Source organism: Prevotella melaninogenica, assembly GCF_018128065.1.
GTDB lineage: Bacteria > Bacteroidota > Bacteroidia > Bacteroidales > Bacteroidaceae > Prevotella.
The window spans coordinates 829,216-886,886 of sequence record NZ_CP072360.1; the positions used below are offsets into that span (position 1 = coordinate 829,216).

Here is a 57,671-nt window from a genome sequence, read left to right on the forward strand (position 1 = left end):
CTGGAAGGTCGACGATTGTGACTTTAACCTCAGAATCATACGCTACACAACGTAATGCAAAACGACCCGTATTACCACCGACATCCATCAGATGCTTAGGATGCTTGGCAAAGACAATCTTTAAGGCCTTATCAAAAGAGTGGTCACTATAGAAGTGATCAAAGCCAAACCAGCTATCCTGTACCTGCTTATCGAGCTTTGACAGACCTTCATAAATGGTAGGCCAGTCGCCAAGTGTCTTCAGTCCGGCTGGCTTACCTTCCTTAAGAGCCTCATCAAGATAGAACATTCCACGATAGTTGACATCATGATTGAAGTCTATGTTCACACGTGTCGCTGGGTCATTAAGCAGGAACCAGCCTGTCTTAGATATCGTATAACGGTCGTTTTCCTTATTAATGAGCACTGTTCCTATACTCAGCGATGCTTCAAGCAGTATCTTCAGTGCATACGTTGAGAGCGCGGTCTGCTTCTTAAGTTCCTCTAAGGTCAATCCTTCCAAGCTATCTCGCAACGCATCCAGTATGCCCCATTTCACCATAAGACGGGATACCTGAAAGATTACTGGTCCCCATGCTATATACTCGGCAAGGCGCTGTGCCTCTCGTGCTGTCAGCTGTTCCTGCGTGTATCTGTCACTTTCTGATTGAAATAGATTCATTCTAACTCTCTTGTTGTTTTATCTTCTTTCTCCTGTTATGTAAAGTATATGTTCGCTCTCAAAGCAGTCTCTCTTGTCTTAAAACAAGAGAGACATATCATTCTACTTAGCCTTTTTAATCAATTTAACTACTTGTTCTGCCAATTCACGGTAGGTCTCTACACGACGTTTCTCATTACCATAACCAGCTCCGGCAACGCCATCGACATCAATGACAGCAAATGGCTGCTTTACATTCTTCTCATAGAAAGTCATCAGGGCGTTCATGTGGGCATCACCAGCACCAAAACCAATGAGAACGGATACGCCTGTGCTTCCATAATGGAAATCCTTCACCTCAATGACGATGGTGTAATCGGCTTCACTTTTCTTATCCGTAATCTTAACACTCTTCGTCTTTTCATTGAAACGTTCCATGAAGTTTTGCTCTGAACGCGCAATCTCTGACTTGTAGTCACGTGTCCAATCTGGTCCTTTCTCTTTCAAGAAAGCCTTCACGTCCTGTCCTTCTAATGTGGCATGGCTATAGTCCCATACAACATAAACCTTTGCATTTGAACTCTTGAGCTTGGAAAGTGATCCACTCTTTAATGTTACATCGGCCTTAGCAAACAACGTTGCCACGCAACACATCACAAACGATAGTAGCAATAATACTCTTTTCATAATAGTTTATTATTAGTTAATATTGAATTAAGAAATTGTTTAAATGTCTAAACCCACAGAAAGCTCCACTCCTCCAACGTTAGAGGATTTGTCTAACAGGCCATAATCTAAATGTCGACCTTGATAAGTATAGCCAAGGGCGGTACTGATACCGAACTTGCTATGACCGAAATAGAAATGGCAACCTATCTGAGGAGCAATATAAAGACCGTTAACATCACCAAAGCTATATCCTACCTTTGTCGCAACATAAGGTGAGAAATTCTTACGCAAAGACTTATGGAACTCTAATCTTGCATCTACAAAGACTGGTACATTCCATTCTTCCATTTCCCACCAATAGGCTGCACCAACACCACCTCCTAAATAGAAGCCTGGTGTAAGCTCCATACCATGCGAAGTATAGACATAACTTCTGTTCTTGCTGTCGTCGCCAGTACCAAAGACATAGCTCTCACCAATGAAGCCTCTGTAACGTGGTGCCTGTTCCCAACCATAACTTTCATCACGCTGTGCCTTGATAACAACACTATAGAAGAGTGCCAACATAAGGATTATAAATCCGTTGAAGTTTTTTTTCATATCCAACCATATTATAAGGTTTAACAATATCTTCGGTTATTCTTTGTATTTCTTGATGACTAAAGCGGAGTTTGTTCCACCGAAACCAAACGAGTTACTTAAGACGGTATCAAGTTCGGTCTCTATGGTCGTCGTTGCAAGATTAAGTTTTTCAGAGTATTCATCAGGATTCTCAAAGTTGATATTCGGTGCGACAAAATTATTTTGCAGCATGAGAATGCTATACACTGCTTCTGACGCTCCTGCCATCCAACACTCATGACCTGTCATGCTCTTGGTGGATGAGATTAGGGCATGCTTACCCTCAAACATACAATTTAGGGCTATTGCCTCATACATATCGCCCTGATGGGTACTGGTTGCATGGGCATTGATATAGTCTATATCGTCGGCTGTCATCCCAGCTGCTGCCAGCGCACGCCCCATGGCAATCTCACTGCCAGCGTCAGAAGGCTGACTGATTCCACCGCCATTGCTTGAGAAGCCATAACCCACAACCTCTGCAAGGATATTCGCACCACGTGCCTTGGCATGCTCATAGTCTTCTAATACCAATGAAGCTGCACCACCACTCGGTATCAGCCCATCCCGATCTCGGTCAAATGGGCGACTCGCCTTGGTAGGTTCATCCATACGGGCAGAGAATGCTCCGAGTGCATCAAACGATGCCATAGAATAGTAGTTTGTCTCCTGCGCACCACCGCAGAGCACCAAATCCTGCAACCCTTGCTTAATCATCATAAAACCTAAGCCAATAGAATGACTGCCACTGGCACAAGCTGAGCTGACCGTGAAATTCACTCCACGCAGGTGAAAGATGGTACTGAGGTTCATGTTCACTGTTGAGTTCATCGACTGGAAGATGAGACCATAGCCTAACATGGCTGAATCGTGCTTCTCGTCCATAATCTTTGATGACTCAATAACGGGTTGGGCAGAGGAGTCATTACCAAAGATACATCCTACCTCATTCGCAAGGAGATACTCATCAGAGATTCCTGCCTGCGCAAAGGCTTGCAAACTCGACATATAAGCATAACGAGCTTCCTCTGACATACAAGCACGTGTGTGCCTATCAAGCATCTTTTTTGTGATAACAGGTTGCTCAACAATTCCGGTTAGCGCTGAGCGATAGCCATAGGTAAGACGCTCGGGTTGAATACCAATACCCGACTTTCCCGTATATAATGAAGCCTTTACGGTCGCAAGGTCAGTACCAAGACATGACCAGATTCCCATTCCAGTGATAACTACTCTTCTTTCCATTTGTTAATTATTATCAAACCTTCCTTTATCACTATCAAATGGTGACCTATCATTAGGAAAGGATATATTTCTAATTTACGTGTTCTCAATATATAATGAAACCTTCAGGATTGTCCTGACAGGAAAAAGGTAAAAGTCTCTTCAAAAACGCTTCCTTGCTAAAGGAAACTGAGATTGCCACAGTGTTAGGTGTACAAGCCTCCGTTCACATTGATAACCTCACCTGTGATGTATGCTGCAGCATCAGAGGCAAGGAAAGCCACGACAGCTGCAACTTCTTCTGGTGTTCCAAAACGACCGACGGGGACAAGTTTCTTCAATTCGTCCTCAGGCAGTTCCTTAGTCATATCGGTCTGAACAAAACCAGGTGCAACAGCATTCACCGTAATCTTACGAGCAGCCACTTCCTGTGCCAAAGCTTTCGTGGCGCCTATCAGAGCAGCTTTTGCTGCACTATAATTTACTTGTCCTGGCAAACCTTTCAAACCTGACAATGAGGCCATATTGATGATTCGTCCACCACGCTTACGCGGCATCATGTGCTTGAGAAGCCTGCGGGTGATATAGAAAAATCCATTCATATTCGTGTCAAGAACACTATGCCAGTCTTCGTCTGACATCATAAACATAACATTATCACGACGAATACCGGCATTGTTTACCAATACAGAAATAAACTCGTCAGGATGAGATGCTTCCCATGTGTCAATGGCTGCCTCTATCGCCTTCGGATCAGAAACATCGAAAGGAAGAAGTTCCACATGTCCGCCTTTGGCCTCTATTTCCTGTTTTACTGCTTGAGCAGCTTCTGCATTAGACTGATAATTGATAATAATAGAGTACCGTTCTGCTAAAAGCAAGGCTACTGAGCGTCCTATTCCACGTGACGCACCTGTTATTAAAGCATACTTCATTTTTGGGATTATTAGTTATACTGTTGTAACTTAAACAGAGTCTATTTCTACAAAACACACTTGCAAAGATATAAAATATTTTTTACTACATGAAAGGTATAAAACATTTTTTATAAAAAACAACCAAAATGATATAAAAAAGAGAAAAGAGAAAATGAAACAAGAAAAGAGAAAAGACAGAATAACTTACTGACTTCTATCAATGAATGCACACAAGCAACTTGTTCACTCGTCAACTTGTTCACTCGTCAACTTGTTTAGCTCAAGCATCCTAACCTCGGCATTACCCATCGGCTTTAGTTCATTCATTGGTTTATCATAATAAACACTTTGGATAGCTTTATTGATGATACCATGTCCTACTGCCAACACCCTCTTATTAGGATATTCTTTCTTTAACCATGCGAGAAACTCCTTAGCACGAGCTTTTAGAGCTTCCAAACTTTCAATGTCATCAGGCCACAAAGAAGGGTCTTTAAGATTAGCCAAACTGGGAATATACTTCCCCGTAAACGAACCCCAATCTCGTTCACGAAGCAAAGAAGTAGTCCTAACAGCCTTCCCATGAGGTGCAGCTATCAGCTCACAGGTATGAATACTACGCTGCAAATCGCTTGAAACAAACGCATCAATCGGCTCATCTTTCAATCGCTCAGCAAGTTCTTCTGCCTGTCTGATACCATTGTCATTCAGTTCTCCGGGTGTCTGTCCTTGCATGATTTGATTGGCATTATCAACCGTCTCACCATGCCTTACAAGATATAATAAAGTCATAACTTCTTCTTTTCTTATTGCAAAAATAATAAAAAGTCAAGGAGAAAACGCTGGAATAGAGATTATTTTGTATTTTTGCATTTATGAAAGTACTTCAAATTTCAGCCATAAGGGCTATTATCGTATTAGTGACTGGTTTCCTCCTCGTGAAATACCGTGAGGAAACTATGACGTGGATGACCATCACTGTGGGTGTACTCTTCCTGCTCTCAGGACTCGTTTCTTGTATCGCTTACTACTTTGAAAAGGAGAAAGTGGCGAGGAAAACTGCGAAAGCAGAACAGCAAGATGAGCAACAAGAAGAAGAAAATCTCAAGTCGCCTTCTTTCCCTATCGCTGGTATCGGTAGCATAGTTTTGGGTATCATCCTTGCCGTTATACCAAACACGTTCATGACTGGGGTAGTTTATATCCTTGCAGCCTTGCTAATTCTCGGTGCTATTAATCAGTTTATGAACCTCGCTCGTTCACGCCAGTACGCTCGCGTTCCTTTCTATCTATGGCTCTTCCCAACCGTAATCTTGGTAGTAGCCATTCTGCTAATCAGCAAACCAATGGAGGCAGCAGCGCTTCCGCTGTTGGTGATTGGATGGGCATTCATGTACTATGGAGTCTTGGAATTCGCCTTGATTATCCGCATGTATCTTGTTCGCAGAGCTTTTGAAAAGGCTGAAGATGCGAAGATTGTAACTGGCAACAAGTTGGTTACAGACGATATTGAGGATGCTGAGATAGTAGAGGAATAATCCATGCACTACTGTCGCTACCCTTCTCCCCTCGGCATTCTATTGATTGGCGAGAGCGGAAATGCTATCGTTTATTGTCAATGGGAAGATTCCGTCGATGAACAATTCATTGCCACATGGGAGGAAGACAAAGAACAGCAAAACGCATTGCTGACTTTGGCTTGCCGCCAGTTGACAGAATATTTCGCTGGAAAGCGCAAGGCTTTCGACCTCCCCATACGATTAAACGGTACTCCCTTTCAGCAAATTGTATGGAAGAGTTTGCAGCAAATCCCATACGGAGAAACTCTTTCTTACACTGGATTAGCAAGGCAGATAGGTCGAGAAAAAGCCGCCCGTGCTGTGGGTAATGCTAATCATCATAACCCACTAATGATCATCATTCCCTGCCATAGAGTTGTGGCAAGCAATGGAGAAATTAGTGGATATGCTGGTGGAATAGCCCGAAAAGCTTGGTTATTAGAAAAAGAAAAGGAGAACGAATAGCTCCCCTTATTTGTTATACAAAATATTAAGACTTATTGCTATCCCATAAATCATATCCTCAAATAACTCATTAACCCTTACTTCTTTCCTCCATCAGCAATCTATTGATTGGTGTTAACGCTCAGCACCATTTGTGTTTACCATCCGCACCACATGTGTTAAGCATCAACACATTGGTAGAAAGAGGTAAAGCCGTTCGTTATTGTTCTTATAAATCATCGTAAGATACAAGTAAAAACTTATAAGGAAAGCGTTTTTCTGGTAGTAACAAAAAATGTGTATTAAAATATAGGACTACACTTGCATTCCTATATCCTAATACACATACTCTTTTTATCTCTTATTCAAAGTTCAATTCACCGAAGAAAGCAGGGCAATGGAAGTCGGGAGAAGGCAAGGCAATTGGATTCCATGAGAGGAAATGAGGTTGCGATGTCTTGTCACCACACTTATAGAAATTAGCTCTTATGGTCTTTCCAGAGAGATTCTCTATTGTATGACGGAAGTAAGAACTAACAGGAACAACGAGTGTGAGTTCCCATGTCTGTCGTCCCTCTCTCATCTCGAAAGGCTCACGGCCCAAAGATGCCCAGCGATCAATCTGCTCTAAGGCTGCTGCTGGGGCATGAGTACGATTCTCTCGTCCCTGTCCATTGCATAGCAATACCGTACCGATACAGTTGCTTTCAAGGTTGTAATAGCCTCCTTCTTCATCAGGGCTGCAGAAGAACTCACAGCAGGAGTCTTGCCAAACAGGACCTAAATCAGTGCCTGCCTCAGCACGCACACAGTCTTCCTCTACCCGATAATGCAACAGAATGGCATCACCTTTATGGGCAATGGCAAACTCTACACTTGGACAATAAGGATATTCTGCTGCCCAATCGACGGTATCTATCTTATTGTAAGATACACCATTATCCTTGAAAAGAGCAGGAATGTCAACAGCTTTCACCTGCTGACACTCCAAACGTTTTACTTCGAGTTGTTTCATTGTTTCAAAGTCTTCTTCACAAAGTCAGCCATCATCTGGTCATGACGACGTACGTCACGATAGAGTAAGAGCTGATTGCGTGAGCGAACGAGGTTGTGCTCAGCATACTTTGTCTTGAAATAAACGTCTCCATTGATGTAATCAGCAAGGAAACGAACACACTGCATATATGGGAAGAGTGCTACTGCGTATGGCAAGTGACTTGTCTCTACAGGGGTAAGGAAGTTGCCTGCCGTACTGAGATAGCCTTCTGTGAATGAGCAGAAGACATCTTCTTTCAGTCCGACAGCATCATAATTATCGCTATCCTCAGCCACATGGTTTGCACCAGTGCGCAAGAAGTCGCCATAATCAGAGAAGATAAAGCTTGGCATTACAGTGTCAAGGTCGATAACACAGAGCACTTTACCATCCTTATCAAACATCATATTGTTCACCTTTGTATCACAATGACAGATACGCTTAGGCAGTGTACCCTCACGATAGAGGCGTTCAGCAAGACACATCTCGTCTGCATCACGCTCTAACTCAGCAAGGATATCTTTCACAGAAGCCACTCGACCAGCCTTATCAGCACTAACAGCCTCACGCAACTGGCGCAGACGAAGTTCCATGTTATGGAAGTCAGGGATGGTTTCTCCCAATGGTTCCTTCAGATCAACCAACATATTCTGGAAGTTACCGAAGGTTTCACCACAGCAGAATGCGCTCTCTGGGTTTACTTCCTCTTTGGTAACAGCATTAGGAATGAACACACTCATACGCCAGTAGCGATCGTCAGCATCCTTGTAGTAGGTCTTACCGTCCTTAGCCTGTACGAAACGCAGACACTTACGCTCAATATCTATCTCACCCTTCTCTACCAACTTGTGGCGGATATGGTCTGTTACAAACTCGATATTATGCTGCAAAAGGTCTACATCAGTGAATATGGCGTTGTTAATACGCTGTAAGATATAATCAGGCGTATTAGCATCTACCGTTGATACACGCAGTGTTTCATTGATCAGTCCATTACCGATTGGACTTACATTCTCAACAGTTCCCTCAATACGGAACTGTGATACAACATCATTAAAATTAGGCATAGTAATTTATTAGTATTAAAGATTGATGCACTATTAGGAGTTAAGGAGTGAAGGAGTTAAAGGGAGTTAAGACAAATGTTATATGGGGCAAAATCTGATGACTTCAATATCAACGTAATGTTTTTTATTAATATAGCCCAACAATACATTTGTCTTAACTCCCTTTAACTCCTTAATTCCTTAACTCCAAAAACTTTTAGGGTCTGTCAGCAGGTTTTACACCAAACTGAGAAGGCTTGTTACCCATTACAAACTCAAGTGTTCCACCACGTTTGATGTCCTTGAAGTCAATGTAAGAACGGGTATAAGGCTTACCATTCAACTTAGCACTCTGAATATAAATATTCTTATCGCTGTTGTTATGTGCCACAACACGGAATGTCTTACCATCTCCAACGTTCACCGAAGCCTCATCGAAGAGCGGTGTACCGAAGATATACTTGCCTCCTGCTGGCTCAACCTGATACATACCAAGAGCTGAAAGAATGTACCATGCAGACATCTGACCCACATCCTCGTTACCACTCAAACCATCGAAGTCGTCGTGATACAAGTTCTTGAGTACATAGCGAATCTTATCCGCTGCCTTCCAAGGCTGACCCACATAGTTGTACATATAAAGGATATGATGGCTTGGCTCATTACCGTGTGCGTACTGACCAATCAGACCCGTAATGTCTGGTGAGGCCTCTGCTCCCATGTCACCATTGACGATGAAGAGGGAATCAAGCTTTGAAACAAATGGTTTCTCACCACCGAAGGCAGAAACAAGACCATGCACATCGTGTGGAACAAGCCACACATACTGCCATGCATTACCCTCAGCATAGTCGTCCTGACGGTGTACAGTGCTGAATGGATCAAATGGTTCACGGAACTTACGATCAGATGTTACACCACGCATAAACTTCGTTTTCCTGTCGAAGTAGAAGTCACGATATGACTGGCTGCGCTTAGAGAAGTACTTGTAATCAGCGGTCTTACCCAACTGCTTTGCAAGTTTTGCTATACAAGCATCAGCCAAAGCATACTCCAATCCCTTTGCAACTGTCTCATGCTCTGGATCGAGATCACAAGGAATATAACCATACTTCTTCAATAATCCCATACCACGCTCATCAAGCATTGCAGAAGCCTTAGCAGCCTCAAAGACTGCATTCTTATCTACATCATAGCCTTTCAGTGCAATATCAACAAGCACAGGAACGCCCGGATTACCAATCATACAGTCGGTTTCATTGCCCACAAGGTGCCATACAGGCAACTTACCCTGCTCCTTAAAGATATGAAGCATGGTCTGTGCGATGTCGCGCTGCTTCTCTGGATGAATGATTGTCATCAATGGATGTGCAGCACGATAGGTATCCCAAAGTGAGAAGGTAGTATAATTTGTAAAGTCACCTTTATGAGTCTTGCCGTCTGCACCACGATATTCACCGTTTACATCATTGAAGACAGAAGGTGCAATCATTGAGTGATACATTGCTGTATAGAATATCTTTCTTGCACGCTCATCCTCTGTCTTGATAGCAATCTTACTCAATTCACGGTTCCACTCATCCTTCGCCAAAGCAACAGTATTACGGAAGTCCCAGCCTGAAAGTTCCTTCTGGATATTCAATCGAGCGTTCTCAACACTCACTGCAGAGATACCTACCTTTACAAGAAGTGGCTGCTCAGCATTGTCAACAGAAAAGACACCGATTGTATCACGCTCATTTGACTCCAACTTAACAGGCTGTGAGAACTCAGCAACAAAGTAAACGCGCTGGTCCTTAGCCCATCCTTGTGACATACGGTAACCGCTAACGGTCTTAGTCGACTCCTGCTTGAAGTTGCAAGAAGTCATCTTGTCCCAACCGATACCCTGAGAAAGGTTCAATATAACGTAACCCTTCGCTGCATCAGCAGGGAAAGCGTAACGATGGAAAGCCACACGCTGAGTTGCAGTCAACTCTACACGAACACCAGAAGCCAACATCACTGAATAATAGCCCGGGCGAACATGCTCCGCACGATGCGAGAATTTCACCTCACGCTGTGTTGGATTGGTAACAGGAAGGAGTGAAACGTCACCCAAATCACCAATACCCGTACCGCTAAGGTGCATCTGTCCGAAACCGATAACCGTTGAGTCGCTGTAATGATAACCAGAACACCAGTCCCAACCCTGCTTCTTCTGTGTTGGACCAGCCTGAATATTACCGAATGGAACATTTGCACCAAGGAACACATGTCCGTGTCCGCCCGTTCCAATAAATGGGTCTACATACTGCGTATAGTCCTGCGCAAAGGCTAAAAGACTGGTAACAGCAAACGCCATTAAAGTTAAGAACCTTTTTTTCATATATTGAATTGTTTTAATCTTACTGTCTTATATTTCTTGATAGAGCCGTCTTCCAACGGCTCATCAAGTATTCGTTTACTTCTCGTTGACAATAATTTCGTCTGTAAAGATCCATGCATCCTTCTCACGAGAGAGTGCCTTCACACGCACATAACGACCTTTGACATCTCCCTTCCACTTGTAAGGATAAACGAGGTAGTCCTCTGATGCCTTAATACCCGGGCTTACAGTGTCAATGGTCTTGAAGTTCTTACCATCGTCTGACACCATCAACTCGATAGTTTCAGGCGTATAGATAACAGACTCATAGAGGTGCATAAAGTCAACACGAACGTCACGGATGTCCGTAATCTGCCCCATATCAACCACAACATCCACACCGGTACTATCGATGAAGCCCTGCCAACGACCCTCAAGGTAGCCCCAGTCGCCACGCAAACCATTGGTCAGTGTGCTGTCACCTTCGGCACGATACTTCTCTGCATAGCGGCCAAGATAAGTCACTGGCTTATTCAATGCCTCATGCTGAGTCATGCTACGGCTCTCCATACGCGAACCCTTCTCCTTTGAGAGGTCAAAGGCATTATAGCCCGCACGCTTCAGTCGGTCTACATTTACGACTGCTCTCTTACGGAAGTTGTCATAACCTGTGCGATTCTTTGTCCAACCTGTCTCTGCCAAAGCCAACAGACGAGGATAAAGCATATACTCTAAATGGCTTGGCTCTGCAATGAACTCGGTCCATACACACGCCTGAACACCATCCATATATTTCTCAAGATTGCTTCCTTTATACTCTGCTGGGATTGGCTCATAGTTATACGTCTTATCCAAACGAGTATAACCGCCCTGTGCCTTTGGCTGTTCCATCGGATTGTCCTGATACATATTCAGATAATAGAACTGCTGCGGAGCCATCACAACATGATGCTTACTTGTTGCAGCCTCAATACCAGCCTCTGTTCCACGCCATGACATCACAGCTGCGTTAGGAGCCAGTTTTCCTTCCATAATCTCATCCCAACCAAGGAGTTTACGTCCGTGGCTATTCAAGAACACTTCCATACGATGGGTGAAATGGCTCTGCAACTCGGCTACATCCTTCAAGTTGTTCTCCTTCATCATCTTCTGACAATCAGGACAAGTCTTCCATGTGCGGCGTTCTGCCTCGTCTCCTCCGATGTGGATATACTTAGAAGGGAAGAGCGCCATTGTCTCTTTCAACACGTTCTCCATGAAGGTATAGGTTGCCTCCTTACCTACACAGAAGTCTGACTGCGTGTAAGGCTTGCCTGTACATGATATCTCTGGGTAAGCATAAACCACCTCATCACTATGACCGGGCATCTCAATCTCTGGGATTACCTCAATGTGGCGAGATGCTGCATAGCGCACGATATCCTTGATATCTTCCTGTGTGTAATAACCACCGTAGGCTCCCGATGTATCTTTATGACAATACTTACGGTCATTATCCATCCACCACTTTGTCCAATCTGACTGCGTTCGATAAGAGCCTTCATCTGTCAAGCGAGGGTATTTCTTCACCTCCATGCGCCATCCACCACCATCAGTGAGATGCCAGTGGAAGCGGTCGAGTTTGAAATAAGCCATCGCATCAATCTGCTTCTTCAAGAAGTCCTTTGTCCAGAAGTGACGAGAGCAGTCTATCATCAAACCACGATAAGCGAAACGAGGGGCGTCCTTCACCTTTACACAGGCTATCTGACCATCCTTTTCGAGCTGGCGAATAGTCTGCAAACCATAGAACAAGCCCGTCGGAGTCAATGCCTGAATAGTAATACCCGTTGGTGCAACCTCCAACTCATAACCTTGCAGACGAACACTGTCCATTGCCTGCGCAGCCTGCTGGGCTGTTCCCTTGCAAATCAAGCGGAAGACGCCTTGTTGAGAAGGATTCTTTGCGTATGCTAATGGATGCTTCAACACCTCAGAAGTGTACTGATTCAACACCTTAAAGTCACTACCTGTTAGATTGGTCACAATCTTCGTACCCTTATTCAGCTTGAAGTGACCTTTCAGAAGGCTGATATTCTCAGGTTGTGGGATGATGTTTTGAGCTGCAACAGGCATAGAAACAGCTGTTGCAAACAACAGGAAAACTGCACTCAAAAGAACTTTTTTTCTCATAACGTGAGTATAAATGTCGGTTTTATATTTTTATTATTTGATTTACGTAATATCTCTTTCTTCGATGGCTGTCGGCTGTCTGTAATCTTATCTGTGGTCATTCAAGACCTTTCTGATAGTAGACTGCCTTTCAAATTGCCATCTTCTTGTTTCGTGTTAAGCCTCCGCACCAAATGTGCTAAGTATCCGCACAACTCGTGCTAAGCCTCCGAACAGTAACAGAAAACGGCAAACAATGTCTGTTATTGTCATTATATATAATGTAATAAGAAGCGAATTGCTTACAGATGTGTGAAATGCTTATCCGACAGCACTATATTATTTCAGATAGAACTTCAATGAACCACCCTTCAACAGCTCGTCATTCGTGATGCGATAGCGGTTCAATGGCTTACCACCTAACTCCATCTTCTTGATAATAACAGCCTCATCATTTGGACGAACAGTCTCAATCACGAGGTTATCTCTGCCCCACTGTGCCTTATCCAAACGGATTGTCACCTTGTCAAAGACTGGTGAGGTGAGCGTGTAAGATGGGTCGCCCGGACAGTCAGGATAGAATCCTATCATATTAAAGATTGCCCATGCCGACATGGTTCCAGTGTCGTCATTGCCCGGGATTCCCTCTGGTGCATTCTTGAAGTACTCCTTCAAGAGTCTGCGGGTCTGCACCTGTGTACGCCACTCGTCGCCCTTGAAATAAGAGAAGAGGTGAGGGTAAGCAATATCAGGCTCGTTTGCTGGGTCATAATAACCCTTATCAAACACACTCTGGAGCTTGTTTACAAAGTTTTTCTGTCCTCCCATGAGCTTTGCAAGCCCCATTACATCATGCGGAACGTAGAAAGTATAGTTCCAAGCATTACCTTCGTGGAAGCCCGGAGATGGTTCAAAGTTCTCGCCTTGTTTAGGATCGAAAGGCTTATAGAAGGTACCATCTGGCATTAATGGGCGCAACATACCATATTCCTTACTGAAGTAATGGCGATAACTCAAAGCACGATTGTGGAACAAACGAGCATCGTCTTTCTTACCCAAGGCCGTAGCCAAACGTGAAAGAGCATTGTCAGCAATGTAATATTCGAGTGCGTGAGAAACAGAGTTGTCGAACTGTTCGTGCAAGGCAACATATCCCTTCTCCATATATTCGTCGTTATCTGGGCGCAAAGGGTTCTCACTTCCCTTTGTCAGAGCCGACTTGCGGAAGGCTTCGTAAGCCTTGTTAATATCGTAACCACGCAGACCTTTCAACCAAGAGTCAACAATAACGGGAATAGCTGGGTCGCCTTCCATCGTGTAAGTCTCACGACTAAAGAGTTCCCACTTTGGCATCCAGCCATGCTCCTCGTACATTCCAATCATCGAACGAATCATATCACGCTGACGATTTGGATAAACCAACGTAAGCAACTGATGCACATTGCGATAGGTATCCCAGAGCGAGAAGACTGTATAACGATTGCCTTCCTTCACCGTGCGAATCTCATTGCTCTCCATAGCAGGGTACTGTCCGTTGACATCCTGCAAGATATTTGGATGGATAAGTGTATGATAAAGAGCGGTATAGAAGATGGTGCGCTCTGTCTTTGAGCCTCCCTCAACGAGGATGCGAGACAGGTCATCATTCCACTTCTTACGAGCCTCTGCGTGAATAGCATCGAAGTTCTTTCCACGCTGTTCAGCTTCAAGATTCTCACGAGCGTTTGCCATACTTACGAATGACACACCCATCTGTACCTCCACCTGCTCGTCAGCCTCAGTATCGAAGTTCATCCACACACCAATATCATCGCCTGAGAGTTCCTTGTGGTAAGTCTTATAGAGCTTATACTTGCCATTGTCAACATCCCACTCAGCCTCAACGCCTGTCATCGGGCGCTGCTTCTTCCAATAGCCAGCCTCTGTTGGTTTCTTGCTGACACGCATCACGAAGTAAATTGGGAATACTGCCTGTGGGTTATAACAGAATGTACCCTGCAGTTTCATACCCTCATACTCTGTGTCGCTCACCTTCTTCACCATTGCACCGGTCTCATTTGTCAAACCCTCACCGAGGTTTAACAAGATATGACTTTCTCCTTTCGGGAATGTGAAACGTGCAACAGAACTGCGAGGAGTGGCTGTTACCTCTGTCTTCACATTATACTTTACCAAGTGATTAGAATAATAACCGGGATGAGCAACCTCCTTGTCGTATGTACTACCGTACTCCTTATAATCAACGTTCAACTTTCCTGTCGTTGGCATAAGCAACAATGAGCCTACTTCTGGACAGCCCACACCACTCAGATTGACATGAGAATAGCCCGTGAAAAAGACGTTATGATACTCGTAAGGAGTTGACCACCAGTGTGCATCCTTATCAAATTTGTTCAAATCGGAACCCATTACGTTGAATGGCACAACTGACATCAATCCGTTAGGGCATACTGCTCCCGGATTAGTTGTACCAAAATTAGATGTTCCAATAAATGGATTGACAAGGTCGACAGGCTCTTCCCCACCCTTGTCAGCCGCCTTCAGCAAAAGAAAAGACAAGGAAAGGAGTAGTACTAATAGGAATTTATGATTCATTTGGGTGTTGGGTGATGGGTGATAGGTGGTGATGAATTGTTGGGTAGTGGGTGTTAGGTGTTAGGTGATAGGTGTTGATGAATTGTGATGAGGCTATCATTATTTACTTCTAAGCAATTCATTCCCACACAATATTCAACACCTATCACCTAACAATTCATCAACACCCAACACCCAACACTTAACACCTTATAAAATGCTATTGTTCTTTGTGAACTCTACGATGTCCTTAATATAGCCAAACGCCATACCAACGACTGTATCAGCTGCACCATAGTAAACTGCTACGCGCTCGCCATCCTGCAAAGCAGCACATGGGAAGACAACGTTTGGCACGTCACCCTGCAACTCGTAAGGTGCATTTGGTGCAAGAAGATATGGACGGGTACGATAGAGTACCTTCTCTGGATTGTCCTTATCAAGGATAGCTGCACCCATTGAATAACGGAAACCATTACAAGTAGTGATTACACCATGATAGAAGAGCAACCAACCCTCGTCTGTCAAGAAAGGAACTGAACCAGCACCAATCTTTGTACACTGCCATGCACTCTCTGGGAAAGGAGTAACCTTCATCACACAACGATGCTCGCCCCAATACTTCATATCTGGGCTGAAGCTGATGTAGATGTCACCGAAAGGAGTATGACCATTGTCGCTTGGACGGCTCAACATCGCATATTTTCCGTTAATCTTCTCTGGGAAGAGCACACCATTACGGTTGAATGGAAGGAAAGCATTCTCACACTGATAGAACTTCTTGAAGTCGAAGGTGTAAGCAATACCGATGGTTGGTCCGTGATAACCGTTGCACCAAGTAATCCAATAACGGTCCTCAATCCATGTAACACGTGGGTCATACTTGTACTCTGACTCTATCATTTCAGTGTTACCAGCCTCAAACTTGATAGGCTCGTGATTGATTTCCCAGTTGATACCATCCTTACTGAAACCAGCAAAGATGTTCATCTGTACCGCCTTGTTGTCACAACGGAATACTCCAGCGAAGCCGTCCTCAAAAGGAACAACAGCACTATTGAAGATACTGTTTGATGTTGGAATATGATAACGATCAATGATTGGGTTCTTTGAATAACGCCACATCACATCCTTGCATCCTTCTGGACGTTCTTCCCAAGGCAGAATATCTTTTAAACTTTTCATTGTAAATATAGTTTTATGCTTTTAGTTTTATAAGCTTGTTAATTGTACACATTATATATACAAGCAAAGTTAGTCTTTTACTTCAATAAAGGAAAGGTTTTTATTATTCGTTAAAAAGGAAAAACACTTCTTAACAAGTAACGTCCCGAATAGATGATTGATGTAGCTACGATAACCGTATCGTTTACAAAGGTAGTCCCAACGACTATTGTAGCTGTTGACAATTCTCCAGTTGCTTATTATACTTTGGGTGGTGTTAAGATTGAAAAGCCTATAGCAAGTGTTTTTGCGAAGCGTCAGGTCAGTAAGCCTTTAAAGGTCGTTGTGAAGTAAACTCCTTTGTTTGTAGTCTTTGGAAAAGAAGTCTCTTAGTATAGCAAAACTTCTTACATTCATTTATATAGAAAGCCATATCAACGAACCTTTGCGGCTGAAGATATGGCATTATTGATTTGTAGAAAAAGGTTCTTATATTTTATGGGTGCGATAGATGAGGTAATCACCATCCGCATGGATGGTAAATTCATTTGATAGAGCTTCGTTCAGTGTTCCCTGCCATAGCTCGTTGAAAGGGTAGATATCCCATTTCAGTCCGATGCTGTTCAACTCTTTGCAGGTTGTATTGAAGATGCTGACTTGCTGTCCAGGGAAGGAATCAAAGCGAGTTGTGCCCGATGCTACGACAAAGTAACCATAGTCGGTAATCATCACAGGGTCGATGCCTAACTGCCGATGGTAGTAGAGCATAAGCGAGATGTTCCCCAGTGTGTGGTCCTCACGTTTGCCCGTTGCTCCGAGGTAACAGAAGCGGGGTCGCATATGTGTCGATGCATCCATCTTCAGATGTGAGCGAGCAAAGAGAGTAGCCTTAGTGAGATCGTTAAACTCTTGTTCAGAGATAGGGTGATAGATGTGTGCATAGCGTTGTTTTAGCGTATCAGAGAGTGAGTCACCATCCCCCACGACTGCCGTTGGTTCTATTTCATATTCAAGTAGGTTCTCCAAAGCACCATCACATACAATCAAATTCTTCGCAGTTCGTAAAACACGAAGGGGTATGACATGGGTTGGAAAGTCACCTGCAGCAAGGATGACGACACTAAAGCCTCCCCCAACCCCTCCGAAAGGAGGGGAGTGCCTAATCGAAGAGACCTCCCCTAACCCCTCCGAAGGAGGGGAAAGCCTAACGGGGTGCTCGTTGGGAATGTGTTGATGTTGTCCGTTCTTATTATTCTCTTTATAATTGATAATCATTTATCTTGCTATTCTTATTCTATTTATCTTGCTATTCTTATTCTATTCTTTCTCTCTTTCGAGATACTTTATATGGTATTATTCCTTTCGATAACTTCTTCTTCAGCCTATGAATATATTTGAAGAACCCTGAAGGAACCTTTATCCCGTTAGGCATCCCCCTCTTTCGGAGGGGTTAGGGGAGGTCTTCATTTCGATATATACCCTTCCCTTCTAATGGGTTAGGGGAGATCTTCCCTATTTGTACTCCCCTCCTTTCGGAGGGGTTGGGGGAGGCTCCTTCTCCACTTAAAGTACCCTGCCACAGCAATAACAGCATAGAAAGCATATAATCCTGCGGTGAAAGGAATCTCCTTATATATATAAAGTCCTGCCAGTTCGATGTCAACGACAATCCATATCCACCATTGCTCAATGTATTTCTTTGCTAAAGCCCACAAGCCGATGAAGCTGAGTGCATTGCCAAAGCTGTCTAATACAGGTACGGTGGAGTTAGTGGCGTGGGTGAGGACTAAGTAGAGTACACTCCATAGACCGAGGAAGATAAGGACGGAAGGGAGTATCAACCGATGCGGATAGTGTGTGATTGGAATCTCTTTCTCGTCTTTCTTTCGTCCAAACTTCCAATACAAAAAACCATAGATAGCCGCTAATGTATAATATATCTGCATCCCGAAGTCAGCGTATAGTCCTGCTTCGTAATAGACAAACATATAGATGAGGGGCATGATAACACCTGTCAACCAAAGCCATATACTCGCTTTGTATTCTTGATAAATGTAAATTAGGCCAACGATGCAGCCCAGCATGTCTAATGTCATAATAAATATGAAAGAAAAGCGATCAATAACAAACCAATAACAAACTACCCACCAACTGGCCCCTCCCCCTTCCCCTCCCCCAAAGGGAGGGGCGTAAAATGTACCGTATGCTTGTAGATTGCTTGTAAAAAAGAGTCAACACTCAAGCAGGACAACTTGTTTACATGTAAACATGTCTACTTATAGACTCATGTTAATTACAAGGGGTATCTCGCTATCTACGCCCCTCCCTTCGGGGGAGGGGAAAGGGGAGGGGCCAGTTGGTAGTTTTTGTTGCTGTCTTGTTCTATTTAAAACTTCAACGTAACACTTCCCATCATATTAAACCCTGCCATCGGGATGAAACCAATCTGCGTATAACGGTTCTCGTTAGGGTGACCGTTATTATCGAGGATAGAGCTATACACCCATCCACTGGCTGCATAATGGCGGTTGAAAATGTTGTTGAGGTTCACACCGAAGACAGCTTCCTTCAGACCAGCGATGTGCTTCGTAGAACAGAGGGTGTAGCTAAGGTTGATATTCGTCTGTGAATAGCATGGTAACGAACGAGTCACGTTCTCTGTATTATCCAGATACTGACGACTGACGAAGTTAGTATGCCATACAGCCTCAAAGCCTTTGTAATGAAGATTGAGCATACCATTGAGGATGGCTGATGGTGAGAAAGCCAAAGTAGAGTGGTTGTAATGAATCTTACGGAATGAAGACTCCCAATCAACACTTGCCATCTCGTCAAAGTCCTTGATAATATTACGGCTTAAGGCAGCGTTACCCTCAACGGTCAACCATGACAGTGGGCTCCATCCAGCCTCAATCTCAGCACCCATACGATAGCTGCTCTTGATGTTTGTGGTAAGATTCTCACCGATATCACTCTGCGCACCCGTCTGTACAAACTGGTTGTTATAGTCCATATAATAGAGGTTCACCCCTGCTCTCCAGTTGCGACCATCGTATTGATAGCCCATTTCGATATCCATCATACGCTCTGGCGATGGTGCAGGATAACTACCGTTATTGGTGAAGTTATTACGTTCTGGCTCACGACTGGCATGCGCAATAGATGCGTAAGCCTTGTGACCACCACGATAATAGCTGATTCCCGCTTTCGGATTGACGAAGTCATAACGCTCGCTGATGTCTAAGAGCTGGTTCTGATAGCCACTTCCGACCTTATAGAAACGGTCGTTCTGACCATCGGTCATATATTCCACATGACGAATCTGCAGGTCCATAAACACGTTCCAATAGTCTGCAAAGTTGTATTTTGCCTTGAAGAATCCACTGTAATCATACTTATGTGCCTTAGAGTCATAATACTTATAATCATTGCCACCAGCGCGATACTTCGCATCTGCCTCCTCATTCTTTATATAAGTAAGGTAGCCGAAATGACTGCCACGGAACTGCTGCAGGTTCAGTCCGCCCGTTACGTCCCAGTTCTCGTCCTTGTAATTGCTGGTGTAAACGATGCCGTAGGTGTGTTGTGACAAACCTTTCAGGCGTACAAAGTCAGACTTCTTGATAAACTTACCATTGCTGTCAGTGAACGCCAAGCCGAATTTAGCAAACTTTGCATTATGCTTGAATTCGCTATAATAGCCGTAACCGTAGGTGTAATGCAGGGTTACGTTATGGCTCCAGTGTGTGGAAGGATGGAAAGAAAACGACAGAAGGTTATGATTCTGATAGAAGTTATCTGTCGTCTTATTCCAGAACGAACCGTCACGCATCGTGTAACGAGCTGTCTGATAGTTGCCATTAGCATCCTTAACGAAGGCGCCGTTAGCATCGGTCTGCAAGTATTCGTAGAGTTGATTGAACTTACCTAACCCTCTCTCATACATATCCTTATAAGTTGTGATACCCGTCTTCGCACCGTAGGTACCATCCATCAAACTCAGGTCATTGCTACCCGTGACGACACCATTCCATGCCTGTCCGGTCTTCTCGAAGTTACCGATATTCTTATAACTGATGCGGAAGTTATCCGCCAACCAAGTCAATCCACCATAGTATGATCCCGAACGTCCACTTGTGCCGTGGATATATCCGTCTGTTGCCGTCTCGTGATAGGCTCCGTCAAAGACAAGATGGTTAAAAAGCAGACCCGTAGAGAACTTCATGCCAGCGTTATAAGTATTGTATGAGCCATACGAACCACTTACTTCCACACTCGGCTCTCTGTCAGGTGTACTCGTTGCCAATGACACAGAACCACCGAAAGCACCGTCGCCATTGGTTGATGTCCCGATACCACGTTGTATCTGTACACTACCCATGAGTGATGCGTATGAGTTCATGTTCGCCCAGAAAACCGTCTGATCTTCAGGTGAATTGAGCGAAACTCCGTCTAAGGTGATATTGATTCTACTACCAGCAGCACCACGGATGCGCATTGCTGCCGTACCCGTTCCGAGTCCGTTCTCGCCCCAAGCCAATACCCCTGGAGTCTGTGCGAGGAGGAATGGCATCTCACGTCCACTCTTAGAAAAAACATCAAGTTCTTTCTTTTTAATATTAGACACGGCGTAAGGTGCACTCTTCGGCACACGAACACCCGCCACAACGACCTCGTCAAGCTGTTGTTGTTTCAGCGTGTCAGACGCTGTTTGTGCCTTTGCCACAGTAACACAAGTCAATGCAGCAGTAAACAGGATAACTCTTTTCATATCCCAGATTGATGATTTAAGATAAATAAAAAGGGGGTATCTTCCTACGACGGCATTATCCGTATCAGGTCAATGGGTATAATCTCAGCAAGCCCAAACAGGCAAGCACCCCTTAGCTTCCATTCTGAAAACCGATGCAAAGTAATACTTTCTTATCAAATAGCCAAAAGTAATCCGAATAAATAAACTTCCCCACTTTTGGTATTGTTCGCTTTCGAACATATTCTACTAACCAAACATGGCTTAAAAGCGTTAGTTTAATATGGTATCAAAGATTGTTAATCTGATTTGTGAGAATTCTGGCTCTATAACGAATCGTGTGGGTTGTTTGACCCGATTAGAATAATATCTGTTGTATTCATAGAAAGAAGTTATTTGTTCAGTTTAGTTTTAGCGTTTTACTCTTTAGCCAACGAAATAGGATGTTTTAAGGTCTTATTTCATACAATGTTCGTGAATGTTTATCATCATTTGCTGTGGTGCTGATACTCTGCACATGTTGTGCGAATGCTCAGCACATATGGTGCGGAGGGTTAACACCACATGTGCGGAGGGTTAAATTCACTATGATATCAAGGATGACAGGAGATGAATTGTGAGCAAAACGTTGTAATACTAAGAATAAACAGGAGGTGTGTAGAAGCTTGTTCAGCTCAAACTCCTTTATTCTTTGTAGATTAATTCGTCTTCTTCTGTTCAGCCATAAAGCCATTAAACATAGGAATGCTGGCAAGGGAAAACTATTTACCCACACGATTCGTTATAGAACCAGAATTCTCCTGTAAGCAATTTCATGACGGCTATCATCTTCCTGCGTCCATACTACTTCCTGCAAACTTAGCTATCGTTTCCAAGATATCAATCGTCAGATATTCTGCTAAGCCAGCCAATAGGCTTTCTGTCATTGAGGAAATACACACCCAGAAGACTTCTAAATTACAGATACTGACAACAAACCTTGAATGTTACCTTTCTTTTTATTCGACAAACGAAGGGACTCCCTTCTTTCTTATAAAGATGTCAAGTATATAGTGGAAGACAGTATAGATAATAATATCTATCGCAATAATCCACGTCACAACAAGATGATTGAAAAGTGAAAGATTGATAATAATAAAGATTATCGACAGTGTGATGATGCTTATCAATGCCTGATGTTGGGTCAGTCCTGCACGCATCAGCTTGTGGTGGATATGGTTCTTATCCGCTCGGAAAATTGGTTTGCGATGGAGGACTCGTACGATGATAACTCTAAAGACATCGAAAGTAGGCACGAGGAGTAAGGTCACGGAAAGGAGGGTTGCGCCCTTCTGGTAAGGCATGACTTGGGGGTTGTACATACAAAACTTTATCAGTAGCACGCCGAGGATGTAACCAAGTGTCAGACTACCAGAGTCGCCCATGAATATCTTTTGGTTCTTTTCCTGTTTTCCCCAGATGTTATGATAAAGGAAAGGAATCAATACACCCATCAATCCAGCAATAAGGATGCAGTAGACCCATATCTGTTCACGTTGGAAGATATAGAAAAGACCGCATAACGCAATGAGTGTAAGGCTTGCAGATAGTCCATCAATACCATCTATCAGATTGATAGCATTCATGATAAAGATCAATACGCCAATAGTTAACACTGTCCCTACGACCGATGAAATCTGATAAAAACCTAAGAAGCCATAGAGGTTATTGATATAGAGATAAGACATTGGTAGTAGACTCGCCACAATAATTTGCATGAGAAGTTTTATCCTTGCCCTCATACCGAAGATATCATCAATTACTCCCGTTATATAAATAACGGTGATACCCACACCAAAGAAGATGCTCCATGGGCTGACACCAATCTTGCTACCTTTGCTGGTATAGACCCATGCCAATAGCGCAACGACCGTAGCAATCAGCATACTGGGCATAAAAGAGACACCACCTAAACGCGGAATAGCATTCTTGTGTATTTTTCTGGCATCAGGTGTGTCGTATAATTTCCGCTTCTTGCAGAACGAGAGAATTTGTGGAATCATAATGAATCCACAAACAGCACTCATGGTAAATGCAAAAAGACTGATTAAAGTATATGTCGACATTTTGTTAAGTATTACCTCTTCTATAAACTCTTTTTTTGTAATTATATTGTATTATAGTGTTAGAATGTTTTAATTGTTGTTTTGTCTTTAGTCGAGACTTTTATCCTTCAGATTAGTCTTGTATGTCATTTTCTTTTTGTACTTTTGTTGGCAATTGAGCTTTATGTGTTTATATAGCACATCAGAAGTGTAAACAAATCGTTAAAGTAGGAAGTACTAATAATTAAATGGTCTCATTCAGTATTAATATTCATTTAAGAGAAGGCTTTTGATGAGGAACTGTGTAAACAAATCTAATATTTTATAGAATGAAAATATCTATTATTACAGCAACTTTTAATAGTGAGAAAACGCTTCAAGATACCTTAGATTCTGTCTTGCGACAGGATTATCGCAATATTGAACACATTATAATAGATGGTGGTTCGATGGACTCAACGGTAGATATTATACGAGCATACGCCTCAAAGACGACCTCTCATTCTGTGAAATGGGTATCTGAGAAAGATCATGGTATATATGATGCAATGAATAAAGGGATAGCAATGGCTACGGGAGACGTTATTGGAATCCTTAATTCTGATGATTATTTTACGTCTTACGATGTAGTTTCTAAGTTAGCAAAACCATTTGAAGATGAGACTTTAGAAGCTGTGTATGGCGACATACACTTTATTCATGACGGTGAGCCAGATAAGGTTACGCGCTATTATTCATCAAAAATCTTCTCCCCTTTTTGGGTTCGTTTTGGTTTTATGCCAGCCCATCCCTCATTGTATGTACGGCGTGAGGTCTATCAAAAAGTAGGTCCTTACAAGCTTGATTATAAGATAGGTGCCGACTTCGAGATAGTTGTTCGCATGTTTTGTGTCCATAAGATTAAGTCGAAATATCTTAATCTTGACTTTGTTACAATGCGCAATGGCGGTGCAAGTACGAATGGATTTCATAGCCACCGCTTACTTTTGCAGGAAGATACTCGTGCCTGTCGCGAGAATGGAATATATAGTAATCAATTCTTGATAGCGCTCAAATATCTCTATAAACTTTTTGAGTTTCGGATATAGCAGAAAGTACTATCTATCATGCTAAATATGATTATTTTGGTTCATTACGTATAGCATGTAAGTTTAAAAGTTGCTGTCATTTCTGTCATATACAATCATTCGCTAACACGATAAGAGTGAGAAGATTAGAACTATAGAAAGATGTGACAGCAAATTGTTTTAAACTTTTATCGGACGCTAATAATAGGAAATATAAAGAACAAGGTTATTTACAGAAGGTAAGGACTTTCTCCTCGAATATTTTATAGTCGGAAAGGAAAGTTTTTAATAGTTTCCTTCTATTTTTCTCATATTCCTCTTTGTCGAAAGTATTAAGATATTCCTTTATGTTCTCAGCTAAATTTGTTGTGTCATTTATTGCAAGCCCTAGTTTATAATTCTTAGTGTATTCTCCTTGAATGGTATTGGCGGTAGTAATCATTGGCTTTCTGAAGAAGATAGAATTATAAAAGCGGTTAGAAAGAGCTGTGTCGTGTGACAACTTACGTGGATAGAATATATTCATCAATGTACATTGCTGTATGATCGAAGGCTCGTCTTTTTTGGCGTAATAGCCAGAGAAAGTTACATTGTTATAGTTTTCTTGTATAGCGAATGCTTCTAATCTAGATGCATCATTACCTCTGCCAACAAACGAGATCAAGAAATCTTTTTATTTCCTAAAGAAGAGATAATAGCAGCGTTTTGCTCGTAGTCTCTAATACCACCTATTGTCAGAACATTAATGTGCTCATTGTGGATGGTGTCGGACAAGTTGTTTTCTTTTATGGCTTGCTCTAAAATGTTTATATCAAGATTATGACTTAACACGGAACTACACACATTAGGAAGACATTTTAGGAAACCTGGCGACGAAACTACATGTAGAGCTGATAAACTCATAAGTTTAGCATAAGTGCCTTTAAACTGCTGCTCAATAGATAAGTCACGATAATCTAGAATGAATCTATTTCTGTAATACTTTCTTAAAAATGACTTTAAAAAGATTCCAATCTGTGGACCAAAGACTATAAGTTTGTCGTAATGTTCCTTTTTTATTTTTTTGATTAGGAAGCGTGAGTAGTTCCAGTAATATAACAGTTTTACCACCTTGTTAGCCTTGTCGTCTATCTTGTGGGCATATCTGTAGGTGGCTTCTTCCTTAAGGTCTCGCTTATCAGCATATATAATGTCGTATTGAATGTTATTCTTTTCCAGTATGTCGGTATATATCTTGACATAAGGACAGAAATAGACGTTAGTTGGCAAGAGTAAACCAATTTTCATAAAGCTAGTTTTTATATACTTAATAGGATTTCAACAATTCTTTCACAGGCTTTTCCATCTCCATACGGATTAATGGCTTTTGCCATTTGTTGGTAATGAGTGCTGTCGGTAAGTAATTGTCTAACATTTTTAACAATTTTTTCTTTATCAGTCCCAACAAGAATAACGGTTCCTGCTTCAACAGCTTCAGGGCGTTCGGTAGTATCTCTCATTACTAAGACAGGTTTTTTAAGGCTGGGTGCCTCCTCTTGTATTCCTCCACTATCTGTTAAAACAATATCAGCTTTTTCCATCACATAGATGAAACTAAGATATTCTAATGGTTCTATAAAGAACATATTGGAGAAGTGAGACAAGTCATTACCCAAAACTTCATAAATAGATTTGCGCACATTAGGATTAAGGTGCATTGGGTATACAAAATCTACATTAGGGAATTGAGATGAAAGCTCTTGAATAGCTTGTGCAATATGTATAAATCCATTGCCAAGATTTTCGCGTCTATGGCCAGTTATTAGAACCATACGTCTGTTGCTTTGTAGTCTGTCAATATTGTAACCAAATGTTTTTATTTCTTCTTTCAGTTTTACATTTAACTGCCTATCAGACTTTATTTTATTAACGACCCAATACAAACTATCAATTACAGTATTTCCTGTAATATGGATTGACTTTTCATCAACTCCTTCGTTAATCAAATTAACCGAACTTGTAGAAGTAGGGGAGAAGTTATAGTTTGAAATTCTCCCTATTAACTGACGATTGATTTCTTCAGGCCAAGGACTATATATATTATATGTGCGCAATCCTGCTTCAATATGTCCAACTGGTATTTGTTGATAATATGCAGCTAAAGCTGCAGCCATAGAAGTGGTGGTATCTCCATGGACTAACACAATATCTGGTTGTGTTTCATTCAAAATATCTCGTAACCCCAATAATACCTTACTTGTAATATCATATAAGTCTTGACCTTTTCTCATGATATTTAAATCATAATCAGGTTTTATTTTAAAGATAGACAAAACCTGATCAAGCATTTCACGATGTTGGCCAGTAACACAAACTATTGTCTTAACTTTATCTCGATGTTTATTCAATTCAAGGATAAGTGGTGCCATTTTTATAGCTTCTGGGCGAGTTCCAAAAGTCAAAAGTATTTTCTTCATAATAAGTTCTCTTTTATAGCATCTAAATAAGCGTGTCCAAATTTCAGATTAGGTTCTACATAATTTCCTTCTCCCCATTCGTTCCACGATTTTAAAAACAGGATCTTGTGATCTTGTGGTTTGGAATCCACAATGCTTAATGCTTGTTTTATATGTTTCTTAAAGTTCTCTGGTGTTGAGTTAATATATATCCCTTCGCTATTTCCTGCACGTGGGGTTCTGTCCCAACCAGGGATAATCATGGGATATACATTATCCCATTTATCCTCAGGAGCGAAGAAGTTGCTTACAACTTTTGAATAATCTAATTTGAGTGATGGTAAGAATGAAAGTTTTTTGTGTAAAACCTGTTTAGCTATACGCATAGTTTTACCCTGATAGAACATTTCTCCTCTTGATTTACCATAAGAGTTGATACCATCAAATCCTAAAGAAAGGATATTATTATATACTTCCTTGCTATTCTTTAAATTAGGAATGACTCGAGTTAAAGTCCCATCAGCATTACGCTTAATCGTTGACGTATTAGCTATTTGTGCAATAAAATAGACTCCAGGGAGTCCACATTCTTTTGCCAACTTTCTCCATATTACCATAAAGATGCTTACATCTTTAAAGTGATAAGGATCATATATTACGAAAACTGGTTTCCCATCTATTGTAATATATCTATTGTCTTTAAAGGCAGGAAGTACATAATTAAAATGTTCAGTGTAATCTTGTTCTCCACCATATTCCATTGGAGCAATTACCTTATTCTTTCCATCCTTCTGCCAGGTTTTCGTTGTCCATTCATGGTTTGCCCAACAAAGACAGAACGGAAAGTCAGGTTTACCTGATTGTAACACCTCCTGAAATGGGCGCTGAAGTAATAATTTACTGTTTCCCAGCCAATAGTGATAATAACAAAAACCTTCGATGCCGCATTCTTTAGCCATCGTAGCTTGCTGCTCTCTCACTTCAGGTAAACGCAAATCGTAGAACCCAAGATCAGCTGGGATATGCGGTTGATAATGTCCTCTAAATTGTGGCTTTGCCTTTGCGACATTTGTCCATTCCGTAAATCCTTTTCCCCATGCCTCATCATTTTCAGGAATAGGATGAAACTGTGGTAAATAATATGCGATGACTCTTGCTTTCATTATAATTATATCTTTACTAAATTTTTTAATCCTATGTGAGGTAGACCAAATGCATAGAAACTTATGCAAATTATTGTGATAATAATTAGTCCTGCCCAGCGTGGCTTTATTGTATAGTAAAGTGAACCTATCATATATATGTTTACTATATAGTAAAGTTCACTTAAGCGTAGTGATAAAACAGGTAGAAATCCCAGTGCTGGGTAAATAACTAATCCTGTCGCATAAACCTTTAGTAGGAGTGGTGAATATTTGATCTTTTGTGTAATCGTTTCGTGAAATATGAGTAAGAAATAAAATATGATGACATTTAATAAATATACGGGATTGAATAATTCCATTTCAACAATAGCAATTCCTTTTTCTGTCGCTTCTTGATATATAGATAGTTTGTCTCCAATAAGTGGTATGTCAAGGTTGAATAAAACGGACATGCCTGTAAAATAGATGAGATAACCTATAGGAACAGACATATATAAAATAAATTGTACTTTCTTATTTAGAGGTCTATTACCAAGGAGGAGTGTTGGGAGAAGTGCTATGGCGGATATATGGAATACAGCTCCTAAAAGAATGCAAAGTGTTGCTTTTTTCTTTTTTCGTTCTGCTGTATATAAAACTGAAATAAGAAAAAATCCAGAAGCTACTCCAGCTCTAATTTGTGTAAGTTCATGAAGTTCATAGAAATAACACATATAAATAGCAAACATTAGTATATAATGATTGGAATATTTCTTAAAAGCAATCATCTTTAATGATACTCCCATCATCGCATATACTAAGAATATAGCATGTGGCGAATCTGTTATATTATTCAATAATGTTGCGATTAAAGTAAATGAATATTCTATATGGTCTGCAACATTAGAATTAGAAGGATTCTGATATAGTATTGCATAATTAAGTGAGTCTGGATCTATACCAATCTCACGAAAAGCAGCTATAAGAATCAACATTACTCCTAAAAAAATAAATATAGGGAGTTGTGCACGCTTCATATATTTTTCTATAAAACATGCAAATAATGTAGATGTAAAGATTACTGCAAGTATAGCTCCCATTATCGTTGCCTGATGATATATTTATTTATAAACTGTCGTTCTTCGTGTGAAGAGTTAATGAAATATGCTAATAGCATTGTTAGCGTTATTGATGTGATACAGACAATAGGAAGTCTTAATATTACATTATGTATATGTAAATGAAAACTTGAGATGCAAGCGTAAGTTACAGAAAAAGTTAAGACAGCTGGAAGAAAATCCTTTAGAACGTAATTAGATAAATTGAATTCTTTATAAATACTTTTTAAAACTATTAAACGTGCAATATGTGCTATAAAACATATCCCAATCATTATGTAAAATAAGTATGTAGCAGGAAATCCCATATTAAATAATACCCATGAGAGAGGAAGGCATAATATGGTCAAAGACTCTACAATTATAGAGTAAAGTCTTACTTTTCCTGTCGCCTGGATAATAATGGTAATAGGATTATGTATAGTGAAAATGATTTCATAAATGATATATAGTTGTGTGAATATTACCATATCCTCCGTTATATCACCTAACCATAAACTTAAGATTGACTTTGTTTCTAATAACAATGGAACCGTAATACAAATAAGTAAATTTAGTAAGATCCTATTGTTAATAGAAAAAAGCTTCTCTAAATAGTTGTAATTCTCTCCTGAGTAAGCTTTTATCATTGCAGGACGAAAGGCAAAAACAATACTATTACTGAGTGTACTTAGCGCATTGAACACTTGATTCCCAATGTTAAAGGCTGCATTAATGATAGGACCGAAGAATATATTTAGTAAGATAGTACTTCCTTGTGTCATACAAACTCCTGCAACAGACCCATAAAATGTCCAACCAGAGAAAGAAATTAATTCCTTCAATGTCTCTTTTGATGTAACTTTTATGTAGTTACATTCTTTATACTTATGTTTAGCAATGATAATATAAGCAATTAAATCAAACAGAGCTATAACAGCGAAACCTATTCCATAAAATATAAGATTGTTAATAGGGGTGTTCTTTATATTAACAGCGACTATAAGTTTGCATATACAATCCAGAATTGAAATCAAAGCATAAATCTCCATATCCTCATGCGCAAATACTGCTCCCATATAAGGAATCTGTAGAATGCTAAAGATAAATGATATAAGAGATAATATTAGTAACCATTGTGCAGCAGATTGTCTACTAGGAGGAATGTTTAATTGTGTGTTGACAAACCATGGACCTAAAGTGATAAATATAATGAGAAGTATAATTGATAAAATAATAACCAAGTTGAAACTTGTCGAGAAAATCTCTCTTAATCTTTCGTGTTGTCCTTTACCCATTGCGAATGAATAAAATCGTTGGGTTGAAAGCGCTAATACACTACTAACACATGTGCTTGCAGTTACAATACCTGCGACTGCGTTTAAGACACCATAGTCAACAACTCCTAATCCATTTAACACGCAGCGTACCGTATAGAGACTGACCACTGTCATAAACAACATTCGTAGAAATAATACGAATGTGTTAGAAGTTATGGTCGTTACTCCATTCTTTTCGTTCTTAACTGTATTTTTGTTACTAAAAAAAGAAAACATTATTCGGCAAACATTAAATCACGTATTGCGTAAATTGTAACAACAAGGAACGCAACGAAAAATGACCCTAATACAAACAGTACTCTCTTAGGTCCTGATGGTTTAACAGGCACCTCTGCACCCTGGATAGTCGTGAAAACTGGGGTATGCTCTTGTAGTTTAGCGTCAGCAGCTTTTAGTTGTGCTACGAGGGTAGTATAGGTGTTATATTTCAGTTGCATGTCGTTCTCTAAATCATTTTGTTTTAGTCTTACGCTTTCTAATACAACATCCATATCTGCATCACTAATCTTTCCATATTCCTTACGAACCTTTTCGTAGTCTTTTTTGCTTGGTTTACAAGGCTTTGATAATGTTCGACATCGTTTCTTAACTTCTTTGTTCTGTATTCGATAATGTACTTCTGTAGTTGAGCTCTAGTAGCATCAGCAAGTATCTTAGCTACCATTGGATCTTGGTCTATAGTAGCAATAGTTATAATACCAGTTTTTTTGTCAGTGTTGATTTTAATATTGTTTCTCATTCCCTCGACAAGAGCTTTATCAGTTTTAGATAGCTGATAAGGATCAAATTTCTCTGGAACAGAATTAACAGTGTCCTTATGTGCTAATTGCTTAGTTAACCATACTTGACATTTCTCCCACCAAGTTGTTTTCGTGTGATATTTAAGATAATTATAATAGTCAGTATGAATTTTCTTATCAATGGTCTCTACGTTCACTTTGAAAAGTGTTGTAGCAAAGCCATTATCTTTCATGAGGTCTGGGTAGAGTAAAGGGGATATAGCATCTGTATTTTTCCCTGTCGGTAAATCAAATCCAAAAGATGACGCAATATCTCCAAGGGCATCAGCGTCCATACCAGAAGTTACTTCTGGCGCCATAGCTGTTTCACTTGTGTAAGTTCTTGGTACACACAAAATAATGTATGATGACAGTATAATTACGATTGGTAATATTATATAGTATAGCTTTTTATGCTCTCCTATCCTCTTCAATACTAATCGTAAATCGATTTGCTTTATAGTTTCTTCTTTTTCCATACCCTCGTTATGCTATACTTTTTTGCTTTGTGTGATGGGTTTATCTATTTAAACCTAATAATTATTTTCCTACTTCAGCAAACTTGCAATCGTTGCAATGACGGCTGCGATGCTGGCAGCACTTGAACCGACGCTGAGGGTTTCAGCAAGGCTCATCTTGCTCTGTATCTTTGTTGGAACGATAATCTCACAACCTGGACGAACCTTAGCATTGTGGCCTACCTTTGCTAACATGCCGTTCATGTAGAGAATATAGGTGTTGCTCTTCTTCGCATCACTGGCGAAACCACCTGCTTGATCGATATAGTAAGCAACGTTCTTGCCTTCAACATAGCCAACAGAGTTAGGGAACATAACCGCACCATTAATCTTAACGGTCCCATTGTATTGTGGAATGACGATGCGATCGCCCTCACGAAGAACGATGTCGGCATCACTTCCTGGATTAGCTATTGCCTTATCTAACTCGATGCCAACAGGATAGGTGTCAGGTATCTGGAATTTTTCCTGTTGTTTCTTGTCACTCTCCTGTATCGCTTGCAGCACACCAGCATCCTTTGTTTTCACAGCTAAGTTAATCATATTCTTACGTTGCTGCTCCTGCTGCATCTTTAACGCATTCTCCATGCGTAGACGTTCGCTGGGCGTTGGGCGACGCTCTAATCGTGCGCCTTTGATATAGCCGAGTTCTGTTGCGCCACCTGCAGCTTTATAGATGTCGCTCAGACGCATCTTTCTTGAAGTCAACGTATAGTTTCCTGCAAACACCACCTCACCATCAATACTAACATTCTGTTGGTTAGTACTACCAGGACTCTTGCGTACATATACCTCATCGTAAGGTTCAAGTACGAAGCCTGGTGCACCATCGATAACAAAGCCGTCACGTAGTGAGAACGAATAGGTGCGGGCGATGATAGAGTCTGGCATAAGGGCTTGTGGGTTTGTGACACGACGTGACACATCCACTCTCACTGTAGAAGCACTCTGCTTCAGACCTCCAGCCTGCAGAATGAAGTCTTCCAACGACTCATTGTCAGCGTACTGATAGATGCCTGGATAGAGTACCTCACCATGAATGGTTATCGTTCGTTGTTCCTGTGCATCTGTACGTGTAGGGATGAAGAGTACATCTTCGTTTTGTATAGGGATGTCAGCCACACGACCCGTAAGGATTCCATCCACATCTACCGAGATAACCTCCAATGTGCGGTCAGCCTTCTTGCGGTGTAAAACGGCGTGTGGAGCAAATGCCACCTCTGTCAATCCGTCAGCTGCTTCAATCAATCCACGTACACTGTTGATGCGTCCACCCACTTCATACATACCCGGACGGAACACGGCTCCCTTGATTTCAACCATGTTTTCGTATCTTGGGATAACCGAGTCAACACTGATAGAGTCTTCATCAGCAACACGGAAGTTGCGCATGTCAAACTCATTAACATTGAAGATAGAATACTGGCGACCTGTCTTTCTGCGTACACGTACTGAACGTGTGTAGGCATCACCAGCAAATCCACCCGCATAACCGATGAGTGTGCCAAGGCTTTCGCCACGTTTCATCTCATAGAACATTGGGCGTTTCACCTTACCACTCACCTGAGCGAGCATCTCGTAAGGACCAACAACGATAACGTCGTTATCAGCCAATCGCACATTGCCACTTAGATGACCGCGACGAAGGAAGTCGTATACGTCAACCGTACTGATGAGCGTTCCGCCTCTATATACCTTGATATTGCGTAGCGTTCCTAAGTCACCAATACCGCCAGCCATGTACAATGCGTTGAAAACAGTGGCAAAAGCCGACAGTGTGTAGGTTCCTGGGGTCTTTACTTCACCCACAACATTCACCATGATGGTATGGGTCTGACCAACAGAGAGGCGTATGTTCGAACTGCTATATCGTTTGCCAATCTTCTCTCGGATGCGATTATTAGCCTGCCCCACCGTTAAACCGCTCACCTGAACAGGACCGAAGCCCTCTAAGGTTATGTAACCATCAGGTGCAACCGTTGTCTGATAAGATTTCTGTGAGGCACCATATATATCAATAAATACAGCATCACCAGGACCAATGCGATAGTTCCGTGGCAGTGCCATGTTCATGTTGGGTTCAAAAGAAAGACTCTTATTGTTGAAGATGTCACGACCCCAAACCTTTTTTCGGTTACGACTTAACTGCTTCAATAAGTTCTCATACAGTATTACGGTATCTTGCGGCATCCACTCATTCATTTCTGTCTGCATCTTCAGGTACTCACCATCGTTCTCATCGTATGTGTTTGTCCACGAACGATTAGGTGAGATACGTCCTTCTGAATATCTGCTTACCTCCTGCTCATTGGCATTATAATCATCGAGTGTTGCATCGGCAATCTGTCTTTTGCTCTTTCCTGGGACAGCATTAGGGTTTGTCTGCCCATTGTTTGTACGACTACGATCCATCGTTGCGCCGTCTTTGGCTGCGCCAAAAGCAGCATTTCCTTTCTGCATTTTCTCGTATATATTTCTCACACGGCGTATCTGCGAGATGTCTACACCGCTCTGCATGAGCTTGGTGACAATCTGTGCCTGTGGAGTTCCTTTCTTATGTTCCTTTTGCACGAAGTCCATTACCTGTGTATCGGTCATTGACGACTGTGCAAAACCACTCAATGAGCATAATGCGAGTAATACAAATAGAATATATTTCTTCATTTTCTTATTTAGAATTTCTTTCCAATAACAATTTTCAGAACCGTCTTAATGATGATTGTAAAGTCAAGCCACAATGTGCGATGTTCCAGATAGTGAATGTCCATTTCCATTCGTCGGAGCATCTTCTCCATAGTGTCGGTATAACCATTATAGAGTGTTGCCTCTGATGTAAGTCCTGGTCGCATCTCGTAAATGAGCTGGTAGCGGTCGGTCCGTTCCATAATTTTATCAATAAAGAACTTACGCTCAGGACGCGGACCCACGAAGGACATGTCACCTCGCAGCACATTCCATAGTTGTGGGAGTTCGTCTAAGTGATGCCCACGCAGGAACTGTTCCAATCGAGTAGAGTTAGAATTGTCACATTTTGCAACAAGTTGCGGTCCCTCTTCCTCCACAACACTACTCATCGTACGAAACTTAAAGATTGCAAACGGACGTCCTTTATATCCGATACGTATCTGTCGGAAGAAGATCGGACCATTGCTTTGATAAGTAATTAGAATACCAATGAGGAGAAAAAGCGGAAAGCAGATAATCAGTCCTACGAGTGCTGCAGCAAAGTCAAAAGCCCGCTTCACACAGCGTTGAAGCTTCCCCATGGCATCATGACTCTCGATTTCTCTCATTTTGTTATTCGTACTTTGATTCTCTATCGTTATTATAACTCTATTTTTATTATTTTGTTGCAAAGGTACGCTTTTTTATTTATTTATTTGTTAGAAATACTTATCTTTCCTCTCTTCGTCGTATCTTTGCATAGATAACGAGACACTATCATGCGTAAAATCATTCACATTGATATGGATGCTTTCTTTGCATCGGTTGAACAAAGGGATAATCCTGAACTCCGTGGAAAGCCTATTGCAGTAGGTTTCGACGGACCACGTGGCGTTGTGTCTACTGCCAGTTACGAAGCACGTGTCCATGGCGTGCGTTCGGCTATGTCAATGGCGCAGGCAAAACGTCGCTGTTCACAGCTGATTGTTGTCCCCTGCCATTTCGATAGATACAAAGATGTATCACAACAGATACATGCCGTTTTCCATGAATATACTGATTTGGTTGAACCCATCTCACTTGATGAAGCTTTTCTTGACGTGACTGATAACAAAAAAGGTATTGATCTTGCCGTTGAGATTGCTAAGCAAATTAAGCGGAAGATCTTCGAGCGTACCTCGCTAACTGCCTCTGCAGGAGTTAGCTACAACAAGCTCTTAGCGAAGATATCCTCTGACATGCGCAAGCCGAATGGAATCTTCACGGTACATCCTGATCGTGCACTTGATTTTATTGGACAGCTTCCTGTGGAAAAGCTGTGGGGCGTTGGTCCAAAGACGGCTGAACGAATGCATAAAATGGGACTGTTCACAGGAGAACAACTGCGACAGATATCGCGTGAACACCTAATACAAGTATTCGGTAAGATGGGGAATGTTTACTATGATTTCTCACGTGGTATTGACAATCGTCCCGTCATCGTTGCGTATGAACGTAAGTCAGTGGGTTGCGAACGTACGTTCCTTGAGGATTTACACATAGAGTCAAAGATTATCATCGAACTCTATCATATCACCCTGGAATTAGTTGAACGATTGGAGAAGAAGGATTTCAGAGGTCGAACGCTTACTCTCAAACTAAAGTGGGATGCCACAACGCAGATTACACGCAGTCTTACACAGGAGAAAATCCTCCGAACGAAAGAAGATATCCTACCCCTTGCTAAGCAGTTGTTGAGGGAAACGAATTTCCATGATCGTCCAATCCGCCTAATGGGGCTATCGGTTTCTTCGCCTGATAACCCAGAAGAAGATGAAGAAAGAAAAACCACGTGGATAGAGGGTTTGCTACCTTTTAAAGAAGATGATTATTTTAGGATTTAATGCTGAAGCATTTAATGTCAAGGTTAAGGCTTTCAGAATTCAGTGGGAAAAAGTGGGGAAATAGGTACACAAAAAGCTAATTATAAAAAAGTTCTTCCAAACTTTGAAATGATAAGTACTTCCAAAATAAGAGAAATACTATTACATATAATAAAAGAATTGTTTTATTCCAGTTTGCTGTCATTTTTAACATTTCGTATATCTCATTGTAATATAACAAGTTAAGCATTTACCACAAATGATAGAAGTGACAGGAAACTAAGTTTATGGATAACTCTAAAAAAAATACTACGTATGAATGTACAGAACTACGAATGGAACGAATGGAAGAGAGAAGATACACAATGAACATACCCATAGTTCATAATTCAAAATTATGATTACTTCAGTTTGCTGCGGTAATCAAAACAAACAACTCGTTTACTTGTCAACCAATCTAAAGGGTATCTCGGTAATCACGCCCCTCCCTACTGGGGAGGGGTCGGGGGGAGAAGTGGGGTGTTTATTTCCCTACTAAAAATCGATTGTCACTCTACCATTTATCTGGCGTCCAGTGAGGTAATTTGGTACGGCATACTGCTGTCCAGCAATGTCTGTCACCCAATAGTAAGAGTTGACATTGTTGATACCAAAGAGGTTCAGGCAGTCAAGACCAAGCCAAATATTCTTAAAGATAGTATTGCGATGACCATCGTTGTTGTCTAATAAACGATAGCTCATACCGATGTCGGCACGCTTATAAGCAGGTGCACGGAAAGTGTTATTCTCTAACTCTTGGTGTGGAGCAGAGAATGGCAGACCATCTGCATAAGCTAATTTCAGCGACATACGCCAACGCGTTGTTCCTGGGAAGAAGTCTGTGAAATAAAGGTTGAGTGCATAACGCTGATCGGTTGGGAGTGGAATACGCTTACCATTCAATGTCATACTGGTATTCATAACACTGAGCGTCAGCCACGAGTCAGCACTTGGAACGAACTCACCGAAGAGTTTAAGGTCAAGACCCGTTGCGTGTCCTGTAGCTGTATTCTCACCATAATAGGTCACCTTCACATTGTCAACAGAGTAAGGGACGAGGCGTGAGAGTGCCTTATAATAAGCCTCCGCAGTGAACTTAAACGGACGACCTAACATCTCGAAGCGATAGGTCATACCTGCCAATGCGTGGATAGACTGCTGTGCGCGAATCTTCTTATTGAGCGTTGCGTAGGTAACACCATTGACGATTGACGTGTCGCGAAGCTCCTTATAGAATGGTGCCTGATAGTAGATACCACCTGCGATGCGGAAGCTAATGTTGCGGTTTCTGCCCGGTGTGATTGTCAGCGATGCACGTGGAGAGAAAAGACTCTCACCATTAAAGTCCCAATGCGCAAAGCGAACGCCATAATTCAGTGTGAAAAGTGTTGGCACAGAGTCACGAGTCTGGAAGTTCCATGTCTCTTGCAAATAGCTTTCAAAGCGTTTCGCCTTGAGTTCATTGCGGGCACGAAGCGAGTAAATCATCTTCAAGTCACGACCTGTATGCGGAACGTTATAACCTGCTGAATCACGGTATTCATATTCGGCAGAGTTCTCCTTGATACTCTCAATCTTATAAGTCGCTGCACCCTCAATCTTATGCTTGCCTGCACGATGCTGCATCATCAGTTTCAAACTCTTCACGTTGGCATTGAGGTAGTCGCGAGAATGCTGCATAAACGTACCCACACCGAGGTTTTCAGACGTCTCAGTCTGTGTCAACCAGTACTGTCCCTGAATGTCATAACGCTCTTGCTCCTTGGTTGTGAAAGCTGATGCAAGGAGGGAAATATCGGTGCGAGAACTCAAATGGCGTGTGATAGCTAACGAACCAAAGAACGTACGGAAGAGATCTTTCTCCTGTCCATCGAAGTAGACACGGAATTTCTTCACGTTCTGCAGCGTTCCGAAGTTTGTCTCACGGTCTTCTGGCTCGAAGTTATAGCGGTTTTCTGAGATGTTACCGATGAAATCTACCTGCCAACGTTTGTTGGGTTGCCATGACAGATAAGTCTGATAATCAAGGAAAGACGGACGATATTCGCCCTTTGTTTGGAGTGAACCAAGGAGGTAACGATTGGTTTTATAACGCACACCATTGGTCCATGTCAGTTTCTTCGTAGCTAATCCGAGGTAGGCACTGGCACCTAAGAGAGAGGCAGAGATAGATGCTTCCGTCTTCTTTGGACGTTTATAGGTGATGTCCAAAGCCGAACTCATCTTGTCACCATATTTCGCTTCAAAGCCACCTGTTGAGAAACCAACGCCCTCAACTATGTCAGGGTTGATAATCGAAAGACCCTCTTGCTGTCCGCTTCGCACAAGGAAGGGGCGGAATACTTCTATGTTATTGATATAGACAGAGTTCTCATCAAACGTACCACCACGAACGTTATATTGTGAAGATAGTTCCGAGTGGGTTGAAACACCTGCCTGTGTCTGTACTAACTCCTCTACAGCATTGCCCGAAGCTGACGGTCCTTGTTTTGTTTTTTGAATATCCAATTCTTCTGTAGTTCCGTGCTGTTTGGCTTTACCTTGTACTACAACCTCCTCCAATGCGTTGTCGTCAGCCAACTGAACGAGCAGGGTCTGCTTACCCTTTGGGCGTACGAGAACCCTCGTCTTGGTCTTATAGCCAATCATTGAAAAGCGCACCTTCACAGAGTCTTCACTCTGCAGTTGCATGCTGAACTCACCTTTTAGGTTGGTCATCGACAGTTTCCCTTGCGTAACAACCATGACAGAAGCCAATTCAATCGGGTTGCCTTCCTTGTCGGAAACCTTACCTTGAAGGGTGAATGATTGTGCCAGTGCCAGCTGGGCTGTCACTATGAACAAAAGTAATAATATGTATTTCTGAATATCCTTACGTTTCATACAATGTATAACGATTCTTTTGCAAGTTTATTGTTAGTGTCTTGCAAAATTGGAATTATTGAAATATAATTAGTCCTTTACTTTTAAGATGTTTTTTGTTGACTGCTAAACACCTTTGAGTGGTTACTATATGTTTATCACTCCAAATTCCTAAAGACTCACATAAATTCTACTGAAATGGCAAACCTCATCAGTTTATGATTGGGAAGATGCTTGTTTGAGGTGGGTTCTAATACTTAGCTTCGTCATATTCCGAGATTATCTTCGAGAGCAAATTGATAGTGAACAAAGAAGTTATGCGGACATAACGGCTGAATGAACAGACATTTTGTTCCTAAGAGAGTTCGAAAGATGACAAAACGTACCCCATGATTTAATGATTTGATGTCGATGGCAATTAATAGAATCTACCTTAAAGAATTATGAAGTTGATGATTTGCTATTTGAGAAGAAGTTATATTCTGCTCCCTTTTATCGCAGGAAATCAAATAGGGAAATTTATATTTGTTCGCTGACATAGGCTGATATTATTGTTTAAAACATTTCCAAGTCTGGAAGAAAATTATTAATTTTGCAAAAGATAATCCGCATTTAAAATTAAGGATATTGTTCATCCTTTGTTTTTACTAATCATTGTTTTTAAGAAGTGATAGCGTATGCAATATAATGTGACTTGTAGTAAATGTAATCGCACATTCACGATTACTGCTGATGGCAATGAGAATTTACGTTGTACTTGTCCTTATTGTGGACAGTCATTGCTTGTCAATCTGCCATCTTTAGCTAATCCTGTTACGCCGTCTGTGCTACAACCAATAACACAAGATGAGAAAAAAGAGCAAGGCTCAACGACAAAAGTACTTCTCACGGTGTTGATCATTCTTCTTTTGGGTGGCGGAGCAGTCTTCGGTTACATTTATTGGCAGAACCTGCAGGAGGCTGCTCAATTGGAAATACAAGCACAACGCAAAGCACATGCCGACTCAGTGAAGCAAGTTCGTGCACAGCTGGAGGCACAAGAAGCGGAGGCGCAGCGACAAGATGAGAAGCGGAAGGGTATCTGTAAATTCTTAGAGTCGTTCTATAAGAAGGCAGTCCTATCAGATAATGCAGATGCCGTCTTCTACAGTCGTTACCTCACAGACTATTGTAGTCGAATGATTTTTGGAACGCAAGGCACTTACGAAACTGATGTTGATCCATGGACTGTATGGTGGGGAGCATTTGGGAACACGGTTTCAGAGCCTGACTTTGCGCAACTCCAACGTAACCTCAGTGTCGTTCCAATAGATGATAATTGGTATAAAGTGAGATTGTCACAAGATGGAGGAACAGAATATCGTCAGATAAAGGTGCAATCACAAGATGGGCATCTCCTTATTGATGACGTAAGATAATAGTAAACGAAAGGAGGAAAGAATGCAATTTCAAATAGCTTGCAAACATTGTCATCGTCCCTTTGTCATAGAATCGGAGGGTGGTAATACGCTAAAATGTAATTGCCCCTATTGTGGTGAAAGTATGATTGTTGCGACCCCGCAGGAGGATGTAACAAGGGGCAGTAGTGCTGAGACAACTGCCACCGTAAATCATACACAAATAAGAAGGGATAACGTGAACGAGCAAATTGCTCCAACGAGGTATGGAAAGTCCTCGAAGAGTGGATTGGGAAAGAAGATTACAATCATCTTTACCTCTATATTGTTGTTCGTGATACTGCTATCATCCCTCTTATATATGATTTTCTCAGCAATGTCGAATTAAACAATAACACACTCAATTTATGAAACAAACAAAGATAGTATGTTCTATTAGTGACCGTCGCTGTGACGTTGACTTCTTAAGAAAACTTTTCTTCTCCGGAATGAATGTCGTACGTATGAATACGGCACACGCCAGCCAGGAAGGTATTAAGGAGATTATCCGCAATACACGTGCAGTATCTCAACACTTGGCTTTGCTGATTGACACCAAGGGACCAGAGGTCAGAACCACTACTGTGGCTGAACCTATACAGTACAAGGTGGGCGATATGGTGAAGATTTTTGGTCGTCCAGAGGTAGAATCAACAAAGGATATCATTAATGTTTCTTACCCTGACTTCGCACGTGATGTAAAGGTAGGCGACCATGTCCTCTTTGATGACGGTGCTTTAGACATGCTGATTATCGAGAGTGTTGGGCCGATGTTAGTGGCACAGGTGCAGAATGAAGGTGAGCTTGGCTCACGTAAGAGTGTGAATGTACCAGGTGAGCACATCGAACTACCAGCCCTTACAGAGAAGGATAAAGCCAATATCTTGTTGGCGATAGAGGAAGATATCGATTTCATTGCTCACTCTTTCGTTCGTTCAGCAGCCGATGTTCATGCTGTTCAAAAGATTCTTGACGAGCACAACTCAGATATTAAGATTATCTCAAAGATTGAAAATCAGGAGGGAGTTGATAATATCGACGAGATTATTGACGCTTCCTACGGTATTATGATTGCACGTGGCGACTTGGGAATTGAAGTGCCTATCGAACAGATTCCTGGTATTCAGCGTAGCATCATCAACAAGTGTATTGTGAAGAAGAAGCCTGTTATTGTGGCTACTCAGATGTTGCACACAATGATAAACAATCCTCGTCCTACTCGTGCGGAGGTAACCGATATTGCAAATGCCATCTATAGCCACACCGATGCGTTGATGTTAAGTGGAGAGACGGCAAGCGGCAAGTATCCTGTTGAGGCCGTACAGACAATGGCACGCATTGCTGAAGCAGCTGAGCAGGATGCACATAAGCGCGGGCATGTGACAGTTCCGATGATGAACCAGAACGATCAGCGTGAGTTCTTATCACGTAGTGCAATTGAAGCAACTGAACAATTGGGTGTAAAAGGTATTATCACGGACAGCGAAACAGGTCAGACGGCTCGTAACCTTGCTGCCTTCCGCGGTTCACATCCAGTGTTAGCTATCTGTTATAAGGACAAGGTGCAGCGTTGGTTAAATCTTAGCTATGGTGTTATCGCTGTTTATCAGCATCGCCATAAGTCAAACGAAGAGATGTTTACAGCTGCTTTGCGTATGCTTCGTCAGAAGGGATATATTGATTTAGAGGATAAGATTGCTTACCTTTCTGGTACGTTTGGTACGGGTGGTGGCACAACTTTCCTTGAGATTAATAACGTGGGTGATGTCTTTGCACGTAAGTATCGCTTCCATCTCCCTGAAGAAGTAAATACGGGTGAAGAAGAGGATTAACCCCTCTTATTCTCAAAAAGGGAGGCATTCAACGTTTTGTTTATAAGAATTGTGGACTTTCCTTAGTTTTCTACATAATGTGGGCGCATAGGCTAACATATGGAAACAGGAGTCCCCACCCTGACCCTCCCCTTCGAGGAGGATGGGGTGGGGACTCTGTGTTGTCCAAGACCCATCAGGTCTCTGTGCGTTACGTTAGCAAAAAGGAATTCTGTTTTATCTGTGAACTCTGTGAGAAAACATATACAATTCAGAAGTTATAATAATGATTAGCGATGTGAGAAAGGTAAAGTCATCTCTTTGATGAAAGGTAGCGGTTGGAATGAAACACCTCTTTAATATGATGTCATACCATAATATCAAAAAAAGTTGTTTCATTTGTTTAGCACTCCTTTTGGGGGAGGAATTGGGAGAGGTGTTTGAGGAAAAGCGGCTCTTTAATTAGATTTTAGGCAACGTTAGCACCCCATTAGGCACTCCCCTCCTTGGGAGGGGTTGGGTAGGTATTCACCTCTGGATGTATCTCAATCCCAAACATCTCCTTTACATCATGTTGGATAGTCTTATAGAGTCGGACGATGTCAGCACCTGTTGCACCACCAAGGTTCACCAAAACCAATGCTTGTTTCTCATAAACACCTGCACGCCCCAAAGATTTACCTTTCCAACCGCATTGTTCAATCATCCATCCAGCAGGAATCTTCTCGTGATTGTCATCGATGGTATAGTGTGGCATACTTTCATATTTTGCTGCCAATTCCTCATATTTAGCTTTAGAAACGATAGGGTTCATAAAGAAACTACCTGCATTACCAATGATTTTTGGGTCGGGAAGTTTCGCATTACGAATGTCAGTAATTGTCTGACGAAGTTCTTTAGCAGTAGGATTCTCTATTCCTTTTTCTGCCAATGCAGCACGAATATTACCATAGTTGAGCTTTGGTTGATAAGTCCTGGAAAGACGGTAGGTAACCGATGTGATAAGATATTTGTTACGCCATTCACGTTTAAATTTACTCTGTCGGTAGCTGTATTCGCAATCAGCATTCTTGAAATGGTGCACTTCACCAGTGGCAATCTCCACTGCTTCCACCTCTTCTATCAAGTCTTTAGACTCTGCACCGTAAGCACCAATGTTCTGAACAGCACTCGCACCGCATTCGCCAGGGATGATAGAAAGGTTCTCTGCACCATAGAGCTCGTGAGAAACACAATAGTCTACAAAGTCGTCCCAAACGTAAGCCGATCCGCAACGTACACGTTCTTTATCGAGTTGCTCAATAAAAGAGATACCAGAGTGTAGGACAGTACCCTTGTAATCAGCTGTGAGTAAAAGGTTGCTACCCCCACCGAGAATCAGCAGAGGGAAGTCGTCATACTTCAAGGAACGCACAGCTTCCTGTGCTTCTTCCACTGACTCGTATTCAACAAAACGCTGACATCTCGCATCAATACCGAAGGTGTTATGCTTTAGCAGACTATAGTTAGACTCTATTTTCATTTTAACTTCTATCTTTTTTGCGTTGCCCTTGACCTCTGTTTATTAAGAAGTTCTTCTTTATGAGCAAGAACTCACAAAATAACATTAAGCAGTTAGGTAATAAGATGAAAGAAAGCCCCACAGCTAATCTCGTAGGCAGAGGTCTGTTCATTAATAAGCTACAACCTTCTCTAAGCGCCAGTCTTTGTCGTTCAGCTTAAAGATAAGCTGTGTTTCAACGCCATTAGCCAATCCACGGAAGGTAATAATCCTGCGGTTAGATTCTGAATATTTCTGACCATAGAGGATGTTATAAATCATATCGTGTGGAACCTCTGGCAAGAATGATGACCATTCGTTAGCAGGGATAGTAGTGTTAATCATATTTGTCTCTTCACCATTAGGATCTGAACCATAATAAGCTAATGGGCTCTTCACTGCCCCCTTACCATCATTGGCAAAGAAACGTGAAAGGAAGCTATAGAAAGAAGCGTTATAACTCTCTTTGAAAGGGATGTTACGAATCTGATTCAGCTTCCAGCTACCATCCTGATGATCGAACCAATATTGCTCAATCATACCTTTTTTTAGGTGTATCTTCTCAACAATGACACTATCCAAGTCGGTAGACTTAGAGTACTTCATCTGCTTCTCATTGTCGAAGATAAGCGTATAATAACCCTGCTTACGGAAGAAGAAATCCATCTTCCACATCTTACGGGATAGCTCGGTAGTCTTGTTACCATTCACTATTGGCAATGGGAACTTAATACGATCCATCTGTAACTTCTTGTTGGCAATGAAGTTGAAGAAGAAGTCGTCAAACAACTGGTCGGCTGCCTTTGGCATTGGAGTAGCAGCAATCACCTCCGTGGCAGAGTCAACGCTGTCTACAGTGTCCGTGTCTTCTGCTGCCGTAGAATCAGTAGTTGTACTGTCATCGCTATCAACTTTCTTGCTTGTGCAACCTGTAGTAACAGCTATCATAGCTACACAAACACACAAAATAAGTAAAAAAGCTTTTTTCATACTCTCTTTTTATTCTTCTCAAATTTGCTGCAAATGTACAATATTTATTTCTAATAAGATAGCTTTTTTATAAATTTATATTAGGGTAATTTCTCCGTTACGATTATAAATTGTACCTTTGCAGGAAAATAATCAAGAACTATGTTATTAGACAAGATAGAAGAACTTCTCAAGGAAGTGAGCGCACTCACGGCTAAGAGTGCTGATGATGTGGAGCAACTCCGTCTGAAATACCTTAGTAAAAAGGGTGAAATCAATGCGTTGATGGGTGAGTTCCGTAATGTGGCAGCCGACCAGAAGAAGGTTGTCGGCATGAAGATTAACGAACTTAAGCAGAGTGCACAGGACAAAATCAACCAACTTAAAGACCAGCTTGAAACAAGTGAGGCACAGAGTGATGATATTGATTTGACTCGTACTGCTTATCCAATCAATCTCGGTACACGTCATCCATTGACGCTTGTGAAGAATGAGATCATTGATATTTTTGCTCGTATGGGTTTCACACTCTATCAGGGTCCAGAGATTGATGACGATCAGCACGTCTTTACGATGTTGAACTTTGCTGCTGACCATCCAGCACGTGATATGCAAGATACCTTCTTCATTGAGCGTAGCAATACGATGGACGTTACAAAGAACGTCATCCTTCGTAGTCATACTTCTAATGACGAAGCACATTATATGTCTACACACGAACCTCCAATTCGTGTTCTTTGCCCCGGTCGTGTATATCGTAATGAGGCTATCTCAGCACGTGCACACTGTTTCTTCCATCAGGTTGAGGGTCTTTACGTTGATAAGAATGTTAGCTTTACCGACCTAAAGCAGGTGCTTCTCACCTTTGCGCGTGAGATGTTCGGTGCTGATACTAAGATTCGTCTTCGTCCAAGTTACTTCCCATTTACTGAGCCAAGTGCAGAGATGGATATCAGCTGTAACATCTGTGGCGGTGAGGGCTGTGGCTTCTGTAAGCATACAGGTTGGGTAGAGATTCTCGGTTGTGGTATGGTTGACCCACACGACCTTGAGGCTTGTGGTATTGATCCTAATGTATATACGGGTTATGCCTTCGGTATGGGTGTTGAGCGTATTGCTAACCTTAAGTACCGTGTTAGCGACCTTCGCCTCTTCTCAGAGAACGATACCCGTTTCCTCCGCGAGTTCGAGGGTGCGTAGTGTTAGGTGATGGGTGTTAAGTGTTAGGTGTTGAGGGTCACTTAGGTGACGAGTGTTAGATGTTGGGTGTTGCTGAATAGCTCTTTCTCTAATCGAGCTACCTCTGCTATACACTACCTTTACTAAAGATTTTTGTTGAGTTTGAGTGATAAATAATGGGTGTTGATGAAGCTTTATGCTATTCATCAACACCCATTCTCTTTTCTATATATTCTGCTTAACGAGTGGTTTCAAATATTGTATAAGTCCTAATTAGGTAGAAGTTCTCCACAAACTTTGAGTCGTCAAACTTCTTTCTAACGGCATATATCACTCGTGTTGCTAACGTTCTTTCATGTGGTTGGCGTCTAATAAAATACGTGTGAAGGCTTAGCACCATGTGTGCGGAGCCTTAGCACAACACGTGCGGGGCCTCCGCACGTTCGTTAAAGAGGACTGCGAGCCTTATTCTTTTCATTCTTTTTATTTAAAAACAAGGCTGACTAACCTTTGTGAACCCTACTTTCATGGTTACCACCAGTATTTCTCACGTAACATATCCTCACCACCCAATATCCATCATTTATCACCTATCACATCATTAACACCTAACATCCATCACTTATCACCCAATATCCTACAATATCTCACGTGCTATCCACGCACAAGCTTCTGCATCCGCAAGGGCATGATGGTGGTCGGTTAGCTCATAGCCACAGGCAGAAGAAACCGTTTGCAATTGATGGTTTGGAAGGTGAGGGAGCATCTGACGTGCTGCTTTCAGCGTATCAAAGAATTCATAATCTGGATAATCCATTTGGTAGGTATAGAAAGAAGCCTTCAAACAACCTTTGTCAAATGGTGCGTTGTGGGCTACTAATGGCAGACCTTTTATCATTGGTTCTATCTGTTTCCACACCTCACTGAATACGGGTGCACCGTCAGTATCTGCACACGTCAACCCATGCACCTGTGTACATCGCCAATGATAATAATTCGGTTCGGGCTGTATAAGAGAATAGAAGCTATCAACAATCTCTCCTCCCCTTACTACTACCACGCCCACCGAGCATACACTACATCGCTCAAAGTTTGCTGTTTCAAAGTCAATCGCTGCAAAGTCCTGCATAATATCTTTATAAATTTGTTAGTCGTCTACTATATCTTCATTTTATAGATGAGGCTTTATGTTTGTTTAGACAAAGTCTCTTTGTTCACTCTTGACGACCATAATAGTCATAGTACATATCCCATAAGGTATCAGAAAATCCCCAACCACATTGTGTTGAATTAAGCATACTTTCAATTCTCTGTCTGAAATGTTCCTCAAGGTTATGGTCGGAAATATGCTTCAGAGCTTTCTCAAAATTCGTTTCTAATGTAGTATAATACTGTTCCCACATATCACCGAAGGTCATTGTGTATTCACATCCCAACTCTATATAGTAAAGCATCAAATCGCCAAGACTGATAGCGTCAGCCTTCAACTTCTTGAAATCAGAGATTGCCTTCCGACAAGTTGCAAATGACGGCTTATCAGAAAAGCCTCGAGCGGGGAAAAATTCGTCGCGAATAATCTTTTTGTACTTTTCCAATGCACCGCTATAATCAGGTGTAAGATACATTTCCAGATACATCTTCGCTTCTGCGCTCGCATCATACAGACTCAACACAAGGTTCATTACGTCTTCCTTAGGCAGTACTGACAGATGCTTCTTTAGTTTTAATTTGGTCATATCAGAGTCCTCTCCACATTAGTGTTTGTTAGTAATATAAAGTAGTTAAGCACAAAGTTACAACTTTATTTCTATTCTTTTAACTTGATAACGAGTTATTTCCAATCTTTTTCTTACTTTTGCAGAAGAAGCATCTACTGCTATAAAAATACTTTCTATGGGGGCAAATAATTACACACCAAGTTTAGATAAATATCAGATTCCTGTCGTTGAGGCAAGTCAGGGACATCATCTTGTGCTGGCATCACCGGGTTGTGGTAAGACACATATCCTCGCGGAGAGGATAAAATATGCACGAGAAAGGGGTGTGAAGTATGAGGATATGCTCTGTCTGACGTTCACAAATCGTGCTGCAAGGGAGATGACCAACCGTATTCAAAAGGTGGTGGGAGGTGATTTCTCCGAGCTAATGGTGGGTAATGTGCATCGTTTTTGCTCTAAGTTCCTCTTTGAGCAGGGTAGGATACCAGCGGATTCAGCTATTATTGATGACGAAGAGGCGGTGAGTATCATTGCTGATTATCGCAATGAAGACGAAGAAGGAGTGACAAAAGACTTCAACCGATACAAAGGTTATCAAACGATTATCTTTTTTCAGCATTTCATCTATCAGATGGAACACGGTCATCCGTGGAAGTATTATCTTCATCCAGAGAGCTTTACGGATGATGATAGGGAAGCTGTAAAGCATATATGTGCCTCGCAAAAGATTGAATACGACGAGCAGGCGGTACTGAATATCTATCATCATGCACAGGAATATATGGACGAGGCGAATGCGCCCGGACTTGATGGGAAGACGGCTGATAGGATTCGTGTACTGCTTTGGAAGATGTATTACGCTAATTGTTACGCCCGATATAAGGAGGAAAATCATCTTTTCGATTTCGAAGATCTGTTGCTTTATACTTACGATATCTATCATTCTGACCCCACTTGCAAGCGTTATTCGTGGATACAAGTGGATGAGGTGCAGGATCTTAATGGTATGCAACTCGCTATTATTGACTTGCTGACAGCAGAGGACAACCCGATGGTGATGTACTTAGGCGATGAACAGCAGGCAATCTTCTCTTTTATGGGGGCAAAAGTAGAAACGCTGACACTGTTGAAGATGCGCTGTAAGGGTAATATACATCATCTGCAGCGCAATCATCGTTCGCCCAAATATCTGCTCGATATCTTCAATGATTATGCAGAAAAGCAATTGAAGATAGATCGCGAACTACTCCCTCTTTCTGACAACGGCACAAAGGCAAAGCCCGGGGACTTGAGAATCATACATAGTAGTACGATTGAAGCAGAACACAAAGATGTTGCCATCGAAGCTCTCCGCCTTTATGAGCAAAATAAGGAAGAGCGTACAGCCGTCATCGTTAGTGCTAATTCGGATGCCGATCGAATTAGTGATGCGATGACAGAAGCAGGACTAACTCACTTTAAAGTCTCTGGTCGCGACCTTTTCGATACACCCGATGTCAAGTTATTGTTGGCACATTTGAGTGTTCTTTCCAACGAACATAACTCTATTGCATGGACACGTATCATGAAAGGGGTGCGTGCCTTCCCTTCTCATGCCCTTGCTCGCCGATTTAATTGGAAGCTAAAGCAGTTGGCACTATCGCCTTCGGACTTCCTTCTCTATCCTGAAAGCTGCTATACGGCAGAGTTTCTTCGTGCGTATGATGAGGAAGAAATCGTTGTTTTCGATACCGAAACAACTGGCTTAGACGTGTTCAATGACGACATTATTGAGATTGCTGCCATACGAATTAAGGATGGGGAAGTGATTGGTGAACCGCTTGATCTCTACATAGAAACCGATAAGCCGATTTCGTCAATGCTCGGTGATAAGGAGAATCCGATGTATGCTATCTATCATAAGAAGATGGCTACTGGCGAGCTACTCACCCCAGCAGATGCCTTACAACGTTTCCTAACATTCGTGGGTACAAGTCCTATGCTTGGACATAATGCCAACTACGATTACAACATACTTGACAACAATCTGCAACGTTACTGCAATGACACGATGCAGGCACATTCTATTCGTTGCTTTGACTCGCTAAAACTGATACGACTATTGGCTCCAAGCCTTCATTCCTACAAGTTGGAGAGTCTTCTCGAAACCTTTCAACTGACAGGTGTTAATAGTCATCAGGCGATTGATGATGTGAAAGCAACTATCAGTCTTGTACGTCTCTGTGCCGATAAAGCACGTGAGAAACAGGCACAACAAGCAGCATTTATTCGTCATCCGAAGGTGCAACCCTTTGCTAACGTGCTTCGTAGCAATTATGGTGAACTCTATCAAACAGCTGTCAAGAGGCTTTATACGGTATCAACCGAGCCTGAACCAGCCCTTGTAAGCGAACTCTCTACTGCTTATAATGCCTTTCGTTCTGATGGTTTAATAAACGACATTTCCCGATTAGATTATATTCTCCGTTACCTTCGTATAGATATGCTGACTGATGAGGCGATAGCTAATGCTCTTGCTCCACAGCTCTCACAGTACATAATGGATATTAATACACTGAAGGAAGCCGACTTCTGCAATAGTAAGAGTATTCTTGAGCGTATCTATGTGACGACTGTTCATAAGGCAAAGGGGCTGGAGTTTGATAATGTTATCATTTTTGATGCAGCCGATGGTCGCTACCCGAACGCTTATAACAAGACGAAACAGCAAGACGAGGAAGATGCTCGTAAGTTCTATGTAGCTATGTCACGCGCTAAGCGTCGCCTTTTCATTGCCTATGCCTTGCAAAAGGTTGAACGCTATGGAAGGGTTATCAATCGTGAGCTCACCCCTCTAATGGATAGTATTCAAAAGTATTTTAATTAGACAAAAGCCTATTTTGATAATACAAATAAACACTTTTTATGCATCAAATGATAGTATTTTAATTTGAAAAGGTTACCTTTGTATCCAATAGATAACTAAGGTTTAAAAGAATGATATCAAAAAGATTACTTGCGTCATGCTTGTCTATGCTAATGGCTTTGTCAGCCTTTGCAGTTAATAATGAAGGTGCACAAGACATGGCATCGAGGGTTTTAGGTGGAGCATTTGCTCTCGGCACCATGATTATAATTGGACTTTTCTGTATAATTGGGTATATTATTGTTGCTATGATGGCGCGAAAGAGAAACAGAAGCGTTGCTTTATGGATTCTCTTTAGCTTATTGGGAACACCATGGTTGATGATTTTAATACTTTTCTGTATTGGAAAGAATGAGTCTGGTTTACAAGATAGATAACGATTAATAAGACAAAAGAATAGTTGTTTAGTTCAAAAATATACAATTAACAAATATAATTATGACAAAGGAAAAGTTCTTCACTTCTATGGGATGGGTCGGTATGGTAACATCGGTATTAATGTATGTTTTCTACTTCCCACAGATAGAAAACAACTTAGCAGGACATAAGGGAACCTTTATTCAACCCTTTATGGCAGGCGTTAACTGCACCTTATGGGTTGCTTACGGATTGTTTAAGGAGAAGCGTGATTGGCCATTGGCTATTGCTAACACACCGGGTATCATCTTTGGTTTTGTAGCTGCTTTCACTGCATTGTAAGTCAAAACAATATAAAATGAGCGTCCTCTTCATTCTTTCGAGTGAAGAGGATTTTTGTTTTATGGCTGAAAATCAAATCAATTACATTGCCATCTGCAAAACTTTTATTATCTTTGGCGTAGCTAACAGCACCTGTTTTCGAACACTACGAACGAATAATAATGAAGCGTATGAGAATATATCAAACAGTCTTAACACTGCTCTTTCTCTCCTTTCTACTGACCTCCTGCAAGATAAAGACGACTGATGAGCAGAAGGGGTCGGGCGTAGCAGAAGGTCGTTTTCCTGACCAAAGAGAGCATCTAAAGGATTTCAAGGACGACATAGTCATCATGGAATGTGTGGATTATGACTTCAATACAGCCCCAATAGGTATCGGAAATAAGTTCTTTACACTATTGCGTGGATGGGTATACACCGATAGTGTCCTTTCTCATACCATAACAAGTGAGGGACTGACAGAGGGTATCTTGGTGCAAGACTTCCCCAACAATGAGGATTTGAAAGAATATGGTGGCTATTATGTTTCGGACAAACCTTACATCAAGATGAATCTTTATCGCACAAAAGATGCCGTTTGGTTTATGAATAAAAAGTACCCCATAGCACGAGAGAATGGTGATAGCATCTTTTCACCATTAATAAAAAGGGAGTACGGAAAGGCTCGGTCAGTATGGATATTTGTGGGGGATATTCCTTTTAAAAACAATTAATCGAAGCTTATGAAGGCTATACTACTTATCTTTTCTTGTCCCTTTCTACTCTGTTGTACAACGGAGACGCGAAAGGTAACAACCGTTCATTCTCCATATGATACTGTGTATATTTACGCAAAGGATGAAATGGGGCAAAAAATATACAATGTTATCTCTGAGAAGGCAGTAACGGTTAATGGAGACTCGTTATTTGGTAAGATAAGAAAAGAGGTCCCGAAACAGTTGAATGACAAGGAGTTTGAACTTGCTAAAACCATTGTAAGGAAGTATATTCATAGGCATCAAGCTGATTACCTGCCCTTTGATTCCTATTTTCAGCAATACTTAGGTTATGAGAAAGATGGTGTTTTAATGGCGGATGTTGTTTTATTTTCATATTATAGAGTCATCTATCAAAAGGGTGTTGCAGGAATTACTCATGAAAACTATAGGGTGAAATTCAGGTTTCTGAAAGAACTTGGGAAGGAGCGTAAGAGGTTTACAATAAACTTGGATAAAGGAGTTATCGTAAATGAATAGGACGATTTAAGATATGTCACTTATCTTTTTTGCCGTACAAAGCTAACTTCTTTTTCCTCGTTCCACAGCAAGCCTTTGATAATCAGTATGCTATCGTGTAACTCCATGACTTTGCAGCGGTTAGTATCATTCTCACCATAGGCCAGAAAAAGTGAGTCGTTCACAAAGTGGTAACTATTAAACCACCTGCAAGTGTCTCCTATGCCTGGATCGTATGCAACGGTAGAATCCGTCACTTCAAGGGTTGGACGCATACCAATGTCTGTCTTTTCCACACCTGCCCAGTTTCCTATAAATTCTTTGGGGTAAACGTGTCTATCGTTTCTACTGCAGGCAGCGAGCAAAACTAACAAGAAAATAGGAAGTAAGTAGTATCTCATACCTCACGAATTTATCAATATCAACAATCACGATAAGTGAATATACTAAAAAGGCTGACCCAAACGGAATTATAGTCTATAGCCCCTTTATGAGATAAACGCCGTCAGTATCATAAAATTGTTTAGTATAAAGGTTTTCTTTTGATGATTGTAAAAGTCGCAAAACACTCTTATGAGATTTGAAATTTGTTTACATAGTGAGCGTGTTTTGAGGCTTTAAAAGGCGATAAAACGAGCTAAAAAACCCCCTTTGTAAGTTGCAAAGAATCAGCGAGTTGCATAGTCGTGTTTTAAAGGGTGCTTAGTAAGGGTTTTGAAGGGCGTTACTTGGACTTCAAAAGGGCATCTTTTGCAAGTCAATTGGGCGTTAATTGCAAGCTAATCTACGCTCTTTTTATTTTTAAGATTAGATTTTTCTTTACAAAAGTCATTCTTCTTGCAAAAGCTATAGAAAAGAGAATAAAGTGAAAGTGTAAAAACAGAAAAGTTCTTCTGTTACCCTGTCTTCAGGCAATTCAGTCTTCGTTCTTCTGTTACTTTGTCTATTTCTTCCCCCTTCTTTTGTTTCTCTGTTACTTTGTCTTTATTTTATCCTGTCTTTGTTCTGTTATTCTGTCTTAAAGATGGTTAGTTCTTGTATCTAACAGCATCTACGGTAATTATAATTCTGAATTACTTACATCCCCATAAACGAGAAAACCGTAGGACGAAAGTCCTACGGTCAATTTCTCTCTTTTTCTGTTCGTTCTCTGATTACTTAACAGAGTCAGCAGCAACTGAATCAGCAGCAACTGAATCAGCGTTAGCGCTATCAACCATTGCAGAATCTGCAGTTGAGTCAGCGTTAGCAGCTGGCTTAGAGTTATTACCACAAGATGCGAAAGAGATAGCTGCGATAGCTACGAACATTAAAACTAATTTCTTCATTTTCTTTGCTTTTTAAATCTGTAAAACAATCATTTGTTTGTTAAAACGATGCAAAGGTAAGTATTTTTTTTATACGGCAATAATATTTTTAGAACTTTTTTTGTTCTATTTTTGTAACTAATTTATAAAATACTGATAATCAGGAGTATATAAATGATAAATAAATGTTAAATGGTTTGGTGTGTGCCTACACAGTTTTAAAACCTTATGTTTTTATGGGCTTTAACATGCTGTTTTAGAGTGTAAAATCTTCTTTTCTTAGTCTTTCTTACCTTTTTCTAATGTGTAAACGAGGACTATTTCTTTGGTTTTGTGTTCATTTTGCTGTAACTTTGCAAGTTATATGATAGATACAGCAGCATTTCAAGGCAAGACAGCCAAGTTCTATACGTTGGGTTGTAAGCTCAACTTCTCAGAGACAAGTACCTTCGCGCGTACCTTATATAATATGGGCGTGCGTGAAGCGAAGAAGACTGAGCAGGCAGACATATGTCTGATTAATACCTGTTCGGTTACTGAGGTTGCTGACCACAAGTGCCGTCAGATCATCCATCGTATGGTGCGCCAGAACCCAGGTGCTTTCGTAATCGTGACAGGTTGCTATGCTCAGCTTGAGAGTGCAACGGTTGCGAAGATAGAAGGTGTCGACCTTGTGTTGGGTAGTAATGAGAAAGCTGACCTCGTACAGTATCTTAGTGATGCTTGGAATAAGGTCGATACAGCTAAAGAAGAGACGTCAGAGGGAGAGTATCACTCTGTTAAGACGAAGGATATTAAAAGTTTCCAAGCAAGTTGCTCACGTGGTAATCGTACACGTTACTTCCTAAAGGTGCAAGACGGATGTAATTACTTCTGCACTTATTGTACGATTCCTTTTGCTCGTGGATTCTCACGTAACCCGACTGTTCAGTCGCTTGTTGCGCAGGCAGAAGAGGCAGCAAGAGAGGGTGGAAAGGAGATTGTGTTGACGGGAGTTAATATAGGTGACTTCGGTAAGACCACAGGTGAGAGTTTCTTAGACCTCGTAAAAGCATTAGATAAGGTAGAGGGCATACAGCGTTTCCGTATTAGTTCGCTGGAACCCGACTTGATAGATGATGAGTTGATAGCGTATTGTGCAGAGTCACGAGCGTTTATGCCACATTTCCACATCCCACTTCAGAGTGGTTCTGATGAGGTGTTGGAGTTGATGCACCGTCGTTATGACACGGCACTCTTCGCTCGTAAGATAAAACTTATTAAGGAAAAGATGCCCGATGCATTTATCGGTGTTGATGTGATGGTAGGTTCTCGTGGCGAGCGACCAGAGTATTTTGAGGATTGTTATAAGTTCCTCGACTCCCTTCCAGTCACCCAACTCCATGTCTTCCCTTATTCAGAACGTCCAGGAACTGCGGCATTGTCAATCCCTTATGTGGTAGATGACCGTGAGAAGAAGCACCGTGCGCATAAGCTATTGAAGCTCTCTGACGAGAAGACACGTGCTTTTTATGCAGCGCATATAGGGCAGGAGGCAGACGTCCTCTTTGAGAAAGCGGCACGCGGAAAGGCTATGCACGGCTTTACAGATAACTATATTCGTGTGGAACTATCGCCCGATCAGGCAAAGGAAGAATATGACAACCAGATACTCCGAGTACGTTTAGGAGGGTTTAATTTCGATCAAAGTTCATTAAAGGCAGAACTCTTATGAAAGTTGCGATAGTTATATTGAACTGGAATGGGCGAAGTATGATGGAGCAATATCTCCCTTCCGTGCTGAATTTTTCACGAGGAGAAGCAGAGGTTATCATAGCCGATAATGCTTCAACAGATGACTCTGTTGCATGGTTGAAAACAACTTATCCATATGTTCGTGTGATAGAATTAGCTGAGAACTATGGCTTTGCAGAGGGGTATAATCGTACGCTAAAGCAAGTAGACAGCGAATATTACGTGTTGTTAAACAGTGATGTTGAGGTGACGCATCACTGGCTTACGCCCCTCATCGAGGAGATGGATGCCCATGAGGATATAGCAGCTTGTCAGCCAAAATTGCTCTCTGCTACCAATCGTGATGCTTTTGAGTATGCTGGTGCATCGGGAGGTTTCATTGATCGTTATGGCTATCCGTTCTGTCGTGGGCGCATCTTTGATACGGTGGAGGATGATAATGGACAGTATGATAATGCGGAGGAGGTTCTTTGGGCAACAGGTGCTTGCTTGATGATACGCGCCAAGGACTATTGGGAAGCTGGTGGATTGGACGGCAGATTCTTTGCTCATAATGAGGAAATAGATCTCTGTTGGCGGTTGCATCAGATGGGTAAGCGCATCTTCTGCTTCCCTGAAAGCTATGTATATCATGTAGGGGGCGGTACATTGCCAAAGTCTAACCCACGTAAAACCTTCCTGAACTTCCGTAATAACTTGACCATGTTGTGGAAGAACTTACCAGAAGATGAGTTGAAGCATGTCATGCGAGTACGATGGTTCTTAGACTATTTGGCTGCTTTTCAAACGCTGATTTTAGGTCGTAATTGGGGAGAATTTAAGGCAATCCTCTCAGCTCGTCATACCTTTAAACAGTGGAGACATGAGTTTGAGCGACTACCAATTAGTCTTGATGGAGTAGTAAAACATCGAGAAAACCTCCCTTCTTGTACGAATGATGGACGTAAGAAATATAGCCTTCTTTGGCAATACTACGTGAAAGGGCGTAAGTTGTTTAGCTCCTTACCTGAATGGGAATAGGATTTGTTTATAAATTATTTTAATATTTTTAGAAGAACGCTTGCATTTTAAAATACATTTTATTAATTTTGCATTTAATACCCAAATATTGTAAGAAATAGCCAGTGAGATATCTCTATAGTATATTGTTTGTTGTACTGTTTACCTGCGTAGGCTGTCAGTTCAAACTTTCATCTGCTGACTCGAATGATAATTCGATGTTATTAGAGATAGATCGCTATGACCGTTTGGAATATCGTTACTTGACAACGGGTGATTTCTCTGCCCTTCAGCAGATGAATACAGAGTATCCGATTGAAACGCGTACACTGATAGAGGATGTCGTGAAGATTGGTGAGATAACCGACCCTGATATCAATACAAAGTTCTTGAAGTTCTATCAAGACACGACTTTGCAGTCTGTTATTGCAGCGGTAGAGTCTGAGTATGCCAATACAGAGGATCTTGATCATCAGTTTAGCAATGCTTTCAGACGACTAAAGCAGGTGCTTCCTGAGATAGCTATTCCAAGAGTCTATGCGCAAATTTCAGCTTTAGACCAGAGTGTCGTGGTGGGCAATGGTACGATAGGTATCTCACTTGACAAGTACCTTGGTCCTAATTATCCTTTGTATGCGAAGTTCTATTCGCCAACACAACGTAAGCAAATGTCACGTGATTACATCCTTCCAGATTGTATGACATTCTATCTGATGAGTATCTTCCCTTTACAACATTTTGAATCGCGCCCGCAGTTGGAGCGTGACCTTCAGATAGGCAAGATACAATGGATTGTCAATCAGGTAATGACAAAGCGAACCTATCACAGTCGGTATGAGGAGGCTGTAGACAACTATATGAAGAAGAACCCTAAGACTACTTACGAGGAACTGCTTCGTATGACAGACTTTTCTAAGTTTAAAGTTATGGAAAGTTAGAGAATACTACTTGACAGTAGAGAAAAGACAACACTATCCCCTCTCAGGACCAACGGCAATGACCGTATGAAAGGTTTTGTAGAGGGGATAATTGTATCTAATAGGTTATAGCATTTTATCTCCAATGGTCTTTTTAAGGCTAAATCATTTTTACCTAAGCAATATATTATAAGGTAATAAGCCCTCAGCACGAATGGTGCTAACCCTCC

49 protein-coding genes (1 of these 49 running past the window's edge) are annotated in these 57,671 nt (G+C 41.5%); 16 read left to right on the forward strand and 33 right to left on the reverse strand.

What is annotated here, in order from left to right; all coding sequences use genetic code 11:
- The 6 genes from J5A56_RS09160 to J5A56_RS09185 all read right to left on the reverse strand — a co-directional run.
- On the reverse strand, positions 1-661 hold the 5' portion of the coding sequence (locus tag J5A56_RS09160; protein WP_021671898.1) for a methyltransferase. It extends 434 nt beyond the left edge of the window; 661 of the gene's 1,095 nt are visible here — the first part of the coding sequence; its start codon is at positions 659-661; its stop codon lies off the left edge, out of view.
- Between the two features lie 102 nt (positions 662-763).
- Positions 764-1,327 carry a hypothetical protein gene (locus J5A56_RS09165; protein ID WP_021671899.1) on the reverse strand — a complete coding sequence of 188 codons (564 nt, stop codon included), beginning with the start codon at positions 1,325-1,327 and terminating at the stop codon, positions 764-766.
- Between the two features lie 39 nt (positions 1,328-1,366).
- Positions 1,367-1,909, reverse strand: coding sequence for a hypothetical protein (locus J5A56_RS09170; RefSeq protein WP_021671900.1), 543 nt, complete (start codon positions 1,907-1,909; stop codon positions 1,367-1,369).
- 36 nt (positions 1,910-1,945) lie between these two features.
- The gene (locus tag J5A56_RS09175) at positions 1,946-3,175 is read right to left on the reverse strand and encodes a beta-ketoacyl-[acyl-carrier-protein] synthase family protein (protein WP_021671901.1); all 1,230 of its coding nucleotides are present in this window, start codon (positions 3,173-3,175) and stop codon (positions 1,946-1,948) included.
- A 185-nt stretch (positions 3,176-3,360) separates the two neighbouring features.
- Entirely contained in the window at positions 3,361-4,089 is a 729-nt protein-coding gene (gene fabG / locus J5A56_RS09180; protein ID WP_021671902.1) for a 3-oxoacyl-ACP reductase FabG, read from the reverse strand.
- A 225-nt stretch (positions 4,090-4,314) separates the two neighbouring features.
- Entirely contained in the window at positions 4,315-4,863 is a 549-nt protein-coding gene (locus J5A56_RS09185) for a histidine phosphatase family protein (RefSeq protein WP_021671903.1), read from the reverse strand.
- Positions 4,864-4,946: 83 nt separating this feature from the next.
- Here J5A56_RS09185 and J5A56_RS09190 point away from each other — a divergent pair, with 83 nt between their 5' ends.
- Together J5A56_RS09190 and J5A56_RS09195 are read left to right on the forward strand one after the other, a co-directional pair.
- Positions 4,947-5,609 (forward strand): DUF308 domain-containing protein, encoded by a 663-nt coding sequence (locus J5A56_RS09190; RefSeq protein ID WP_021671904.1) that lies wholly within the window; start codon positions 4,947-4,949, stop codon positions 5,607-5,609.
- A gap of 3 nt (positions 5,610-5,612) precedes the next feature.
- A complete protein-coding gene (locus tag J5A56_RS09195) occupies positions 5,613-6,095 on the forward strand; it encodes a methylated-DNA--[protein]-cysteine S-methyltransferase (protein ID WP_021671905.1) in 483 nt (160 codons plus the stop codon).
- A 340-nt stretch (positions 6,096-6,435) separates the two neighbouring features.
- Here J5A56_RS09195 and J5A56_RS09200 read toward each other — a convergent pair whose 3' ends face one another.
- From J5A56_RS09200 to J5A56_RS09225, 6 genes are all read right to left on the reverse strand, one after another.
- The gene (locus tag J5A56_RS09200; protein ID WP_021671906.1) at positions 6,436-7,089 is read right to left on the reverse strand and encodes a carbohydrate-binding family 9-like protein; all 654 of its coding nucleotides are present in this window, start codon (positions 7,087-7,089) and stop codon (positions 6,436-6,438) included.
- On the reverse strand, positions 7,086-8,177 hold the full coding sequence (locus J5A56_RS09205; RefSeq protein ID WP_021671907.1) for a phosphotransferase enzyme family protein: 1,092 nt from the start codon (positions 8,175-8,177) through the stop codon (positions 7,086-7,088). The genes J5A56_RS09200 and J5A56_RS09205 overlap by 4 nt, the downstream gene beginning before the upstream one ends.
- 196 nt (positions 8,178-8,373) lie before the next feature.
- On the reverse strand, positions 8,374-10,524 hold the full coding sequence (locus J5A56_RS09210) for a GH92 family glycosyl hydrolase (RefSeq protein ID WP_021671908.1): 2,151 nt from the start codon (positions 10,522-10,524) through the stop codon (positions 8,374-8,376).
- A 75-nt stretch (positions 10,525-10,599) separates the two neighbouring features.
- Positions 10,600-12,675, reverse strand: a complete 2,076-nt coding sequence (locus J5A56_RS09215) for a glycoside hydrolase family 20 protein (protein ID WP_021671909.1) — start codon at positions 12,673-12,675, stop codon at positions 10,600-10,602.
- Between the two features lie 318 nt (positions 12,676-12,993).
- On the reverse strand, positions 12,994-15,282 hold the full coding sequence (locus J5A56_RS09220; protein ID WP_255326128.1) for a GH92 family glycosyl hydrolase: 2,289 nt from the start codon (positions 15,280-15,282) through the stop codon (positions 12,994-12,996).
- Between the two features lie 156 nt (positions 15,283-15,438).
- On the reverse strand, positions 15,439-16,413 hold the full coding sequence (locus J5A56_RS09225; protein WP_021671911.1) for a glycoside hydrolase family 130 protein: 975 nt from the start codon (positions 16,411-16,413) through the stop codon (positions 15,439-15,441).
- Between the two features lie 153 nt (positions 16,414-16,566).
- On the opposite strand from J5A56_RS09225, the gene J5A56_RS09230 reads away from it, so the two are divergent.
- Positions 16,567-16,746 (forward strand): hypothetical protein, encoded by a 180-nt coding sequence (locus tag J5A56_RS09230; RefSeq protein ID WP_021671912.1) that lies wholly within the window; start codon positions 16,567-16,569, stop codon positions 16,744-16,746.
- Between the two features lie 135 nt (positions 16,747-16,881).
- Here the strand turns inward: J5A56_RS09230 and J5A56_RS09235 are convergent, their stop codons facing one another.
- The 4 genes from J5A56_RS09235 to J5A56_RS09250 all read right to left on the reverse strand — a co-directional run bounded on the left by J5A56_RS09235 (position 16,882) and on the right by J5A56_RS09250 (position 23,247).
- Positions 16,882-17,667 (reverse strand): thiamine diphosphokinase, encoded by a 786-nt coding sequence (locus J5A56_RS09235; RefSeq protein WP_021671913.1) that lies wholly within the window; start codon positions 17,665-17,667, stop codon positions 16,882-16,884.
- Between the two features lie 221 nt (positions 17,668-17,888).
- Positions 17,889-18,488, reverse strand: a complete 600-nt coding sequence (gene pnuC, locus J5A56_RS09240; RefSeq protein ID WP_021671914.1) for a nicotinamide riboside transporter PnuC — start codon at positions 18,486-18,488, stop codon at positions 17,889-17,891.
- 290 nt (positions 18,489-18,778) lie between these two features.
- Positions 18,779-21,163: a TonB-dependent receptor gene (locus J5A56_RS09245; protein WP_021671915.1), complete on the reverse strand. Its 2,385-nt coding sequence runs from the start codon at positions 21,161-21,163 to the stop codon at positions 18,779-18,781.
- Positions 21,164-22,140: 977 nt separating this feature from the next.
- On the reverse strand, positions 22,141-23,247 hold the full coding sequence (locus tag J5A56_RS09250) for an MraY family glycosyltransferase (protein WP_036919878.1): 1,107 nt from the start codon (positions 23,245-23,247) through the stop codon (positions 22,141-22,143).
- Between the two features lie 308 nt (positions 23,248-23,555).
- On the opposite strand from J5A56_RS09250, the gene J5A56_RS09255 reads away from it, so the two are divergent.
- Positions 23,556-24,314, forward strand: coding sequence for a glycosyltransferase family 2 protein (locus J5A56_RS09255; protein WP_021671917.1), 759 nt, complete (start codon positions 23,556-23,558; stop codon positions 24,312-24,314).
- Between the two features lie 205 nt (positions 24,315-24,519).
- Here the strand turns inward: J5A56_RS09255 and J5A56_RS13520 are convergent, their stop codons facing one another.
- The 10 genes from J5A56_RS13520 to J5A56_RS09295 all read right to left on the reverse strand — a co-directional run bounded on the left by J5A56_RS13520 (position 24,520) and on the right by J5A56_RS09295 (position 34,879).
- On the reverse strand, positions 24,520-24,819 hold the full coding sequence (locus tag J5A56_RS13520) for a hypothetical protein (protein ID WP_249112171.1): 300 nt from the start codon (positions 24,817-24,819) through the stop codon (positions 24,520-24,522).
- A gap of 134 nt (positions 24,820-24,953) precedes the next feature.
- Positions 24,954-25,580 (reverse strand): hypothetical protein, encoded by a 627-nt coding sequence (locus J5A56_RS13525; protein WP_249112172.1) that lies wholly within the window; start codon positions 25,578-25,580, stop codon positions 24,954-24,956.
- A gap of 11 nt (positions 25,581-25,591) precedes the next feature.
- Positions 25,592-26,749, reverse strand: a complete 1,158-nt coding sequence (gene wecB / locus J5A56_RS09265) for a non-hydrolyzing UDP-N-acetylglucosamine 2-epimerase (protein WP_021671919.1) — start codon at positions 26,747-26,749, stop codon at positions 25,592-25,594.
- Positions 26,746-27,891 (reverse strand): glycosyltransferase WbsX family protein, encoded by a 1,146-nt coding sequence (locus J5A56_RS09270; protein WP_021671920.1) that lies wholly within the window; start codon positions 27,889-27,891, stop codon positions 26,746-26,748. Before J5A56_RS09270 ends, wecB begins: the two co-directional genes overlap by 4 nt.
- A 5-nt stretch (positions 27,892-27,896) precedes the next feature.
- Positions 27,897-28,952 (reverse strand): EpsG family protein, encoded by a 1,056-nt coding sequence (locus J5A56_RS09275; protein WP_021671921.1) that lies wholly within the window; start codon positions 28,950-28,952, stop codon positions 27,897-27,899.
- Positions 28,952-30,505: an oligosaccharide flippase family protein gene (locus J5A56_RS09280; protein WP_021671922.1), complete on the reverse strand. Its 1,554-nt coding sequence runs from the start codon at positions 30,503-30,505 to the stop codon at positions 28,952-28,954. The genes J5A56_RS09275 and J5A56_RS09280 overlap by 1 nt, the downstream gene beginning before the upstream one ends.
- Positions 30,505-30,780, reverse strand: coding sequence for a hypothetical protein (locus J5A56_RS13530; protein WP_249112173.1), 276 nt, complete (start codon positions 30,778-30,780; stop codon positions 30,505-30,507). The genes J5A56_RS09280 and J5A56_RS13530 overlap by 1 nt, the downstream gene beginning before the upstream one ends.
- Positions 30,765-31,547, reverse strand: coding sequence for a hypothetical protein (locus J5A56_RS09285; RefSeq protein WP_249112174.1), 783 nt, complete (start codon positions 31,545-31,547; stop codon positions 30,765-30,767). The genes J5A56_RS13530 and J5A56_RS09285 overlap by 16 nt, the downstream gene beginning before the upstream one ends.
- Before the next feature lie 69 nt (positions 31,548-31,616).
- Positions 31,617-34,250, reverse strand: coding sequence for an SLBB domain-containing protein (locus J5A56_RS09290; RefSeq protein ID WP_021671924.1), 2,634 nt, complete (start codon positions 34,248-34,250; stop codon positions 31,617-31,619).
- 8 nt (positions 34,251-34,258) lie between these two features.
- The gene (locus J5A56_RS09295; RefSeq protein WP_036919882.1) at positions 34,259-34,879 is read right to left on the reverse strand and encodes a sugar transferase; all 621 of its coding nucleotides are present in this window, start codon (positions 34,877-34,879) and stop codon (positions 34,259-34,261) included.
- 150 nt (positions 34,880-35,029) lie between these two features.
- Between J5A56_RS09295 and dinB the strand changes: the two genes are divergently transcribed.
- On the forward strand, positions 35,030-36,133 hold the full coding sequence (dinB, locus tag J5A56_RS09300) for a DNA polymerase IV (protein WP_021671926.1): 1,104 nt from the start codon (positions 35,030-35,032) through the stop codon (positions 36,131-36,133).
- A 513-nt stretch (positions 36,134-36,646) separates the two neighbouring features.
- On the opposite strand, the gene J5A56_RS09305 is transcribed toward dinB, so the two are convergent.
- Positions 36,647-39,034 carry a TonB-dependent receptor gene (locus J5A56_RS09305; protein ID WP_021671927.1) on the reverse strand — a complete coding sequence of 796 codons (2,388 nt, stop codon included), beginning with the start codon at positions 39,032-39,034 and terminating at the stop codon, positions 36,647-36,649.
- Positions 39,035-39,690: 656 nt separating this feature from the next.
- Here J5A56_RS09305 and J5A56_RS09310 point away from each other — a divergent pair.
- On the forward strand, positions 39,691-40,431 hold the full coding sequence (locus J5A56_RS09310; protein WP_036919884.1) for a DNA-binding protein: 741 nt from the start codon (positions 39,691-39,693) through the stop codon (positions 40,429-40,431).
- Positions 40,432-40,817: 386 nt separating this feature from the next.
- Entirely contained in the window at positions 40,818-42,281 is a 1,464-nt protein-coding gene (pyk, locus tag J5A56_RS09315) for a pyruvate kinase (RefSeq protein WP_021671930.1), read from the forward strand.
- Positions 42,282-42,750: 469 nt separating this feature from the next.
- Here pyk and murB read toward each other — a convergent pair whose 3' ends face one another.
- Positions 42,751-43,794 carry a UDP-N-acetylmuramate dehydrogenase gene (gene murB / locus J5A56_RS09320; RefSeq protein ID WP_255326129.1) on the reverse strand — a complete coding sequence of 348 codons (1,044 nt, stop codon included), beginning with the start codon at positions 43,792-43,794 and terminating at the stop codon, positions 42,751-42,753.
- Between the two features lie 138 nt (positions 43,795-43,932).
- Positions 43,933-44,790 carry a DUF4348 domain-containing protein gene (locus J5A56_RS09325; RefSeq protein ID WP_021671934.1) on the reverse strand — a complete coding sequence of 286 codons (858 nt, stop codon included), beginning with the start codon at positions 44,788-44,790 and terminating at the stop codon, positions 43,933-43,935.
- A 141-nt stretch (positions 44,791-44,931) separates the two neighbouring features.
- Here J5A56_RS09325 and pheS point away from each other — a divergent pair, with 141 nt between their 5' ends.
- Entirely contained in the window at positions 44,932-45,969 is a 1,038-nt protein-coding gene (gene pheS / locus J5A56_RS09330) for a phenylalanine--tRNA ligase subunit alpha (RefSeq protein WP_021671935.1), read from the forward strand.
- A gap of 616 nt (positions 45,970-46,585) precedes the next feature.
- Here pheS and J5A56_RS09335 read toward each other — a convergent pair.
- Together J5A56_RS09335 and J5A56_RS09340 are read right to left on the reverse strand one after the other, a co-directional pair.
- On the reverse strand, positions 46,586-47,077 hold the full coding sequence (locus J5A56_RS09335) for an exonuclease domain-containing protein (RefSeq protein WP_021671936.1): 492 nt from the start codon (positions 47,075-47,077) through the stop codon (positions 46,586-46,588).
- Positions 47,078-47,162: 85 nt separating this feature from the next.
- The gene (locus J5A56_RS09340; RefSeq protein ID WP_021671937.1) at positions 47,163-47,684 is read right to left on the reverse strand and encodes a DUF6155 family protein; all 522 of its coding nucleotides are present in this window, start codon (positions 47,682-47,684) and stop codon (positions 47,163-47,165) included.
- A gap of 157 nt (positions 47,685-47,841) precedes the next feature.
- Between J5A56_RS09340 and J5A56_RS09345 the strand changes: the two genes are divergently transcribed.
- The 5 genes from J5A56_RS09345 (at position 47,842) to J5A56_RS09365 (ending at position 52,505) form a co-directional block, all read left to right on the forward strand.
- Positions 47,842-50,532 carry a 3'-5' exonuclease gene (locus J5A56_RS09345; RefSeq protein ID WP_021671938.1) on the forward strand — a complete coding sequence of 897 codons (2,691 nt, stop codon included), beginning with the start codon at positions 47,842-47,844 and terminating at the stop codon, positions 50,530-50,532.
- Positions 50,533-50,642: 110 nt separating this feature from the next.
- The gene (locus J5A56_RS09350; protein ID WP_036919889.1) at positions 50,643-50,948 is read left to right on the forward strand and encodes a hypothetical protein; all 306 of its coding nucleotides are present in this window, start codon (positions 50,643-50,645) and stop codon (positions 50,946-50,948) included.
- A 61-nt stretch (positions 50,949-51,009) separates the two neighbouring features.
- Positions 51,010-51,270 carry a hypothetical protein gene (locus tag J5A56_RS09355; protein WP_021671940.1) on the forward strand — a complete coding sequence of 87 codons (261 nt, stop codon included), beginning with the start codon at positions 51,010-51,012 and terminating at the stop codon, positions 51,268-51,270.
- Between the two features lie 170 nt (positions 51,271-51,440).
- Positions 51,441-51,983, forward strand: coding sequence for a hypothetical protein (locus tag J5A56_RS09360; protein ID WP_231370811.1), 543 nt, complete (start codon positions 51,441-51,443; stop codon positions 51,981-51,983).
- Between the two features lie 129 nt (positions 51,984-52,112).
- Positions 52,113-52,505, forward strand: a complete 393-nt coding sequence (locus J5A56_RS09365) for a hypothetical protein (RefSeq protein ID WP_231370812.1) — start codon at positions 52,113-52,115, stop codon at positions 52,503-52,505.
- 20 nt (positions 52,506-52,525) lie between these two features.
- On the opposite strand, the gene J5A56_RS09370 is transcribed toward J5A56_RS09365, so the two are convergent.
- The gene (locus J5A56_RS09370) at positions 52,526-52,885 is read right to left on the reverse strand and encodes a hypothetical protein (protein ID WP_021671943.1); all 360 of its coding nucleotides are present in this window, start codon (positions 52,883-52,885) and stop codon (positions 52,526-52,528) included.
- 753 nt (positions 52,886-53,638) lie between these two features.
- Positions 53,639-53,812 (reverse strand): PG1828 family lipoprotein, encoded by a 174-nt coding sequence (locus tag J5A56_RS09375; protein WP_021671945.1) that lies wholly within the window; start codon positions 53,810-53,812, stop codon positions 53,639-53,641.
- Between the two features lie 343 nt (positions 53,813-54,155).
- On the opposite strand from J5A56_RS09375, the gene mtaB reads away from it, so the two are divergent.
- The 3 genes from mtaB (at position 54,156) to J5A56_RS09390 (ending at position 57,462) form a co-directional block, all read left to right on the forward strand.
- Positions 54,156-55,505, forward strand: coding sequence for a tRNA (N(6)-L-threonylcarbamoyladenosine(37)-C(2))-methylthiotransferase MtaB (gene mtaB / locus J5A56_RS09380; protein WP_021671946.1), 1,350 nt, complete (start codon positions 54,156-54,158; stop codon positions 55,503-55,505).
- Positions 55,502-56,545: a glycosyltransferase family 2 protein gene (locus J5A56_RS09385; protein ID WP_021671947.1), complete on the forward strand. Its 1,044-nt coding sequence runs from the start codon at positions 55,502-55,504 to the stop codon at positions 56,543-56,545. Before mtaB ends, J5A56_RS09385 begins: the two co-directional genes overlap by 4 nt.
- A gap of 104 nt (positions 56,546-56,649) precedes the next feature.
- Complete coding sequence (locus J5A56_RS09390; RefSeq protein WP_036919892.1) at positions 56,650-57,462, forward strand: gliding motility protein GldB; 813 nt, start codon at positions 56,650-56,652, stop codon at positions 57,460-57,462.
- Positions 57,463-57,671: the final 209 nt, after the last annotated feature.

Excerpts from the sequence above, each read along its gene's own strand:
- J5A56_RS09165 (WP_021671899.1), bottom strand. The coding sequence starts at position 1,327 with ATGAAAAGAGTATTATTGCTACTATCGTTTGTGATGTGTTGCGTGGCA.
- J5A56_RS09170 (WP_021671900.1), bottom strand. The coding sequence starts at position 1,909 with ATGAAAAAAAACTTCAACGGATTTATAATCCTTATGTTGGCACTCTTC.
- J5A56_RS09175 (WP_021671901.1), bottom strand. The coding sequence starts at position 3,175 with ATGGAAAGAAGAGTAGTTATCACTGGAATGGGAATCTGGTCATGTCTT.
- fabG (WP_021671902.1), bottom strand. The coding sequence starts at position 4,089 with ATGAAGTATGCTTTAATAACAGGTGCGTCACGTGGAATAGGACGCTCA.
- J5A56_RS09185 (WP_021671903.1), bottom strand. The coding sequence starts at position 4,863 with ATGACTTTATTATATCTTGTAAGGCATGGTGAGACGGTTGATAATGCC.
- J5A56_RS09190 (WP_021671904.1), top strand. The coding sequence starts at position 4,947 with ATGAAAGTACTTCAAATTTCAGCCATAAGGGCTATTATCGTATTAGTG.
- J5A56_RS09195 (WP_021671905.1), top strand. The coding sequence starts at position 5,613 with ATGCACTACTGTCGCTACCCTTCTCCCCTCGGCATTCTATTGATTGGC.
- J5A56_RS09200 (WP_021671906.1), bottom strand. The coding sequence starts at position 7,089 with ATGAAACAACTCGAAGTAAAACGTTTGGAGTGTCAGCAGGTGAAAGCT.
- J5A56_RS09205 (WP_021671907.1), bottom strand. The coding sequence starts at position 8,177 with ATGCCTAATTTTAATGATGTTGTATCACAGTTCCGTATTGAGGGAACT.
- J5A56_RS09210 (WP_021671908.1), bottom strand. The coding sequence starts at position 10,524 with ATGAAAAAAAGGTTCTTAACTTTAATGGCGTTTGCTGTTACCAGTCTT.
- J5A56_RS09215 (WP_021671909.1), bottom strand. The coding sequence starts at position 12,675 with ATGAGAAAAAAAGTTCTTTTGAGTGCAGTTTTCCTGTTGTTTGCAACA.
- J5A56_RS09225 (WP_021671911.1), bottom strand. The coding sequence starts at position 16,413 with ATGAAAAGTTTAAAAGATATTCTGCCTTGGGAAGAACGTCCAGAAGGA.
- J5A56_RS09230 (WP_021671912.1), top strand. The coding sequence starts at position 16,567 with ATGATTGATGTAGCTACGATAACCGTATCGTTTACAAAGGTAGTCCCA.
- J5A56_RS09235 (WP_021671913.1), bottom strand. The coding sequence starts at position 17,667 with ATGATTATCAATTATAAAGAGAATAATAAGAACGGACAACATCAACAC.
- pnuC (WP_021671914.1), bottom strand. The coding sequence starts at position 18,488 with ATGACATTAGACATGCTGGGCTGCATCGTTGGCCTAATTTACATTTAT.
- J5A56_RS09245 (WP_021671915.1), bottom strand. The coding sequence starts at position 21,163 with ATGAAAAGAGTTATCCTGTTTACTGCTGCATTGACTTGTGTTACTGTG.
- J5A56_RS09250 (WP_036919878.1), bottom strand. The coding sequence starts at position 23,247 with ATGTCGACATATACTTTAATCAGTCTTTTTGCATTTACCATGAGTGCT.
- J5A56_RS09255 (WP_021671917.1), top strand. The coding sequence starts at position 23,556 with ATGAAAATATCTATTATTACAGCAACTTTTAATAGTGAGAAAACGCTT.
- J5A56_RS13520 (WP_249112171.1), bottom strand. The coding sequence starts at position 24,819 with ATGAATATATTCTATCCACGTAAGTTGTCACACGACACAGCTCTTTCT.
- J5A56_RS13525 (WP_249112172.1), bottom strand. The coding sequence starts at position 25,580 with ATGAAAATTGGTTTACTCTTGCCAACTAACGTCTATTTCTGTCCTTAT.
- wecB (WP_021671919.1), bottom strand. The coding sequence starts at position 26,749 with ATGAAGAAAATACTTTTGACTTTTGGAACTCGCCCAGAAGCTATAAAA.
- J5A56_RS09270 (WP_021671920.1), bottom strand. The coding sequence starts at position 27,891 with ATGAAAGCAAGAGTCATCGCATATTATTTACCACAGTTTCATCCTATT.
- J5A56_RS09275 (WP_021671921.1), bottom strand. The coding sequence starts at position 28,952 with ATGGGAGCTATACTTGCAGTAATCTTTACATCTACATTATTTGCATGT.
- J5A56_RS09280 (WP_021671922.1), bottom strand. The coding sequence starts at position 30,505 with ATGTTTTCTTTTTTTAGTAACAAAAATACAGTTAAGAACGAAAAGAAT.
- J5A56_RS13530 (WP_249112173.1), bottom strand. The coding sequence starts at position 30,780 with ATGGATGTTGTATTAGAAAGCGTAAGACTAAAACAAAATGATTTAGAG.
- J5A56_RS09285 (WP_249112174.1), bottom strand. The coding sequence starts at position 31,547 with ATGGAAAAAGAAGAAACTATAAAGCAAATCGATTTACGATTAGTATTG.
- J5A56_RS09290 (WP_021671924.1), bottom strand. The coding sequence starts at position 34,250 with ATGAAGAAATATATTCTATTTGTATTACTCGCATTATGCTCATTGAGT.
- J5A56_RS09295 (WP_036919882.1), bottom strand. The coding sequence starts at position 34,879 with ATGAGAGAAATCGAGAGTCATGATGCCATGGGGAAGCTTCAACGCTGT.
- dinB (WP_021671926.1), top strand. The coding sequence starts at position 35,030 with ATGCGTAAAATCATTCACATTGATATGGATGCTTTCTTTGCATCGGTT.
- J5A56_RS09305 (WP_021671927.1), bottom strand. The coding sequence starts at position 39,034 with ATGAAACGTAAGGATATTCAGAAATACATATTATTACTTTTGTTCATA.
- J5A56_RS09310 (WP_036919884.1), top strand. The coding sequence starts at position 39,691 with ATGCAATATAATGTGACTTGTAGTAAATGTAATCGCACATTCACGATT.
- pyk (WP_021671930.1), top strand. The coding sequence starts at position 40,818 with ATGAAACAAACAAAGATAGTATGTTCTATTAGTGACCGTCGCTGTGAC.
- J5A56_RS09325 (WP_021671934.1), bottom strand. The coding sequence starts at position 44,790 with ATGAAAAAAGCTTTTTTACTTATTTTGTGTGTTTGTGTAGCTATGATA.
- pheS (WP_021671935.1), top strand. The coding sequence starts at position 44,932 with ATGTTATTAGACAAGATAGAAGAACTTCTCAAGGAAGTGAGCGCACTC.
- J5A56_RS09335 (WP_021671936.1), bottom strand. The coding sequence starts at position 47,077 with ATGCAGGACTTTGCAGCGATTGACTTTGAAACAGCAAACTTTGAGCGA.
- J5A56_RS09340 (WP_021671937.1), bottom strand. The coding sequence starts at position 47,684 with ATGACCAAATTAAAACTAAAGAAGCATCTGTCAGTACTGCCTAAGGAA.
- J5A56_RS09345 (WP_021671938.1), top strand. The coding sequence starts at position 47,842 with ATGGGGGCAAATAATTACACACCAAGTTTAGATAAATATCAGATTCCT.
- J5A56_RS09350 (WP_036919889.1), top strand. The coding sequence starts at position 50,643 with ATGATATCAAAAAGATTACTTGCGTCATGCTTGTCTATGCTAATGGCT.
- J5A56_RS09355 (WP_021671940.1), top strand. The coding sequence starts at position 51,010 with ATGACAAAGGAAAAGTTCTTCACTTCTATGGGATGGGTCGGTATGGTA.
- J5A56_RS09360 (WP_231370811.1), top strand. The coding sequence starts at position 51,441 with ATGAGAATATATCAAACAGTCTTAACACTGCTCTTTCTCTCCTTTCTA.
- J5A56_RS09365 (WP_231370812.1), top strand. The coding sequence starts at position 52,113 with ATGGGGCAAAAAATATACAATGTTATCTCTGAGAAGGCAGTAACGGTT.
- J5A56_RS09370 (WP_021671943.1), bottom strand. The coding sequence starts at position 52,885 with ATGAGATACTACTTACTTCCTATTTTCTTGTTAGTTTTGCTCGCTGCC.
- J5A56_RS09375 (WP_021671945.1), bottom strand. The coding sequence starts at position 53,812 with ATGAAGAAATTAGTTTTAATGTTCGTAGCTATCGCAGCTATCTCTTTC.
- mtaB (WP_021671946.1), top strand. The coding sequence starts at position 54,156 with ATGATAGATACAGCAGCATTTCAAGGCAAGACAGCCAAGTTCTATACG.
- J5A56_RS09385 (WP_021671947.1), top strand. The coding sequence starts at position 55,502 with ATGAAAGTTGCGATAGTTATATTGAACTGGAATGGGCGAAGTATGATG.